We start from the raw sequence: 41,570 nt of genomic DNA, 5'->3' as shown, positions 1-41,570 counted from the left end.
GCGGCGTTGACGTGGACACCGAGCCGGGCAGCCACCGAAGTCGCCCGCGCCGCCCGTCTGGCCACCCTGTTCCCGTCCACTGTGGACGCCTTGGCCGCTGGGCGGATCGACCTGGCCCGGGCGCACGCCCTGGCCGAAATCACCGCCACCCTGTCCGACGAACACGCCCGCGAGGTGGAGGCGTGGATCCTGGCCCGCCACGAGCACAAAACCGTCGCCGGGTGGCGGCAAGCGCTGCGGGCCAAGAAAGACCGCATCGACCCCGAGGGCGCCGCCCGCCGCCGTGAACAACGCCGCCGGGAACGGCGGGTCGAGCTGTATGCCGCCGAGGACGGCATGGCGCACTTCGATGTGTACGACACCGGCGAACGCCTGCGCGCGGTCTACCTGATGATCGACAAGATCGCCCGCACCATGCGGGCCAAAGGTGCCACCGACACCCTCGACGCCCTGCGCGCCGACGCCCTCCACGACCTGGTCGTGCACGGCGGCGGGCGCGGGGTCACCGTCGAACTCCAGGTCGCCGTGCCCTACACCGTGCTGCTCGGCGCGAACCTGGGCGGCACCCTCGACGGATACGGCCCCGTCCCGAACATCGCCATCAAGGAACTGATCACCGACCACGACACCATGTGGCGGCGGATCCTCACCGACCCCGTCGGGAAAGTCCTCGAAGCAGGCACCCGCCGCCACCCCGGCGCCGACCTCACCCGCCACATCCGCCTGCGCGACCAAACCTGCCGCTTCCCCGGATGTCACCGGGCGGCGACGTCCTGCGAACTCGACCACACGATCCCCCACAGCCACGGAGGCTCCACCAGCGCACCCAACCTCGGCTGCCTGTGCAAGCTGCACCACAAACTCAAAGACCAACCCGGCTGGCGCCTCAAACAAACCCGACCAGGACTGTTCGTCTGGACCACACCCACCGGCGAGAACCACGCCGTCGACCAAGAACCACTCATCGACTACGACCTACCCGCCGCCCGCCCGCCCGAGCCGCGCCCACGCACACCTGTCGCACACGAGGAGCCCGCACCGTTCTGACAACCGCACCACACGCCGGCCCACGGTCCTCACCTGATCACCATCAACCGGCCACATGCCCCCGCCCCGCCGTTCAGGCATCATCGAAGGATGAGCAAGTGGGAGAAGCTGCCGGAGCGGGTCCTGCCTGAGGGGTGGGTCACCGAGGTCGAGACCTCCACCCAGGACTCCAGCCTGGCCGCCGACGCGGACGCCGAGGCCAGGGAGGCGCGCACCGTCCTCGAGCGGGGTGGGTGGGGCGTCTGACCCGGCGATTGCGGATGCGACAAGGCCAGGTGAATAGGTCTTCATTCCCCTGCGACGCGCCCGGTGTCGCACGTAGTGTGACGGCGTGACCCTGGCTACAGGTCTGCTTGATTCCGCCGGCCCGCTGCTGGTCTGGGCGATCGTGCTCGGCTTCGTCTTCGCCGAGTGCGCCTTCATCGTGGGCTTGTTCCTGCCCGGTGACTCCCTGCTGTTCGCCGCGGGCGTCGTGCTGGCGCAGGGTGCCCATGAGCACCAGGCGTGGTGGCTGTCGCTGGCCGCGACCGTTGTCGCGGTGGCGGGCAACCAGCTCGGCTACTACATCGGCCACAAGACCGGCCACGCGATCATCACCCGGCGCGGCGGCAAGGTCATGAACGAGCACAACCTGTCCCGGGCCCGCGAGTTCCTGGACCGGCGCGGGTTCTGGGCGATCGTGTTCGCCCGGTGGATCCCGTGGATCCGCACCCTCGCCCCGCTCATCGCGGGCGCCGCCAAGATGGATCCCCGCAAGTTCGCGCTGGCCACGACCATCGGCGGGCTCGCCTGGGTCCCGACGCTCGTCCTGGCCGGGTACTACGCCGCGGGCCTGCTCGACGAGCTTCCCTGGCTGCAGACGGCCGCCCTCTGGGGAAGCGTGGCGTTCATGGTCCTCGGCACCGCGTGGGGCATCTGGCGCTACCGCCAGGAGATGCACAAGCCGGTCGACACCGTGCTGATCACGGAGTAGAGCGCAGCGCCAGCAGGATGCCGTCGGGGTCGCGGACGGCGATCTCGTCGGTCTCCACGGTGAACGTGACGCCGTACTCGGCCAGCCGGGACTCCCAGGACGGCAGTTCGTCGACGTGGAACGTCAGGTGGTCCAGGCCCGGTCGGCTCTCGTCGAACGACGCGCGTTCGGCGCCGAGGTGCTGGACCAGGGTCAGGGTGATGCCGAAGCCGTCGAGGAACGCCTTGCGCAGGCCCGGTTCATCCTCGTGCACGGCGGTGGCGAACCCGAGCACGCGCTCGTACCAGGGGACGCTGCGGTCCACGTCCGTCACCGTGAGAGCGACCTGGCGAACGCCGGGCATCGGACGACCTTCCTCTCGGCACCGTTCGGGCGGCTGCCTTCCGCCATAGTGCCCCAGTCAGGTCACGGTCCGTGCCGTCGTCATTCGATCTTTCGCAGGACGAGATCGGCGGTTCGCGCGGTCGTCGCGACCAGGCGGGCGTTGCGCTCGTCCGATCCGTCCGTTCTCGCCGCCGCCTGCTCGGCCGAGCGGCCGTGGGCCATATGGCGCTCGAACAGGCGTTTTCGGCGCAGCCCCGGATCGGGGTCGAGGTACCAGACCTCGTCGAGCAGCGGCCGCACCTCGGGCCAGAGAAACAGGTAATTGCCCTCGGTGACGACGAGGGGAACGTCACAGGTGATCGGGACCGCGCAGGCGATCGAGTCCTCGATCTCGCGGCGGAACTCCGGCGCGTAAACGATCTTGTCGGTGTTCGTCCTTAGTCTGCGCAGCAGGTCGACGTACCCGTCGGCGTCGAAGGTGTCGGGGGCGCCTTTGCGGTCGGCTCGCCCGAGCCGGTCGAGTTCGGACTGGGCGAGGTGGAAACCATCCATACCGACGAGGGCCGCCTGCCCATCCAGCGCGGCGACGATCCGGGCCGCCAGCGTGGACTTTCCGGAGCCCGGTGGTCCGCAGATCCCAAGGACACGCCGGTGCCCTGGCAGCGCCAGCGCTTGCGCCCGCCGGACCAGGTCGGCAAAGATCGGCTCTCCCCGCATAATGACTCCTTAACTGCCGATAGGGTCCGCGCGCAAGCGTTTGCAGATGGAGTCGGACAGGACAACGCTGTGGCCACAATGGAGGACGTCGCCAAGTTGGCGGGTGTCTCGATCAGCACCGTCTCACATGTCGTGAACGAGACCCGCGCGGTCGCCGTCACGACGCGCTCGCGGGTCTTAGAGGCGATCGAGTCGACCGGCTACACCGGCAACGCCATCGCTCGGTCGCTGGTCACCGGCGGCACGAAGTCCATCGGCGTGGCCATGTCCCTGCTGGCCAACCCGCACCTCGCCAAACTCATCCACGCCATCGAGGCCGAGGCCGGCGCCGCCGGCTACACCGTCCTGCTCGGCGACACCCTCGACTCTGCCGACGGCGAGCGCACCGCGGTGCGCAAGCTGCAGGCCAGGCGGGTCGACGGCATGCTGCTCACCCCGGCGCCCGGCGACACGGCGACGCTCGAACAGCTGGCCCGCACCGACGTGCCCGCCGTTCTCGTCGACCGGGTGTCGCACAAGATCAAGCTCGACCAGGTGGGGCCGGAGAACATCCAGTCGACGTCGACCCTGGTCTCGCACCTGGCCGCGGCCGGGCACCGGCGGATCGGGTTCATCAGCGGGGTCGAGTGGATGACCGCGAGCGAGGAACGCACGCTCGGCTACCGGCTCGGTCTGGGTCGGGCGGGGCTGCGCTGGGACTCGAACCTGGTCGCGGGCGGTGGGGCCACGCCGGAGGACGGTGTGCTGGCGCTGCGCAGGCTGCTGACCGTGCCGGACCGCCCGACAGCGGTGATCACCGGAAACGGTGCCATGACGGCGGGCGCGTTCCGCGAAGCGCGCGCGCATGGCCTGGAGATCGGCCGCGACCTGGCGATCGTCGGCCACGACGAGGTCGAGTGGGCCGAGCTCGTGCACCCGCCGATCACCACGATGGCGCACCCGGTCGACGAGATCGGGCGCACGGCGGTCCGGCTGCTGCTGGCCAGGCTCGACGACCGCGACCGCGCGCCGCAGACCGTGCTGCTGCCGCCCGAGCTGATGCACCGCGGTTCCTGTGGGTGCGTTCCCACGTCGTAAAACGGCGTAACGGCCACAGTGGACAGCGCGACGTCTCGGAAGGGTCCGGCAACCACGTCGACTCCGGTCCGAAGGAGACGGGTCTTGGCTGAGCTGGCGATCAGTTCCGCGGACGAGTGGCCGGTGGCTCGCCGGTCGCTGAGCAAGTGGCTGCTGGGGCGCGGCGTGCCCGAGCTGCTCACGTGCGACGTGGTGATGGCGGCCGAGGAAGCGCTTGGTTTGGCCAGTCCGGTGTCCGTCGTCGCCGAGGCGTCGGACACCGACGTGGTGTTGCGGATCAGCGGCCGCGGTCCGATCGCGCCGGGCGCGCTGCCGATGCTGCGCGCCTCGGTCGAGCGGTTCGAACTGCTGCGCGAGGGAGACCGGACGACGGTGATCGCGAGTTTTCCCTTACCCCGCTCAGAAACCGCCTGAGACCGGCAGCACCGCGCCGGTCACGAACGACGCCGCCGGGCTGAGCAGCCACACCACGCCCTCGGCGATCTCCTCCGGCTCGCCCGCGCGTCCCAGGGGGATCTTCGGCGCCAGTCGTCGTGGACGGTCGGGCATGCCCGCGGCGGCATGCAGGTCCGAGTTGACCATGCCGGGCGCGACTACGTTGACCCGGATTCCCTCCGCGGCGACCTCTTGGGCCAAGCCGTAGGACAGTGTCTCCACCGCTGCTTTGCTTGCGGCGTAATGGACCCACTCGCCCGGGGACCCACGGCGGGCGGCGGTGCTGGAGATCGTGACGATCGAGCCGCCCTGGCCGCCGTCGCGTGTGGACAATCGACGGACGGCTTCGCGGGCGCAGAGGAAGACGCCGGTGACGTTGACGTCGAACACGCGACGGAAGGTGTCGACGCTCTGCTCGTCGAGCCTGCCGGGGCTGTTGCCGGTGATCCCGGCGTTGGCGACGAGGGCGGACAGCGGACCCAGAGTGTCGGCCTTCTCGAACAGGGCGCGGACCTGGACCTCGTCGGCGACCTCCTCGGCCGCGGTGGCGTCGCCCGCGTAGTTGACCACGATGTCGAATCCGTCGCGGGCGGCCCGACGGCACACCGCCGCCCCGATTCCCCTGCTGCCACCGGTGACCAGAAGGACGCTCATGTCCCCATGCTGGCATGGCCTTCCAGCGCGGCGGCGGCCTCCATGATCATCCAGCCGGACACCTGCACGGACAGGTCGCGTTCGACGCGGCCGTCGCGGGGGCCGCGCGGGGTGATGGCCGGGATGGCGGCCTCGTCGCCGAACAGGGGGCCGCTGGGGGCGACCGCGCGGTTGCGCCAGACCTCGTCGGCGGTGGTGAACACCAGCCAGGACGCGAGGTCGCCGGACGCCTCGGGCAGGCGGATGGCCGACAGCGCCAGGTAGCGGGCGAGGATGCCTGCGAACAGGCCGCCGTCGCCGCCGCGCCTGCCGGGCAGGACGCCCTCGACGGCGAGGTGGTGGGCGACGGCGTGGATGGTTCGCTCGGCGCGCTCCGCCCAGATGCCGGAGCGGTCGTCGGCGGCGAGTTCGACGCAGGCGCCGAGGAAGGTGCCCTGGTTGTAGGTGTAGACGATGTCGACGAGCCCGGCGACGCCGCCGTCCGGGGAGGTCCGCAGGCCGTCGAAGAGCAGTCCGGTCTCGCGGTCGCGCAGGTAGCCGTCCATCCAGTCGTTCATCGACCGGGCGCGCTGGCGGTCGGCCCGGTCCTGGGCGAATCGGGCGAGCAGGATCGCGGCGGGGCCGTTGGCCGGGACGTTCTTGAGGTTGTCGCCGCGCCGCCACCAGATGCCGCCGCCGCCATGGTCGGTCCAGCCTTCGCGGAGGCGGGCGGTGATCGCGTGGAGGGCGTCCTCGGTGTCGAGCCCGACCTCGTCGGAGGCGCGCAGCAGGGCGAGGCCGAGCCAGGCGATGTCGTCGTAGTACTCGTTGGTCCACTGGCGGAAGTTGCGCAGGTGGATGCCGCGGACGTGCTTGTGGATGGTGCTCAGCCGGTTGGGCGACGGCGCGCGGACCTGTGCGTCGATGAGGCAGTCGAGCAGGTTGGCCTGCCACCAGTAGTTCCAGTTGACCAGGAACCGGTGGCGCACGGAGGCGGGCCAGGTGGCCACGCCCAGGCGGGTGCCGGGGATCGCCCAGAGTCTGCGCAGGTGGCGGGCCAGAACACCTTGCTCGGCGAAGGCGGCGCGGGCCGCCCACAGTTGAGGTGACTGCTCGGCAGCCCCCTCCGCGTACTCCGTACCCCGGGTCACACACCAATCGTGACGGCTGAATCGTTTCCGAAGTCCCGCGAGAGGGGAGATGTCACCGAGTCGTGGAAAGGTGAGGTGATGCGAACCGAGCAGGTCACGTGCCCGTTGTGTGAGGCCACCTGCGGCTTGGACGTCACCCTCGATGGGGACCGGGTGACCTCCGTCCGTGGCGACGCGGCCGATGTCTTCTCCGCGGGGTTCATCTGCCCCAAGGGCGCCTCTCTTGGCGCGCTGCACCATGATCCGGACCGACTGCGCACGCCGATGATCAAGCGCGACGGCGTGTGGGAGTCGGCGACGTGGGATGAGGCCTTCGCCGAGATCTCGGCGCGGTTGCTCCCGATCATCGCCGACCACGGCAAGGACGCCGTGGCCGTCTACGCGGGGAACCCGTCTGTCCACAACACGTCGACGGCGCTGTACGGGCGCGTGTTCTTCAAGGCCCTCGGGACCCGCAACTTCTACTCGGCCAGCACGGTCGACCAGATCCCCAAGCACCTGAGCTCGGGCTACCTGTTCGGCGACCCGATGAGCATCCCGGTGCCCGACGTCGACCGGACGGACTACCTGTTGCTGCTCGGAGCGAACCCGCTGGTGTCCAACGGCAGCCTGATGACGGCGCCGGACATGCGCGGCAGACTGAAGGCGATCCAGGCGCGCGGCGGGAAGATCGTCGTCCTCGACCCGCGCCGGTCGCGCACGGCGGAGATGGCCGACGAGCACCACGCGATCCTCCCCGGCACTGATGCGTTGTTCCTGTTCGCCCTGGTCAACACACTGTTCGCCGACGACCTGGTCACCTTGGCGCACCTGGCCGACCACGTCACCGGCGTCGAGGAAGTCCGGGCGCTGGCCCAGCCGTTCACGCCGGCGGCGGTCGAACCGATCACCGGCATTCCGGCCGAGACCATCCGTCAGCTGGCCCACGACCTCGCCGCAGCGTCGAGCGCGGCTGTGTACGGCCGGATCGGCACGTGCGTGCAGTCGTTCGGCACCCTCGCGAGTTGGCTGGTCGACGTGCTGAACGTGCTGACCGGCAACCTCGACCGCCCCGGCGGCGCCATGTTCCCACTGGCCGCGGCAGGTCAGGCGAACGCCCAGTCGGGACGGCGTCGGGGCTTCGCCCATGGCCGCTGGAACAGCCGCGTCCGAGAACTGCCGGAGGTGCTGGGGGAACTCCCCGTAGCCACCCTGGCCGACGAGATCCTGACCCCGGGCGAGGGTCAAGTCCGCGCGCTGGTCACCGTCTGCGGCAACCCGTGCCTGAGCACCCCGAACTCCGGCAGGCTGTCGGATGCGTTGGGGCAACTGGACTTCATGATCTCGCTGGACGTCTACCTGAACGAGACCAGTAGGCACGCGGACGTCATCCTCCCCGGCCCCACAGCGTTGGAACGCCCCCACTACGACGTCGCCCTCTACCAGTTCGCCGTGCGGAACGTGGCGAACTGGACGAAGGCGGCACTGCCGACGGACCAGCCGCAGGAATGGCAGACCTTGTTGCGCCTCACCGGAATCATCACCGGCGCGGGCAGCGACATCGCGGCGATGGACGACTTCGTGGCGACCCAGTTCGCGGCCAGGGCGGGCGTGGAACCGGCGGCGGACCTGACCGGCCCGGAACGCCTGATCGACATCCTCCTGCGCGGCGGGCCGTATGACCTGACGTTGGCGGACCTCCTCAACGCCCCCCACGGCATCGATCTTGGCCCCTTGAAGCCGAGAATCCCGGATGTCCTGGCGACCCCCAGCGGCCGCGTCGAACTCGCACCTCCACCGCTGGTCGAGGACGTCCCGAGGTTGGTCGCAGAGCTGACGAACGTCCCGAATGGACAGATGTTGCTGATCGGCAGGCGGCAACTGGGGTCGAACAACTCGTGGATGCACAACCTGGAACCGTTGGTACGCGGCAAGAACCGCTGCACAGCCCAGGTGAACCCAGAGGACGCGACCCGCCTCGGCCTGAGCGACGGCGGCACCGCGACGGTCCGGTCGAGGACGGGGAAGATCGAGGTCCCGGTCGAGATCACCGACACCATCCGTCCCGGCGTCATCAGCATCCCCCACGGCTGGGGTCACGACGCAGCCGGAATCCGAATGACCGTGGCGAACGCCCACGCAGGCGTCAACTCCAACCTGCTCGCGGACGAACTACTCATCGACGCCCTGTCGGGAAACGCAGTGCTCAATGGAATCCCGGTGGAAGTAAGCCCCGGCTAAGAGTCACCAAGCCTTTGAGAGGTCCGCGTGGGTTCGGACCCAGGAGTGCATGACCACGCCGGCCGCCACTCCCGCGTTGATCGACCGGGTCGAGCCGAATTGGGCGATCGACACCAGTAGGTCCGCGCCCGCTCGGGCTTCGTCCGTCAGACCCGGCCCTTCCTGGCCGAAGATCAGCACGCACGTTCGCGGCAGCTCTGTCGTTTCGATCGGGACTGAGCCGGTCGTGTTGTCGACACCCACGACAGCCAGGCCTTCGGCTTTCGCATACGCCAGTAGGGAATCGACCGTCGCGTGGTGGTCTACGTGCTGGTACCGGTCCGTCACCATCGCACCCCGGCGGTTCCAGCGACGCCTGCCGATGATGTGGACGGCGCGGGCGGCGAAAGCGTTGGCGGTGCGGACGACGGTGCCGATGTTGTGGTCGTGTTGGAAGTTCTCGATGGCGACGTGGAAATCATGCCTGCGGGTGTCGAGGTCGGCGATGATCGCGTCCCGTCGCCAATATCGGTACGTGTCCACGACGTTGCGGCGGTCGCCCTCGGCGAGCAGGTCCGGGTCGTAGCGGTCATCGGTGGGCCAGGGGCCTTCCCATGGGCCGACGCCTACGGGTTCGCCGAACACCCACTCCGTGGGGCCGCTCTCCGGGTCTTCGGGTGGACCGCTCACTTCGCGGGAACCAGGGGTCGGTGCCGGCGGGCGTAGGCACCGACGTAGGACACCACCAACACGATCAACGCTCCGATTGCCACGGCCTGAACATAGTCCTCCGGGAAGAGGACCCCGATGATGTAGTGCTCATTGAATCCCCCCGGCAGCTCGCCGAAGCCCTGCTGTCTTCGGAAGTAGTTCTCGATCGCCGTCAGCGGGCAGGTGACCGGCAGGATGTTGACGATCACGCCCCAGGCGGCGAAGAAGACGTGGATGAAGATCGACCTGGGCCAGTGCCAGGCCAGGAAGCCGCCGAGACCGATGTAGAGGAGCGCGATGAAGTGCACGATCATCGTCACCGCGGCGAGAACACCGGCCATGCGCATCCTCCCGAGCCCCAGTACCCCACGGTACCTGCGGATCGGGAGGACGCGCCTGGTCAGAGGCCTAGATCGGCAAGATCGAGCAGCGACCGGTACGGGAGACCCCTAGCCTCGATGGCTTCGCGGGCCTCGGTGCCCCGGTCGACGACGGTGGCGACACCGACGACGATCGCGCCCGCCTCTTCCAGCGCGTCGACGGCGGTCAGGACGCTGCCGCCGGTGGTGGAGGTGTCCTCGACCGCCAGGACGCGCTGGCCCCCGACCTCGATGCCCTCGATCCGGCGCTGCATTCCGTGTTCCTTCAGCGCCTTGCGCACGACGAAGGCGTCGAGGACCTCACCGGCGTTGGCGGCGGCGTGCATCATCGCGAGGGCCACCGGGTCGGCGCCCAGGGTGAGTCCGCCGGCGGCGACGTAGTCCCAGTCGGCGGTGGCCTGCCGCAGCAGGCGGCCGATCAGGGGGGCGGCGGCGTGGTGGAGGGTGGCCCGGCGGAGGTCGACGTAGTAGTCGGCTTCCTTGCCGGACGACAAGGTCACGCGCCCATGGACAACGGCTAGTTCGGTGACGAGACGGGCCAATTCGCGCTTGGCGGTCAGGTCGACACTCGGAGCGGTTCGCACAGGTCGTCAGTCTCTCACGTGGTCTAGCCGAGGCCCCGGCTGTCCTGCTTCAACGCCGTGTCGACGGTGAGCGCGGACGCCACGACCATGCTGATCAGGGGGTCTTGGAGCGGGCGGTGGATCTGCAGGACGTAGTTGTCGGCGTTGGTGAACAGGGTCTTGGCGAAGCCCTCGAACGTCTTGGTGATCCGCGCGACCTCGGCGCCGCTGTGGTCGAGCACGGCGAAGTTCCACGCCCGCCAGTTCTCCGCCTGGATGCCGCCGATCTGCCGGCCGTTGACCATGAACGAGAAGCGGATTTTGCCGAAGACGTTGTCCTGGACGATCTCGCCCACCGGCTGCCCGTCGGGCCGCTCCACGATCATCCGCGACTTGAACACCTTGCGCGGCCGGGTCAGCGCGAGCAACGGCTGGTGGTCGGCATCGCGGACCTCGAAGCGGTGGGTGAAGAACTGGTCGTACTCACCGAGGAACCGCACGACCTTCTTGAGGGTGCTCTGCCCGACCTGCGCGACGAACCCGACCGGGCGCCCGTGCTGGTCGAAGACCGAGTACTCGCTGGCCATCTCGATCAGCTTGACCTTCTGGTTCACCACCAGCACCGGCTCGGTGAACAGCGTCCCGCCACCTTGGCCCACCTGCCCGACCCCGGCCTTGCGCTGCTGCTCCTTGATCCGGTTCGGGTCGTGGGCGCCCTCCAGCGACAGCTCCCAGGCACTCGCGTCGCTGCGCGCCTGCTGCTGGGCGGGCTGGGTCTGGCTGGTCCACTGGGTGCCGTCCCACCAGCGCAGGAGGTTCGACCCTGGGTTGTCCGGGTACCAGCCGGGCTGCGGGTTCGTCATGGCCTGAGCCTAACCGCGGGTGCGGCCCTTGGCGGCGCGCTTCTGCAAGACGCGCAGCAGGCCGCGCGGCAGGACCTTGGCCACTCCGATCAGCGCCTTGTACTGAAGACCGGGGATGGACCTCGAACGCCCGGACGCCAGGTCGTCGAGGCAGTCGGCGGCGACCCGGTCGGCGTCGAGCCAGAGGAACTCCGGGATGGCCGAGACGTCCTCGCCGACCCGCTGGTGGAACTCGGTGTGGGTGTAGCCGGGGCACAGCGCCACGACCCGGACGCCGGTGCCCGCGAGTGTCGACGCCAGCCCCTCCGACAGCGCGGTCACGTACGCCTTCGTGGCCGAGTAGGCCGGGCCGGTGAAGGGGAAGAACCCGGCGACGCTGGACACGTTGATCACGCCACCGTGGCCGCGGGCGATCATGCCGGGCAGCGCCGCGTGGGTGAGCCGCATGACCGTGGTGACGTTGACGTCGAGCTGCGACTGCAGGACGTCGGCCTCGGCCTCGGCGAACGGGGTGGCGGTGCCGTAACCCGCGTTGTTGACCAGCAGGTCGATCGGCCGGGACTCGTCGGCGAGGCGTTCCTCGACCCGCTTGCGCGCCCGGGTCGTGGCCAGGTCCGCGGTCATGACCTGGGCCTGGACGCCGTGGGCGGCGGTCAGCTCGGCCGCCGTCGCCTTGAGGCGCTCGGTGTTGCGGGCCACGAGCACCAGATCGTAGCCGGCCTTGGCGAGGTTGCGGGCGAATGCGGCGCCGATGCCCGCGGTGGCACCGGTGATGAGCGCGGTAGGCATGCGATCAACCTACTGGGTGGTAATGGTGATTTGGGAGGCTCAGCTGTTGTCGTCGATCTGGCGGACGCTGTGCAGACCGGGCGCGGAGTCGGTCTCGGCGTCGAACGGGTCGACGACGTCGGCGATCTCGCCGATGCCACGCAGCAGCCGCTCCAGCCGCGACGGGCTGGAGTTGGGCGCGGCGGCGGCCAGGACCCAGCCGTCCTCGATCCACGCGACGGCGATGTCCGGGCCGATCTCCTCGGTGGCGTCGACGAGATCCGGGGTGATCAGCGCGCGGGCGCCGGCGATGTCGGAGACGAAGGCGTAGCGCTGGCCGACCGGGCCGAGCAGCTCCGGCATGTGCTCACGCTGGAACGGGGTGCTGGGGATCCACAGCTCGACCACGACCGGGTGCACCCGGCGGCACTGGACGGCCACGATGACCGTGTTGACCCGGCCGCCCATCTCCAGGTCGAAGACGTAGACCCGGCGCCTGCCGTCGGCGGTGAACGTCGAGCCGGTGACGACGTCACGGGCCACGCCCTCGCCGTAGTAGGCGATGGCGCCGCCGCTCCACTTGCTCGGCAGGACGTGGTCGGTCTCGGCGAACTGCCAGCCGCGCAGCGCCGCCCAGCGTCGGCGTTCGCGGTTTCTCGAGGTGAGACGAGCGCGATCGCGCAGCAAGAACAGGCCGCCCGCGACGAACGCGACCGCGGCGATGACGAACCAGACCCACGCGGGTATGCCCACGACTTGCAGCGTAGTCGTCAGGCGCTCGGGTTCAAGATCACGGGTGGCGTGGCTTGCGATTAACCGCGCACGTTGGTGGCGTCGAGCGCGGACAGCGCCGCGCGGATCGACAACAGGTCCTCGTGCCGGGCCACTTGCAGCCCGGTCAGGCCGGCGATCTTGCGCAGCCGATAGTCGACCGTGTTGGGGTGAACCCGCAGCTGGGTCGCGGTCTGGCGGCGGTTGAGACCCGAATCGAGGAACACCCGCAGGGTCGGCAGGAGGTCCGGTTTGTCCGCGACAGGCGCGAGCAGCGACGCGAGGTGGTCGCGGGCCGGGCTGGGGCGAGTGAGCTGGTATTCGAGGAGGAGGTCGGCGAGTCGGTAGACGCCCACGGGCTTCGCGTAAATCAGGGCGACGTCACGAAGCTCGCCCGCGAGCCGGGCCGCGGCGGACACGCCCGTCGGCTGCGCGGCGACAACTCCGGCCACGACGGGCGCGCCCGCGACCTTGGTCAGCGCCTTGGCGAGCATGTCGAGCCACGCCCAGTCCTCCTTGGAGACCGAGGCGGGCGGGGTGTTGTGCGGGATCAGGGCCAGCCCGCCGTCGACCGAGAGCATCGACAGCACCGGCTCGCGGGACCGGCGGTCGAGTTCCGTGCGGAGTCTGCGCAGCTTGCGCCGGGCGGCCACGCCGGGATCGACGCCCGCGATGGTCTCGTCGGGATGCTTGCCGACCGACAGGCTGATCACGAAGTAGCTCTCGGGCAGCCGGGCGCCCGGGATGTCGGCGGGCTGCCCGTCGTCGAGCAGGGTCGCCAGCAGGGTCTGGCGGGCGCCGTGCTCGTCGCCGAACATCGACTGGCGCTCGCTGAGGTAGCCGGCGGCGACGGCGCCGGTGGTCAGGCGCAGGTAGTTGAACAGCAGCCGGTGCGCCTCGAACACCGACTGCAGCTCATCGGGGGTGACATCGGGCTCGACGAACTCGAAGCAGGCCTGGGCGCCGACGTGGTACGCGCCGATCACGGCGTCGATCGGCAGTCCTTCCTCGGCGCGGCGGGCCGCCGACTCGCGCACGATCGCCAGGTCCGTCGCCTCGGGCAGCGTCCCGGTGCGCAGGACTTTCAGGAACATCCGGACCGCCTGCTCGATGATCCGGGCGATGTCGCCGGACAGCTCCTCGGCGGGCAGCTGCTTGTAGACGTCGAGCTCCTCGACCAGCCGCTTGATCACGAACGCGGTCAGTTCGGGCAGCTGGGAGTTCAGCCGCAGATGCAGCGGCGTGCCACCGAAGACGATTCGGTTGTGATCGGTCACAAGTTTCCTCCGAAACTTTGGGCCAATCTCCCAGCGCCCACCAGGGATTGTGTCCTCCACCATGTGACCAGCAGATTACTCGCTAGTAACCAAGAATGGAGCACCCAATGCTGGTGCGACGGCTCAGTCTGGCGCTGGCGGTCACCGCCGCCACCCTCGCCGTGGGCATGCCCGCGGTCGCGGACGACACGATCGACTACGTCGCCCTCGGCGACTCGGCGGCCGCCGGACCGCTCATCCCGAACCAGGACATCAACCTCGCCTGCCTGCGCTCGGACAACAACTACCCGGCCGTCGCCGCGAAGGCGCTCGGCGCCCGGCTGACCGACGTGTCGTGCTCCGGGGCGAAGATCACCGACTTCACCGGCCGCCAGTTCGGCTTCGTCCCACCGCAGTACGACGCGCTGAACTCGGGCACCGACCTGGTCACGCTCACCATCGGCGGCAACGACATCGGCCTGGTCCAGGCGGCACTCGGCTGCGTCAACCTGTTCCCGGAGCCGTTCGGCATCTCCTGCGCGGACAGGCTCAACTCGGGCGGCAAGGACTCACTCGGCACGGCCATCGCCGCGTGGGCGCCGCAGATCGGGCAGGCGCTCGACGCGATCCGGGCGAAGGCCCCGAAGGCGAAGATCGTCGTCGCCGGCTACGGCACCTATGTCCAGCGCAACGGCTGCTACCCCCTCCAGCCGATCTGGGCCCGCGACGCGAACTACATCCAGGCGTCGGTGGACAAGCTCAGCGCCGCCCTGCGCGACCAGGCCGCCTCCCGCGGCGCCACGTTCGTCGACCTCGCGGCCGTGTCCGTCGGGCACGACACCTGCGCGGCGCCGTGGGAGCGCTACCTCGAAGGTCTGATCCCGACCAGCCTGGCGGCGCCGCTGCACCCCAACGCCAAGGGCATGGCCGCGTTCGGCGCCGCCATCGCGAGCGCCGTCAAGAACCCCGCAATCCACTAGGAGGCAACGGATGTTCGGACGAGTGTCGGCTGACGTGTGCGCGGCCGACCCGTACCGAGGCGGCCCTTCGTCGTGCCGTCAGTCGGCGCGACCGACAGTGAGAGCGGTGTTGTCGTCGGCGATGTCCACCCGCACGGTGTCGCCGTCGCGGATGTCGCCGGACAGCAGGGCCTTCGCCAGCTGGTCGCCGATCGCCGAGGACACCAGCCTGCGCAGCGGCCGGGCGCCGTAGACCGGGTCGAAACCGTTGAGCGCCAACCACTCGCGCGCCGCCAAGGTGACGTCGAGGGTCAGCCTGCGCTGGGCGAGTCGGCGGCCCAGCTTCGCGACCTGGATGTCGACGATCGACGTCAGCTCCTCGGTGGCCAGCGAGTGGAACACCACGATGTCGTCGAGCCGGTTGAGGAACTCCGGCTTGAAGTGCCGCTGCACCACCGACATCACCGCGTCCTTGCGGTGCAGCTCGTCGAGGTTGGCGTCGGCGATGATCTGCGAACCGAGGTTCGACGTCAGCACCAGGATCGTGTTGCGGAAGTCGACCGTGCGGCCCTGGCCGTCGGTGAGCCTGCCGTCGTCGAGGACCTGCAGGAGCACGTCGAAGACGTCCGGGTGGGCCTTCTCCACCTCGTCGAGCAGCACGACGCTGTACGGGCGGCGGCGGACCGACTCGGTGAGCTGGCCGCCCTGGTCGTACCCGACGTAGCCGGGCGGGGCGCCGACCAGGCGGGCCACCGAGTGCTTCTCGGAGTACTCGCTCATGTCGATGCGGATCATCGCCCGCTCGTCGTCGAACAGGAACTCCGCGAGCGCCTTGGCCAGCTCGGTCTTGCCGACACCGGTCGGGCCCAGGAACAGGAACGAGCCGGTCGGCCGGTCCGGGTCCGACACTCCCGCGCGGGCGCGGCGGACCGAGTCGGAGACGGCGCGCACGGCCTCGGCCTGGCCGACGACCCGCGAGGCGAGCGCGTCCTCCATGCGCAGCAGCTTGTGCGTCTCGCCTTCGAGCATCCGGCCCGCGGGGATGCCGGTCCACGCGGAGACGACCTCGGCGACGTCGTCGGGGCCGACTTCCTCTTTGAGCATCACCTGCTCGCCCGGCTGGGTGGCGGTGGCCTCGGTCGCGGCGTCGAGTTCCTTCTCCAGCGCCGGAATCCGGCCGTAGCGCAACTCCGCGGCCCGGCCGAGGTCGCCGTCGCGCTCGGCGCGCTCGGACTCGCCGCGCAGCGACTCCAGCTGCTCCTTCAGTTCGCGGACGCGGTCCAGCGAGCCCTTCTCGTTCTGCCAGCGGGCGGTCAGACCGGCCAGGTCTTCGCGCTTCTCAGCCAGCTCGGCCCGCAGGGCGGCGAGGCGCTCACGGGAGGCGGCGTCGTCCTCTTTGGACAGTGCCATCTCCTCGATCTCCAACCGGCGGACCGCGCGCTCGACGCCGTCGATCTCGACCGGGCGGGAGTCGATCTCCATGCGCAGCCGGGACGCGGCCTCGTCGACCAGGTCGATCGCCTTGTCCGGCAGGAAGCGGGCGGTGATGTAGCGGTCGGACAGGGTGGCGGCGGCGACCAGCGCGGTGTCGGTGATGCGGACACCGTGGTGGACCTCGTAGCGCTCCTTGAGGCCGCGCAGGATGCCGATCGTGTCCTCGACTGACGGCTCGCCGACCAGAACCTGCTGGAACCTGCGCTCCAGTGCCGGGTCCTTCTCGATGTGCTGGCGGTACTCGTCGAGGGTGGTCGCGCCGACCATGCGCAGCTCGCCGCGGGCGAGCATCGGCTTGATCATGTTGCCCGCGTCCATCGCGCCCTCGCCGGTCGCGCCCGCGCCGACGATGGTGTGCAGCTCGTCGATGAAGGTGATCACCTGGCCTGCGGACTCGGTGATCTCCTTGAGGACGGCCTTGAGCCGCTCCTCGAACTCGCCGCGGAACTTCGCGCCCGCGACCATCGAGCCGAGGTCGAGGCCGACGACTCGCTTGCCGCGCAGCGATTCCGGCACGTCACCGGCGATGATCCGCTGGGCGAGGCCCTCGACGATCGCGGTCTTGCCGACGCCGGGCTCGCCGATGAGGACCGGGTTGTTCTTGGTGCGGCGGGACAGCACCTGCACGACCCGGCGGATCTCGGCGTCGCGGCCGATCACCGGGTCGAGCTCGCCCTTGCGGGCACGCTCGGTCAGGTCGAGGCCGTACTTCTCCAGCGCCTGGTAGGTGCCCTCCGGGTCAGGGCTCGACACCCGCGCGGACCCGCGCACCTTGGCGAACGCCTCCCGCAGCGCGTCCGCGCCTGCACCGTGGCGCTTGAGGACCTCGGCGACGTCGCCGCCCTCGGCCGCGAGCCCGACCAGCAGGTGTTCGGTGGAGACGTACTCGTCGCCCATCTCGGTGGCGAGCTTCTGCGCGTGCGTGATCGCCCGCAGCGCCTGCTGGGCGAGCTGCGGGGAGGACACGGTCGCACCGGTCGCCGAAGGCAGGGCGCGGTGCAGCGGCTCCAGCTCCTTGCGGACGGTCTCGGGATCGGCTCCGACGGCGGTGAGCAGGGGGGCGGTGAGCCCGTCGCTCTGCGCGAGCAGCGCGCTGAGCAGGTGCACCGGGCGGATGTCGGGGTTGCCCGCCGTCGAGGCGGCCTGCGCCGCCGCGGAGATCGCCTGCTGGGTCTTGGTCGTCGGATTGAACGCGTCCATCTGCCACCTCGGGTCGTACGTTCGCCAGTCACCTGGTCCAACGCGCGAAAACTTGAGTCAGTTCCACTCAACCTTAGGGCGTGGGCCACTTCCGGTCATGCCGAAACGGCCCCGTCTTTGGGTCGCCGAACAGGGGACCAGCAGGTCACCCACCCGTCGCAACGGCGCTGTCCACACCCGATGCCCGGTTATCCACAAAGCCCAGGAGGCTATCCACAGGCGGCTGTGGGTTTCGTCCACGAATAGACCAGGGCGCATAAGGGAAGCCGCCAAGTGGGTGGTATCTCGGTGGCGACGATCACGCTGTGGCGACCAAACCGGCTGTACGCAGCGGAAACGTCGGGTGTCGACGAGGTCACCGAAAAGTGGAGCTGATCACAGGTCGGCGTTCAGCTTGCCGAGGAGGCGCGAGAACTCGCTCAGGTCGTCGGTGGACCACTTGCCGAACATGGCCCGCAGCTTCTGCCAGCGGTCGTTGCGCACCTTCGCCAGCCGCTCCGAACCGGTCTCGGTCAGCTGGACGAGCCGGGCCCGGCCGTCGGACGGATCGGGCACCCGCTCGATCAGGCCCAACTCGGTCAGCCGGGCGATCTGCCTGCTGACGGTGGACTTGTCGAGGCCCGTGCGCTCGACGACGTCCGCCGCCCGCACCGCGCCGATGTCGTTGAGGTGCAAGAGAAGGGCGTAGGAAGCGCCGTCGAGGCCGGGGTGCACCTTGGCCGCCAGCGTGAGCGACACGCTGCGTGCGCGACCGAACAACTTCGACAGTTCGGACTCGAGCGCCTGTGCCGCCTGTTCGCGCGCGTTCTCGGTCACGTGCGGCCTTTCGTCCCGGTCAGGTCGCGGAACGTTATCGCCCGGTCGCTCGCTCGTGAACATAGGTCTCGTCGACGTCGACGAGCACCCACCGCTCCGGGCCCGTGACCTCGGCCGGAAGATCATCCCGCGCGACCGAGTGGGCCCGACCGTTGACATGCAGCCCTCGGCCTGCCGGCCCGAGGTCGATCAACAGGATCCCGACGCGCGCGCCGTCGGGCAATGGTTCGGCCTCGGGGTAGGCGAGCCTGCGGTCGTCGATCACCCGGATGAAACCGGGCGGGCCCTGCCGGACCACCTCGGCGCAGCCGCCGTCGGCGTCGGCGGTGGCGATGTAGGCCATGCCTGCCCCGCCGATGAACTCAGCGGCCCGATCGTCCAACGGACCGTGCGAAGCGCAGAGGTCGGCAGCCATGAACGCGAGGTCGTGCCACACGGCGCCACCGTTTCACGAGGATCATCCGAATGCGACATCCGCGAGGCCGATGTCGCCCATTAGGCGGATCTTTGATCACCAAACGTGAGGATACGGCACACCTTAGGGTGATCTTCGCGGCTCTTTCATGGAATCGGACTACGCTGAACACTCCGTCGGGGGATGTAGCTCTAGTACCGTGTTGCCACGCTCAACCGGCGCCCGAGAGGTGGAGTCACCCCCCGATCATGACAGCCAACGCCCTGGTGAGCCCCATCCCGAGCTCACAGCCTCGGACCGACTCGCCCACCGCCGTGTCGACGATGGTGCGGCTGGTCCGGGAGAGCTTCGCGGTCGTGGAGCCCCACGCCGAAGAGGTCGCACAGTTCTTCTACGGGATGCTCTTCACCATCGAGCCGTCGGCCCGCGAGATGTTCCCCGCCAACATGCAGGTCCAGCGGTCCCGCCTGCTCCGGGCCCTGGTGCACGTCGTGCAGATGGTCGACCGACCCGACGACCTGGTGCCGTTCCTGCGGCAACTCGGGCGCGACCACCGCAAGTTCGGTGTCATCAGCACGCACTACGAAGCCGTCGGGATGGCGTTGATCTCGTCGGTCAAGAAGTTCGCCGGCCCCGCCTGGACCGACGACGTCGAACGCGCCTGGGCCGAGGCATACACGATCATGGCCCGCTCCATGCTCGACGCGGCCGCCGGCGACGAGGGACCCGCGTACTGGCCCGCCGAGGTCATCTCGCACGAGCGGATCGGCTGGGAGATCGCGATCGTGCGGGTCCGGCCGCACTACCCAGTGCCGTACCTGCCAGGGCAGTACGTCAGCGTCGAAGTCCCGCAGCGACCCCGGTTATGGCGGTACCTGACCCCGGCCAACGCGCCGAGGGCCGACGGAACCATCGACTTCCACATCCGCGGCGTCGAAGGCGGCTGGGTCAGCCGGTCGATCGTGGCGCACGCGAACGTGGGCGACACGTGGAAAATGGGCCCGCCGATGGGACGGATCGGCGTTTCCCGCGAGTACTCGCGCGACGTGCTGATGGTCGCGGGCGGGACTGGGGTGTCGCCGATGCGGGCGATCATCGACAACCTGTCGCAGTGGGGGGAGAACCCGCACGTCCACCTGTTCATCGGCGGGCGGGTCGCGGAAGACCTCTATGTCGTTCCCGCGTTGCAGAGCATCGCCGCGGTGAATCCTTGGCTGACCGTGGTGCCGGTGGTGGAGGAAGCCGGGATTCCTGGGACAGAGCAAGGGACTTTGGCTGACGTGGTGACCCGGTATGGGGCTTGGGGGGATCGGGACGTGCTGGTGTCCGGGTCGCCGGGAATGATTCGGGCGACTGTTTCTCGGATGCTCGTGGCTGGGACTCCGTTGGATCGGATCACTTATGATCCGTTTACTGTCGACTGATTCTGCTTCGGCGGCTTTTGGCCGGCTTTGGCCGTTTCAGCTCTGCCCCATGCCTTCGTGAGGCCTTCGTGGGCTGGCCATTCCTTGCTTTCGGGTGGGGATCAGCGGCGGGGTTGGGGGCGCCAGACCACCAGGGCCGTCTGCTGGCGCACCGGCACCAAGTCGTTCCGGTAGGACTTGTGGATGGCGGCGGCTGCCTGTTCCGCGGCTGCGTAGGCGGAGGCCAGTTCCTGGGTCAGTTCCGAGATGCGGTCGCGCAGGGCGTCCACTTCGTTTTCCAACTCGATGATGCGCTTGATACCCGCGAGGTTCACGCCGTCCTCTTGGGACAGTCGTTGAACCTCGCGGAGCAGGGCGATGTCGCGCATCGAGTAGCGGCGGCCGCCGCCGGAGGTTCGGCCTGGGGAGACGAGGCCCTGGCGGTCGTAGCCGCGCAGGGTTTGGGCGTGCAGGCCTGATAGCTGTGCCGCCACCGAGATCACGAAGACCGGGGTGTCCTCATCGGCACCCGGCGGGAAGGGGTTCATGACTCCCTCGCCTTCTGCACCATCGCCGTCAGCTCCGGGCGCGGGTCGTGCGCGTTGGTGGCCGCGGCGTACGCCTCGAGGGCGGACTTGGCGGCGTCGTCGAGGGTGGGTGGGACCGTGACGGCGAGGGTGACCAGCAGGTCTCCTGCCTGGCCGTCCCGCTTCACCACACCCTTGCCCCGCACACGCAGGACCCGGCCCGGGGTGGTGCCGGGGGTGACCCGCAGCGAGACCGGTGCGTCCAGGGTGGGGACCGTCAATGTCGTGCCGAGGGCCAGCTCGGGGTAGGTGACCGGCACCTTCAAGGTGAGGTCATTGCCGTTGCGGCCGAAAACAGCGTGTGGGGTGACATGCACGCGGACGTACAGGTCGCCCGCCGCGGCGCCTTGGCGGCCCGGTTCGCCCTGGCCTGCCAGGCGGATGCGCTGGTCGTCCTCCACACCCGCGGGGACTCGCACGGTGAGGGTTCGGGTCTTGGTGCTGACCCCCTCGCCGCCGCAGTCGGGGCAGGGGTCGTCGATGGTGCGGCCGGTGCCGCGGCAGTCGCGGCACGGCTCGCTGAAGGCGAAGGCGCCCTGGCTGCGACTCACCAGGCCGACGCCACCGCAGGTGACGCAGACCTTGGGGGTGCTGCCGGGGCGGGCACCCGAGCCGTGGCACGTGTCGCAGGTGGACGGGCTGGACAGTCGCAAAGGGACAGTGGCGCCCTTGACCGCTTCGACGAAGTCGATGCGGACCTCGGTCTCCACGTCGGCGCCGCGCCGGGGGCGGTTGCCCGCCGCGGTGGCGCCGGCGCGGGTGCGGCCGAACAGGTTGCCGAGCAGGTCGCTGAAGCCGCCGCCACCGAAACCGGCCTGGCCGGACTGGCCGCCGAAGTCGAAGTCGAACCCGCCGCCACCGCCGCCGAAACCGCCGGGGCGGAAGCCGCTGGAGCCGAACATCGACCGGGCCTCGTCGTACTGCTTGCGCTTGTCCGGGTCGCCGACGACACCGTAGGCCTCCGACACCGACTTGAACTTGGCCTCGGCGTCGGTGTTGCCCGGGTTGGCGTCCGGATGCAGCTCGCGGGCGAGCTTTCGGTACGCCTTCTTGATTTCCGCGTCACTGGCGTCGGAGGAGACGCCAAGCTCGCGATAGAAGTCCTTGTCGATCCAGTCCCTAGCGCTCATCGGACGTCTCCTCCTTTCGCTCAGTTCTGTTCGTCGACCGGTTGGTCGATGATGATCGGTCCGGCTTCGGCGTCGGTGACCGCGACCAGCGCTGCGCGCAGGGTCCGGTCGCCGAAGCGGTAGCCGCGGCGCAGGACGCCGGTGACCGTCGGGCCCGCCACGTCCGGGGACGTGTTGTGCTGGACGGCTTCGTGCACCGACGGGTCGAACGGCTCGCCCTCGTGGCCGAACGGTTCGAGGCCCGACTTCTGCAGCGCGGCCGCCAGCTTCTCGGCCACCGCCTTGAACGCGCCGGTCAGGTCGCCGTGGGCGTCGGCCCGCTCGATGTCGTCGAGGACCGACAGCATCTCGTTGACCACCTGCGCCTTGGCCGCGGTCGCGACGACCTCGCGGTCGCGGTCGACGCGCTTGCGGTAGTTGGCGTACTCGGCCTGCAGGCGCTGCAGGTCGGCGGTGCGCTCGTCGAGCTGCGCCTTGAACTCCGCGGCCGGGTCGAGCTCGTCGACCTGGACGGGCTCGGGCTCGGGCGCCGCGTGGGCGCCTGAGGCGGCGGCGTCCGCGGCTGTGCGGATCTGCCCGGTCTCCGGGTCGATCCGCCGCCGATCACGCACCACGACCTGCGGCTCCTCGCCGTCAGAGCTGTGCTGATCGGTCACTTCTTCTCCTTGTCCTCGTCCACGATCTCGGCGTCGACGACGTCGTCGGCCGCGTCGGCTGTGTCTGGCTTGGGAGCCTCGGTCGAGCCGTCGCCCGCCGCCGCGTCCGCGCCGGTGTTGGCGTAGAGGGCCGAGCCCATGGCCTGCGACTCGGTCGCGAGCTTCTCCATCGCGGCCTTGATGGCCGGGATGTCGGTGCCCGCGAGCGCGGTGTTGGCCTCCGCGATGGCGGCGTTGACCTTCTCCTTGGCCTCGGCCGGGATCTTCTCGTCGTTGTCCTTGACGAACTTCTCCGTCTGGTAGACGAGCGTCTCGGCCTGGTTGCGGACCTCGGCCTCCTCGCGGCGCGTCTTGTCCTCTTCCGCGTGGGCCTCGGCGTCCTTGACCATGCGGTCTATGTCTTCCTTCGGCAGCGCGGAGCCGCCGGTGATGGTCATCGACTGCTCCTTGCCGGTGCCGAGGTCCTTCGCGCCGACGTGCACGATGCCGTTCGCGTCGATGTCGAAGGTGACCTCGATCTGCGGCACGCCACGGGGGGCGGGCGGCAGGCCGGTCAGGTCGAAGGTGCCGAGCTTCTTGTTGTCCGCGGCGAAGTCGCGCTCACCCTGGAACACCTGGATGCCCACGGTGGTCTGGTTGTCGTCGGCGGTGGAGAAGATCTCCGAGCGCTTGGTCGGGATGGTGGTGTTGCGCTCGATGAGCTTGGTGAACACCCCGCCCTTGGTCTCGATGCCCAGCGAGAGCGGCGTGACGTCGAGCAGCAGGACGTCCTTGACCTCGCCCTTGAGCACACCGGCCTGCAGCGCGGCGCCGACGGCGACGACCTCGTCCGGGTTGACGCCCTTGTTGGCCTCGCGGCCGCCGGTCAGCTCCTTGACCAGCTCGGCCACGGCGGGCATGCGGGTGGAGCCACCCACGAGCACCACGTGGTCGATCTCGCCGACGGAGACGCCCGCGTCCTTGACGACGTTGTTGAACGGCGCCCGGGTGCGGTCGAGCAGGTCGGAGGTGATGCGCTGGAACTCGGCCCTGGTCAGGTTCTCGTCCAGGAACATCGGGTTCTTGTCGGAGTCGACGGTGATGTAGGGCAGGTTGATGTTGGCGCTGTTCGAGCTGGACAGCTCGATCTTCGCCTTCTCCGCGGCCTCGCGGATGCGCTGCAGCGCCATCTTGTCCTTGGTCAGGTCGATGCCGTTGCTCGCCTTGAACTTCTCGACCAGCCAGTCGACGATGCGCTGGTCCCAGTCGTCGCCGCCGAGGTGGTTGTCGCCGGAGGTCGCGCGGACCTCGACGACGCCGTCGCCGATCTCGAGCAGCGAGACGTCGAACGTGCCGCCACCGAGGTCGAAGACCAGGATGGTCTGCTCCTTGGCGCCCTTGTCCAGGCCGTAGGCCAGGGCGGCCGCGGTGGGCTCGTTGACGATGCGGAGCACGTTGAGGCCGGCGATCTGCCCGGCTTCCTTGGTGGCCTGCCGCTGCGCGTCCTCGAAGTACGCGGGGACGGTGATCACCGCGTCGGTGATCGTCTCGCCCAGGTAGGACTCGGCGTCACGCTTGAGCTTCATCAGCACGCGCGCGGAGATCTCCTGCGCGGTGTAGGCCTTGCCGTCGATCTCGGCGGTCCGCCAGTCCTCGCCCATGTGCCGCTTGATCGAACGGACCGTCCGGTCGACGTTCGTCACGGCCTGGTTCTTGGCGGGCTGGCCGACCAGCACCTCACCGTTCTTGGCGAACGCGACGATGGAAGGGGTCGTCCGGGAGCCCTCCGAGTTGGCGATAACCGTCGGTTCACCGCCCTCAAGGACGGCGACGACGGAGTTGGTCGTCCCCAGGTCGATGCCGACCGCTCGCGCCATGGTGTTTCCTCCTGCAGTAGCTGTGGTGCGTTCTCTAGAGTTGAGCGTACCTGACTCAGTTTCCAGACTTGAGCCGTGCTCGCTCAACCTTCCTGCAGGCCCAACGAGCGGGTCGGCCGCCGTGTTCCCGATGTGACCGCCACCTCGCGAAGCCGCGCCCCACACGCGGGTGCACCACCGCCACGGACATGGCGGTGGTGCGTGTGTTCCCCACGAAGCGGCTCAGGTGTACCGGATCGAGACGTCGCCGCTGTCGGCCTGGATGTCGACCGAGTTGGCGGCTTCGACATCGCTGCCGATGCCGTTGTCCAGGTCGCCGCTGTCCACTACCGCTTCGACGCGGTATCTCCCCTGTGGGACGGCGACCTGGATCTGGCCGCTGTCCGCCCGGGCCCGGACGTTCCCCACCTCGACCAGCGCCACCTCGATGCTCCCCGACGACGTCCCGATGTCGGCCGAGCCCCCCAGCCCGACCGCCTTGACGCTGCCCGAGGAGACATCCACGGCGACGTTGTCACCGATGTCGACCAACTCGACCCGACCCGAGTCGGCCGCCACCGTCACCTTCCCCGACACCTTGCGCACCGTCACGTCCCCCGACCCGGCGGACACGTTGACCGACTCGGCCCCCTCGATCTCGACATCCCCCGATTCGATCTTGCCGCGGACCGTCACCCCCTCCGGGACGACCACGTCGTAGTCGACCCAGCAGTTCCGGACCGGGCAGGACTCCAGGATCAGCACGGCCCCGTCGACCCGGTGCGTGGCGCCCGGCCGGTCGGAGTTGTGGTGCACCTGGCGGTGGACCCTGGTGGTCCCGCCCGTCCGGATCTTGACGGCCCCCGAGTCGTTGGCCACGAGGACCGAGCGGATGGCCTGGCCCACGGCCTCGTTGTCCGCGTACTGCTTGGTGACCATTCCGCAGGCCCCCGACAGCAGCACCGCGCCCGCCACCCCCACGGCGAACACCCCCTGCAACAACGTCTTGCGCGCCATCCCGTCCCCCTCAACCTCGTGCCCTCGACTGGGGAGAACGCTATTGATCAGCGTCCGGCCCGGGTATCAGGAATGCCCCCGAATCGACCCGGGGGTTATCCCTACCCCTGGAGCCCGATCTCAGGGTCAACCGAGCCCGTGATCAACGCTAGGCAGTCGGCGGCAGGTCCACATCAGCCCTTCGAGGAGCGGGCATCGGACTTTGGTCTTAGGACCTGGCGTTCGGGCCTCAGCGCAACGGAGCGAGCAGGTGCTCCACCACCGGCAGCAGCTCGGCCGCGGTGGGCGGCTCGTCGTCGATGAGGCCCTGCATGAGCATCCCGTCGACGCCCGCGAGGAAGGCACGGAAGCCGACTTCGTCAGGGTGTCGGGCGAGGCTCGTGAGGACGTCGAGCCACATCCGGGCGGCCGGGCGCAGCTCGGGACGGCGGGCGGCGAGCAGGTACAGCTCGTACTCGGCCATCGTGCGCCCGCGCCGCGGGCCGACGGCGAAGGCCAGCATCTCGGCGACCGCGGCGGCCGGGTTGCTGCCCTTGATCCGGCTCGACTCGATGAGGTCGCGGGCCTCCGCCGCCATGCTCTCCGCCGACCAGGTCAGGGTGCCCACGAGCAGGTCGTCGAGACCGGCGAAGTGGTAGGTGATCGACGCCGGGGGCACGCCCGCCTCGCGCGCGACCGACCGGTGGCTCACGCCGATGACGCCCTCGGCCTCGATGACCCGCAGGGTCGCCTCGACGATCTCCGTGCGCCGCCGGTCACCGCGCGCCTTGCGGCCGTCGACCCTGCGGTAGGAGCGGGTCAGTGCGTGCGCCCGAGTTCGAGCAGCAGCACGCCGCCGATGACCATCGTGAGGCCGAGGCCCATCGTCAGGTTGAAGGGCTCGTGCAGGAACAGCGCGCCGATGACCGCGACGGCCGCGACGCCGACCGCCGCCCAGATCGCGTAGGCGACGCCGACCGGGAACCCCTGCTTGAGCAGCCGGGCCAGCGCGGTGAACGCCACGCCGTATCCGACGATCACGACAACCGAGGGGAACAGTTTTGTAAAACCGTCCGAGATCTTGAGGGAGATGGTCGCCGTCACCTCGCCGACGATCGCCACGGCGAGCAAGATGAGCGGATGCATTCCGCCAAACTACCTGAACAAACGTCCCGGTAGTTGCCGAGGTGTGCGCCACACTTGGCCGACTTAGGCTTCGCTAAGTCGGTTACCGGCGAGTAAGAACAGCTAAGGTCCCGAGTCGATCGGGAATCGAGGAGAGGTCACCGCCACATGGGTGCCGTGCAGTTGACACTGGGTCTTGTCGCCGTCGCGATCAGCCTCGTGGCCTGGAGCATGTTCGTCCGCACCGTCGCGCTGATGGTGCGAATCGTCCGCCTCGGACAGCCGGACGCCACGCGCAACGGCCCGTTCGTGCCGCGCATGAAGAACATGTTCATCGAGTTCGCCGCCCACACCCGGATGAACAAGTTCCGGCATGTCGGCCTGGCCCACTGGCTGGTGATGTGGGGCTTCCTCATCGGCTCCGCAGCCCTGTTCGAAGCCTACGGCGAGGTGTTCGTGCCGACCTGGGGCTGGCCGATCCTCGACAACATCAGCCTCTGGCACCTCCTGATGGAACTGCTCGGCATCGGCACCATCCTCGGCGGCTTCGCGCTGGTGATCATCCGCCAGCTCAACCACCCGCGCCGTGCCGACCGCCAGTCCCGCTTCCAGGGCTCCAACTTCTGGCAGGCGTACTTCGTCGAAGCCGTGGTGATCTTCGAGGGCATCGGCATCCTCGGCGTCCGCGCGGCGAAGGCGGCGCTGGGCGCGCACGAGGTGCCGCTGTGGGCCGCGTTCGTCACCAACCCGATCGGCGACCTGCTGCCCGCGAGCCCGAACCTGATCTCCGCCCTGGCGTTCGTCAAGCTCATGGGCGCGATGGTCTGGGTCTACGTGGTCGCGAAGTACATGACCATGGGTGTCGCGTGGCACCGCTTCAGCGCGTTCTTCAACATCTACTTCAAGCGTGAGGCCGACGGCGGCGTCGCCCTCGGCGCGATGAAGCCGATGATGTCCGGCGGCAAGGTGCTCGACCTGGAGGAAGCCGACCCCGAGGTCGACGCGTTCGGCGCGGGCAAGGTCGAGGACTTCTCCTGGAAGGGCTGGCTCGACTTCACCACCTGCACCGAGTGCGGCCGCTGCCAGTCGCAGTGCCCCGCGTGGAACACCGGCAAGCCGCTGTCCCCGAAGCTGCTGATCACCCAGCTGCGCGACCACGCCTACGCCAAGGCGCCGTACCTGCTCGCGGGCGGCAAGAAGGACATGGCGGGCGACGAGATCGGCCTGACCGACCACTCGAACGTCGACGTCCTCGCGCTGGCCGAGGCCGAGCGCCCGCTGATCGGCGGCGTCGACGAGCTCGGCGTCATCGACCCCGAGGTGCTGTGGTCCTGCACCACCTGCGGCGCGTGCGTCGAGCAGTGCCCGGTGGACATCGAGCACGTCGACCACATCGTCGACATGCGCCGCTACCAGGTGCTCATCGAGTCGAACTTCCCGTCCGAGCTGGGCGGCATGTTCAAGAACCTGGAGAACAAGGGCAACCCGTGGGGCCAGAACGCCAAGGACCGGCTCGCCTGGACCGAGGCGCTCGACTTCGAGGTGCCGGTCTTTGACGGAGAACTCGCCCCGGAGACCGAGTACCTGTTCTGGGTCGGCTGCGCGGGCGCGTTCGAAGACCGCGCGAAGAAGACCACCCAGGCCGTCGCCGAGCTGCTGCACATGGCCGAGGTGAAGTACGTCGTGCTCGGCTCGGAGGAGACCTGCACGGGCGACCCGGCCCGCCGCGCGGGCAACGAGTTCCTGTTCCAGATGCTGGCCCAGCAGAACGTCGAGGTCATCAACTCGGTGTTCGAGGGCCGCGAGAAGGGCAAGCGCAAGGTCGTCGTGACCTGTGCGCACTGTTTCAACACCCTGGCGAACGAGTACCCGGAGCTCGGCGGGCAGTACGAGGTCGTCCACCACACGCAGCTACTCAACCGGCTCGTGCGGGAGCGTCGCCTGGTGCCGATCGCCCCGGTCGCCGAGGACGTCACCTACCACGACCCGTGCTACATCGGCCGCCACAACAAGATCTACGAGGCGCCGCGTGAGCTGGTCGGCGCCGCGGGCGCGAACCTTCGCGAGATGCCGCGAAACTCCGACCGCGCGATGTGCTGTGGCGCGGGTGGCGCGCGGATGTGGATGGAGGAGCGGGTCGGCAAGCGGATCAACGTCGAGCGCGTGGACGAGGCGCTCGGGACGGCCCCGTCGAAGATCGCGACCGGCTGCCCGTTCTGCCGCGTGATGCTCACCGACGGAGTGACCGCGCGCAAGGCCGACGGCCTGGCCGGTGAGCACGTCGAGGTCATCGACGTCGCGCAGCTGCTGCTGTCGTCGGTGAAGCGCACGCCCCCGCCGGTGCAGGACATCCCGACCGACGTGACCCCGACCGGCACTCCGCTGCCGGATGAGGACAACACGACCGTCTGACAGAGCTGACGAAGGGGCGTGACCGAAGCCGGTCGCGCCCCTTTGTTGTGTCCATCATATGAACAAACTGTTCCGTGATCCAGGAACATTTAGCTATGTTAACTATATGCTCCGGTCCCGGTGGTCGATCCTGACGGTCATCGTCGTCGCCCAGACCGGGTCCATCTCGCTGCTCTACGGCGTCCCTTTCCTGATCCCGCTCATGCGCGAAGCGGAGGGCATCACGCTGACCCAGGCGGGCACCCTCGCCGCCGCGCCGCTGCTGGGCGTGCTGGCCATGCTGATCATCTGGGGCGCCCTGGCCGACCGGTTCGGCGAGCGGCTGATCATGACCGTCGGCACGCTGGGCACGGGCGTCTGCGGAGTCGGGGCGGCGCTGATCGACGGACCAGCGGCGCTCGGCCTGGCGCTGGTCGCCGCGGGCGGCTTCGGCTCGTCGATCAACGTGACCAGCGGCCGGGCCATCCTCGCCGCGTTCGACGTGACCCAGCGCGGGCTGGCCATGGGGATCCGGCAGAGCGCGCAGCCGCTTGGGCTGAGCCTGGCCGCGGCCATCCTGCCGCCGCTCGGACTCGCCTGGGGCTACCGCGAGGCGTTGCTCGTCCCCGCGGGGATCTGCCTGGTGATGGGCTTGGTGGTCGCCGTTGTCGTGCCCAGCCACCCGCGCGAAGAGCGTTCGCACGTCCGGGCGCCGTCGCCGTACCGCGACCAGAGGCTGTGGCGGGTGCACCTGGCGAGCGCGCTGCTGGTGTGGCCGCAGTTCGTCGGCGCGGTGTTCGCGCTGACCTACCTGGTGACCGAGCAGAGATGGGACCCGGTAACGGCCGGGGCGCTGCTCGCCGTGGTGCAGCTGCTCGGAGCCGGGGGACGGATCGGCGCGGGGATCTGGTCGGACCGGGTGGACAGCCGGATGCGGCCGATGCGGATCATCGCCGCCGCGGGCACGGTGTCGATGGTGGTGTGGGCGCTGGGTGATGTGTTCGCGGCCCCGCTGGCGTTGTTCGGGCTGGTGGCGGTGACGATCATCGCCGCGTGCCCGAACGGCCTGTCGTTCACCGCGACCGCCGAACTCGCCGGTCCCGCGTGGGCGGGTCGCGCGATGGGAGTGCAGAACACGGGGCAGAACTCGATGGCGTTGGCGGTCGCGCCCGCGTTCGCCGCCATCGTCACGGCGATCGGGTGGCCGCTCGCGCTGATCGCGGCGGCGGTGTTCCCGCTGGTCGCGGTCGGGCTGACACCGGTTCGCGGTGAGCGTCCCGACGCGGTGGCCCTGCCGAGATGAGTCAGCGGTTGGTGTCGACCCGGTGGAAGTTCAGGTACGCGCGCGACGGCGTCGGGCCGCGTTGTCCCTGGTAGCGCGAGCCCGCCTTCTCCGAGCCGTACGGGTGCTCCGACGGCGAGGTCAGGCGGAACAGGCAGAGCTGCCCGATCTTCATGCCCGGCCACAGGGTGATCGGCAGGTTGGCGACGTTGGACAGCTCAAGGGTGATGTGGCCGGTGAAGCCCGGGTCGATGAACCCGGCGGTCGAGTGGGTCAGCAGCCCGAGCCGCCCGAGCGACGACTTGCCTTCGAGCCTGCCCGCCAGGTCGTCGGGCAGCGTGACGCGCTCGTAGGTGGAGCCGAGGACGAACTCGCCGGGGTGCAGCACGAACGGCTCGTCACCGTCGGCCTCGACCAGCGACGTCAGCTCGTCCTGCTGCTGGCGGGGGTCGATGTGGGTGTACTTGGTGTTGTTGAAGACCCGGAAGAACCGGTCCAACCGCACGTCCACGCTCGACGGCTGAACCATCAGCGGCTCGAATGGCTCGATCCCCAGTCGTCCGGAATCGAGTTCTTTGCACAGGTCACGGTCGCTCAGCAGCACGCACCCACCCTAGTTGGTCCGTCCGGGTGAGCAGCCAGGCCACAAGCAGATTGGGCGCCCAGCACAGCCAGGCAATGGCCGCGTAGGCGACTTCGAACGGGATGTCGATCTCAAGGAAGCCGTAAAGACCCAGCTCCAGTCGCAACGTGACGGCCGCGAACGTCAGGGCGAAGCTGCGCACCATCCACTTGCGGTGTTCGGCGATCCGGCCGGAGCGGACCATCACCAACCCGGTCGCCGTCGTCGCCACCCAAGCCACCGCCAGCGTCGCGAACCCAAGCGACGACACCATCCCGCCGTGCGCAGTCGTCGACAACGCCAGACCGCCCACACCCCCGACGAACACCCCCGCGACGTACAGGCGCCCGCCGCCGCCGCCGCCGCATGAACTGCCACGGCCCAACCGCCAACGCGACCAACGCGCCCGCGACATGGAGGCCGAGCCAGAACTCCCGCCGCGCGAAGACGTCCCGCTGCTTCTCGAAGTAGGTGTCCGGGTCGAAGCCCAGGTAGTGAGCGGAGACCGCGACCACGAGCAGGGAGAGAAGGGTCATCGTGACCGGGATAAGCGCATGCGCACAGTGTTGGGCCGGCCGCTGCTCCCGACATCCGGCACGAACCCTGGTCCAAGCCCTGATCTTGCCCTTAGGCCGAAGCGCCCTGTTGGAGCCTCGGGGCCGGTTCCGTGTATTCTGTCGATCACTGCGGATGTAGTTCAGTGGTAGAACATCAGCTTCCCAAGCTGAATATGCGGGTTCGATTCCCGTCATCCGCTCAACGGAAGTACCAGCACGTCAGAAGGGGTGTCACCGGATCATCGGTGACACCCCTTCTGCTTGCCTGAGGACCCCTCGTGCTGTCCACGTGCTGTTAGCTCGCCTGGTCCTCTTCGTCCTCGTCCTGGTCCTCGTCCTGGTCACGGTGCTTGTCGATCAGTTCCGAGAGCCGATCGGCTATCGCCTTGTCCGCCGCGCTCGTCGCCCGCTGGTAGATCAGGGCCGCCCGCATGTCGTCGTGCCCCATGCGCTGCATCAGATCCTTGGTGCTCGATCCGGCCTGAGCCGCCAAGATGTTTCCGGCGTGGCGGAGGTCATGGAAATGCAGGCCCTTGAGCCCCATCTTGGTCACAAGTTCGGTCCACTTCACCCGCTGACTGAAGTTCGACCGCCGCAGCGCCCCGCCCTTCTCACCGGTGAACAGCAGTGCGTCAGGCTCGGGCTTCACGAACTCGCCGAGGTGGTTCACCAGCTCAGCCCGGATGGCCATAGGGACCGCCAGCGTCCGGACGCCTGCCTTCGATTTGGGCAGGCCGACGACCAGGCCGCGTCCGGCGACCTCCGTGTACGCCTGAGTCACCCGAACCCAGCTTCCGTCCTCAGCCACGTCACAGCGACGCAGAGCGGACACCTCACCCCACCGCAGCGTGCAGAACGCGGTGACGAGGATGAGCGCCCGGTATCGCGGAAGCGGCATCCGACGGGCAAGGTCGAAGACCTGAGCAACTGCCAGCACCGGGCGCTCAGCGGGCGACTCCTGGTCAGCGCCCTTCACCCGGCAGGGATTCCGCGCCAAGATCCGATCTTCGTCCACCGCTGTGTTCAGGACTGCCCGCACCAGGCGATACGCCTTTGCCGTCATCGTGTGCGAGACGCCGGATTCCAGCAGGTCAACCCGCCACTCGGCGAGGGCCTGGACCACGAAGGCCTTGCGGTCGGCCCGGTGATCGGCCAGCGTCTTCCCGGACCACTTCCGCGAGACCAGCACCCGCCGACCGGGCAGCCCGAGCGTGGAGCGGCGGTGTGCCCGGGCCTTGCAGTGGCCGGGAGTGGTCCGGCTGGACACCCCGAGCGGCTGAACCCCGTAGAGCAACCAGACCGCGCAGCGCGGCGAACACGGAGTCACCGACAGTTCGTCGTGGAGCCGATCATGGTGCTCTCGCTGCCGATCACCCGCGGACTCGATCACCTCACCGGTCGACTTCATCAGGTACTTGGTCAGGTACCCGATGTGCCGACCGGCCTGTTCGGTGCCGCCGAGGATGCCCTTCGAGTGCACCTGCGCCCCGAAGGTCGACACGTGCGCGGGTGCGTCGAGGTCTTCCACGGCGTCCGCCCAGGTGCTCAACGGTTGCCGAGTGGTCGGGTCGACGAACTGTTCGCCGTCCCAGACCGGGACCACGCTGCCCGGATAGCGGAGTTCGTCATGCGGGGGCCACCACACCTGCAGATAGGTGGCTGCCGTGACCTGTCGCAGCACTTCGTGCGGGATGGAGCCGCGGATCGCGGTGTGCAGGTGCGGGGCGGCGCGTTTCTGTGGTTCGACGGTGGCGAAGTACTGCACGTCCCAGCCGACGACGCGGCGGAGGTTCTGCCACCACCGGTCGATCAGGGAGGCGAAGTGCACCGCGTCGCGAGCCGCCCGCCGATAGTCATAGGTGGCGAAGTCCACCGGTGTCCCGTCCCCGCGGACCGGACCGTAGGAGTCGCAGGTCAGCGTCACGAACATCGAGGGCCGGAACCCGCCCGCATACTGCCTGCCCACGGTGCGCTTCTCCACCTTCCGCCGAGGCAGGTTCGGCGCGTCCTGGCGCCGCTTGGTGGACCGCTTCGGAGCCCGCTTACCCACCGCATCAGGGGAGGGCAGCCGACCCCGAACCCCGAGCCCGCGTAGTTCGTCGTCAACCGAGTGGATCTCGTCGCGGAGCTCGTCGGCGTCGCCCGCCTGGCCCTCATCGACAGCCTCCCGATACGCGGCCACGAGGTCAGCGCGGAACGCCATCAGCTCTGTCTGATCGGCACTGGGCGGTTCCGTGGTGAAGTCCGGTTCCTCGGTCATGTGCCAGCCCTCGCGGCACTGGACCATGCGCAGGGCACGAGCTTTCCGCGCGCACGGTCCACACACCGATTCCACGGTCGATCCGCAGGGGACGGCGACGTGTCGGAGTTCGCCGGTGTCGAGGTCCCCGACTTCCATCGTGAACGGCCGGACGCACACCCCGTACTTCTCCGCCGTCGCGGTGACCACGTCGAGCGCGAGTGGCTGACGCATCCGTTCAGCCCGAGTCCCGGCCGGTGCCGAGGTGACAGCGGTACTCATGCCGCCACCCCCGCACCGTTCGCGACCCAGGCCCGCAGGGTGGACACACCGACGCTTTGCCTGCCGTCCGGTTCCAGATCGGGGAACACATCGGGGTCATAGGACACGCCCGCGAACACGCGGAGAACACATGCACCGCTGAGGTTGCCGATGACGTCGACGTGGACCGATCCGCCGTCCGGAACACGCCAGGCGTGCGCGGTGTACCCGTGCAGCGTGTCGGCCCACGCCAGGAGCTTGGTTGCGACGCGGGCGAGGTTGGCGCCGTCGAGCTGCCCGCGGACGTGGTCCCCGAAGTACGAATCCTGCAGCTGAACCGAAACCAGGTCCGGCAGTTCGGGGTGCCGGGCGAGGTGCGCACGAAAGGTGTCGAGAGAGGCGATGAGGGTGCTCATGCCGCCGCACCCCCGACCGTGAACGGCACAACCGCACCGATCTCGCCGCGCCCGGTGACGTAGCCGACGAGTTGGGCCAGGTCGTCATCGGTGACATGGAACGCCCGAGCCCGAACCGGTTCCCGCTTCCCGTTCTCCTTGATCCAGGCGACACCGGGAACGTGCTCGCTTATCTCGTGCGCCGCCGCGCCCCGTTGGCGGACACCGTCGCCGAGGACCATGTCGACCTGGGCGGGTTCGTCCAGGCGCATGGCGACGCGGGTGGAGAACAGGTGCCGGAACGGCACGATTTCCTTGCGCGGGTCCTGCAACAACCCGAGCACGCACACACCCGGTGCCCGCCCCTGCGACGTGATCGCCTGCAACGCCCGCGCCGCTCGTTCCCGCAGCCCCTTGTCGGTTTGGTAGGCCACGACGTCGGCCAGCTCGTCAATCACGAGCAGCAGGAACGGGTCACCGGTCTCCGCCGTCCATGTGCGCCGCAGGCCCCGGTAGGACTCGGCGCGGCGCTTCACCTCAGCGGCGATCTCTTCGAGCATGGTCACGGCTGCCTCGCCGTTGTCGAACACGACCCCTTGGAACACCTCCGGTGCCTGCCCCAGCTCCATCCCGCCCTTCGGATCGATGCCGTAGAGGCGCACCGCCCCGGACTTGATCGCGGGTGCCAGGGCGTTGATGACCGACCACAGGACCGACCCCTTGCCCGCACCCGAGACACCAACCGCCATCACGTGCGTCCCGAGCAGCCGCAGCCGCCACGGCCTACCTGACTCGGTCCGCCCGATCACTACTCGCTTCAAATCGACCGCGGATTCCTTCGCCCGTTCGGGCAGCGTGATCGGTGCGGCCAATGGGTCGGAGTGCACGAAGTCGAGTTCGAGCCGCCCGGGCTTCAACACCCGGACTCGGCAGGAGTGCGCGTGGAAGGAGTGCGCCAGGCCGGAGGCGTGCAGCTCCCATTGCTCGGGTGCTTGCCCCTTGACCATGCGCACCCGAACCCGGTCGCGCCACCCATCGGAGCGGACACGGCCCAGGCGCGGCCGGTATTCCTTGCCGCGCTTGTCTTTCACCAAGTCGGCGAGGCGCATGACGGTGCGCCATTGCCAGGTGTAGATCATGCAGCGCCGGTACTCGGTGCGGATCTGTGGCATGGCGAACCGCTCGAATGAGGGTTCGTGCAGCCACCGCCACACGCCCAGCAGCATGAACAGGATCGCGAGGCCAGCGGCGAACCACCATGGCCCGAACCCGGAGTACGACCACCAGCCAGCGGCCAGGACCACGAGGGTGAGCGGGAATCGGTGGACAAGTTTGCCCAGGTGAACGAGGCCCCAGCCGACCATGCCAACCAGCACGATCGGCGCAATAGCGAGCTTCACCCAGTTCGGCAACAACGTCCACCACGGCAGCCGAGGCCGAGCGATCTCCAACGGCGCCGGGTCAACCCACCGGGATTCCTTGCGTCCCATCAGAGCCCACCCCCGACCGTCGAGGTGTGGCCCTGCACTAGCAAGACGTTCTGTGGATGTACTAGCGTGTTCACTGTCTACTCCGATGTCTGGTGTGGACAGCACAGAAGCGGGAAAGGTTGGTAGCCGGGTCCGCTTCTGTGCGCATGGTTTGCTTGCACCGCAACATGGGCGTGCGTCATCGCCGCACCACCCAAGCGCGTTTGTTTTTTCCAAATGGACTTATCGGGTCACGTGATGAGCGTCGGATCGGCCTCCCCGCGACCCCGCAACTTCGCCACCTTGTCCTTGGCCAGCCAGGCTTCCGCCCCGGCTTCGTACCGGTGCCGGGTGTCGATCTTCGCCACGTGACGGAAGACCTCAGCCCTGTATTCGTGGTAGGCGATCCACTCTTCCCGCGGAGCGTCGAACGCCGGGGCCCGCCACAAGTACTCCCGAGCCCTGAGCAGCGTTGTCGGTAGCGGGTCACGGTTGCGCCAGGTCTCTACCCTGGTAGCCACCACGCATCCTCCCTTCGGTTGGTTGTTGTGGGAGGCACGACGGCGGGCACCCGGGCCGCCAAGCAACGGAGCACCCGCCGCCGTGCCGGACTCAATGAGCAGGCCCGGCCAGGCCAGGTCCGGCAGGGGTGATCCAGTGCCGACCCGACCGTTCCACCGGCGCGGGTTCACCATCAGGGTCGATTTCCGCAGCCAACCGGGCGGACTCCCGTGCCAGCACCCGGCAGAAGTTCGCCATCGCGACCAGCCCGTCAGGAAACGGCGCAACACTCAACAACACGTCGACTGTGTCCAGGCTGATCACCAACGCCGGGGGATGCCCCTGCCCGTACCGCACAACACCGGCAGACGACCCATGCCCAGGCGAACCCGACGCGGTGAACCGCAACGCTTGCCCGCTCATTGCCCACTTCCTTCGGATTGCTGAACACGCAGGACCTCCATGCCCGCGCGACGTTCGAACTCCTCAGCCGCGACCACGGCCGCATGGCGAGCCCACAGCGGGATTGCCAGCTCTGCCGCAAGCACCCTCCAGGCACCCGCGACCTCCGCGTACGCGCGAGACAGACGACGGATCGCGTCGAGATCCACAGGCTGTGGACGAGACGCAGCGAACAAAGCCGCCGTCTGCTCGGCGTAAGCGACGTTCCAGCGGGCGACCGCATCCCGAGACGCCCGCCCCGTCATCACGCGGCGTTCTTCTGCTCAGCGGTAGCCGCAGGCTTGGCCGCCCGAGCACCGCCAGGAGCACGCATCCCGCCAGCCCGGAAGCTGTGCGCGATCCGCCCCTTGTTGTTCGCATACGGAGTGATGGTCAGCCGCTCAAACTCCACCGCCGCGAACGGGAACCCGTTGGCCTTCGGCGGCGGAACCGGCTGGTAGTCCGCAGCGATCTTCACCTTGAACTCGGCACCGAACCTGGCGGCTTCCTCGTTGGCGTCCAGAGCGCGCACGGTCCAGACGAGCTGGTTGGTCTCCTTGTCCCGCTCCTGCATCTTCGGGGCGGCCGGATTGTCGGAGAACGCCATCGAGGGCTCCACACCCAGCACGAACGCACCGAGCGGAAACACCTCCCCGAAGTCGACCGCGAACCGCGTCGGAATGACCGGCATCTCTACCTCCAGAGCTTGTCTAACCGGACTAGCCATGTCGTACAAGTATCAAAGTAGCCAGCTTGGCTAGACATGTCAACAGGCGTCTGAGGAAGCTAGCTCACTAGGCGGGCTAGACAAGGTCTCCGAGACCGCGCGACACTGGGGTTGACAGGGTTAACCCTGTCGATCAAGAAAGGAGCGCGACATGGCGCTGGACCCGGACGACCCACGTCCGCCATACGTGCAGGTCGCGAATGCCCTACGCGCTGCGATCCTGACCAAGAAGTTCACCGCGGGCGACAAGCTCCCATCTCGCAACGAACTCGCCAAGACTTACAACGTGGCACCCATGACCGTTCAGAACGCCCTGCGCGAACTACGCGACGAGGGCCTGATCGTGTCCCGACAGGGCAGCGGCGTCTTCGTCCGCGAACGCACCGAGCGCCCCGTCGGTCTACGCCCCCACATCGAACGCGCCTTCGAGGCCGAGCACGTCACCGTGGACTTCGCAGGCTTCTCCGGCGAAACCCTGCACGGAGCCATGCAAGAACCTCTCGACAAGATTCGAGCGGGCCGCTTGCGCCCCGAATCCCTCACCGTCCGCATCCTTATCCCGGACACCACGGCGCCCCTAGCGATCCCCTGCCGCGTCGAGGACCTAGGCGACAGCCCCGAGTTCCGAGCCCGCGCAACCGCGATCATGCACCGCCATGTCGGCGCCATCACCGACACCGTCAACGAACTGGGCTCACTCGGCATCGTCAACAAGACCACCGCCACCGTGCGCGTCCACCACGCCGCCCCACTGTTCAAGCTCTATATCGTCAACAACGAAGAAGCGTTCTTCGGCTTCTACCCAGTCCGAGAACACGTCCTCACCTTCGGTGAGACACCTACGCCGATCTACGACCTCATGGGCAAAGACGCCATCCTCTTCCACCACTCCACCACCGACGACGACACCAGCACCGGCAGCCAGTACGTCGAGCAGGCCCTTACGTGGTTCAACAGCATGTGGACGACCGTATCGGTAGAGATGAATATATGATCGTTCGAGCAGACGACATTACCGCCGTCAAGAACGCGATCAGAAGCAAGGACCTGTTGCTGCTAGATTTCGATGGGCCCATATGTTCGGTGTTTGCCGGGCACTCAGCAGCTGACGTTGCAGAACATCTGATCGAGTCAATCGACCTGAGATCTCTCGAACACCTCAGAATTTCGAAACCTTGGCAGGATCCCCTCGAGATCCTCCAATTCGCAATGACACGCAGCCGCAAATTGGCCGAGCACGTCGAAACTCAATTGACGGAACAAGAGTGCCACGCAGTGAAGCACGCCGAACCCACGCCCGGAAGTGTGCAACTTATGCGCACTTGGCTATCGACTGGCGGACAAGTGGGAATTGTAAGCAACAACTCCACCGATGCCATTAGGCTCTACCTTGAGAACCACAGAATCGGCGACCTGATTTCCATCATTTCTGCGCGTACGCACACAAACTTCCACAAGCTTAAGCCCAGCCCCCATCTCATTCAGCGCGCATACATGAACGCGGGCTCTAGTTCAGCCCAATGCGTAATGATTGGCGACTCGCCGTCTGACTTTGAGGCAAGCAGGGCAGCCGACGTTTCGATCATCGGATTTGCGAACAAACCTGCGAAGATCGCTCGATATGCGCACATGGAATTGGACGCCTTGGTTACATCAATCACCGTCGTTGCACACTTAGTCGAATCTTCAGCCTAGCCTCTTACCCAAGAACGAATCTGGCACCCTCCGCCCGGAGCATTGCGTGAGCTGACGAGTATTGAACTCTCAGTCCAATGCAAGCATTTGGGATCTTGATCTTTTGCCGTTCGCGGGCAACTCATTAGTCACGACAATATGCTTGTGCGCATGGGCATACGCCACGAGGTAGTAGTCTGCCGCGTCGAGAAACTCCGCTTGAGAAGCCTGCGAGTAGCCGTTCGTGACAGCCCATTTTGCGAGAACGCTCATACTTTTCGTAGCTGGACTATCTGTCGGTCGAAAGAATGCGTCATCTTTCGCCTTAGCCCAGTCGGATAACTCATCTTGGACTGCCAATAGTTCATCTCGAACTTTAGCCACACTTAGCACAGTACCAGCCGCGTTCGCCTGTTCAATCCATGACCAGAACGCTGGACAGTAGTCGAAACCATAGTAACGATTTTTCGCTTCTATGAAGATGTTGGAGTCCACCAAGTATGCCACTAGGCGTTTACCTCCAGTCGACGCGCGAACTCCGAGAACGTACTCATCTTCCGCACACCTAGCATCTGGAATGCTTCGCGATAAGTGGTCCGTCCTTCAAACGTACTCGTCAACAACTCGCGCGCGAACAACCTACCTACACGGACTGCCTGCGTCGCGTAGAAATTCCCGCCATCGGAACCGCTACGTTCCTCGACAAAGGACATGACTCGCGCAAGTTCGGTTTCGTAGAGCCGGCCATAGTCGGATTGCGGTACAAATCCTACGTCACGAAGCCTTCTGAGAATCACAAGAGTGCTAACCTTGAACACCCGGGCAAGTCGATCCAGTTCATCTGTAAGGTCGACCCGCGGGCGGTACTGATCGCGAATCATTATCACTGGAACTAACAGTTCAGCAGCAACCTCGTTGCACCATCGCTCAGTTTCATTAGCGACCTGGTCTTCAAGCGAGGAATCGCTAACACCAGAAACGCCCCCGGCTATGTGTGCCAACTCGTGAACGACGGTGAATACTTGAGCGGCTTTCGTGTCCGCACCGTTCACAAAGATCAACGGAGCGAGACGGTCGACCAACGCGAATCCTCGAAACTCCCGAGGATTTAGCTTTCGGCTCGTGTTGGTGCCGACAACACCGTTCACCATTACAAGTATTCCGAGCCTCTCAACTTGCTCAATCAATCTCCTCAACGCCTCAGACCATGTAGACGCCTGCCTGACGCTACCGAAATCGAGGAGCGAGCGGATCAAGCTGACCGCCCTTGCGGGGCTTGCGATCGGAGTCGCCGACCCAACCAGGTCGACAGGATCTTTATACGTAACCAGCGCGTGGTCTCTGTACCATTCTTGCCGAGTTTGACATTCATATATTGTGTCAAGCAAGTCGACGCTCGGTCGCCGAATTTCTTGATTGTTTATTGTTCTAAAGTCAGGTAATGGCAATGGCTCATCAGGCGGCTCGTCTAGAAATAGCAGCCCAAGTGGGGTGTGTGTGGCGTTCGCATAGTCTTCAAGCTGCTTAAGAGTGGGCGATGCTACGTCATTTTCCCATTCTTCCAGTTTGGGAAAGCGCCGGAGCAGGTCAACCAGGCTGATGCCCGAGCGCTCGCGCGCCCAGCTGATCAGCTGGCCCTGGACATCCACTCTCACCGACACCGAGCCATTGTGTCCCAAATTGACCTAGGTTGACAGTCAATCCACTGGGATGGGCTACCTAGCATGCGACTCCGCTGCCGAACTTGGCTCTATGGGATCAAGGCGCGCCGCCCGCGGCGGCGCGCTCGGTGGGCCTGTCACGCTGGCACCGGCGCTACATCCATCGCGGCACGGTCCGGCCTGCCGCTCCGCTCACGGCCGGACGGCCGCGCGGCGCAGCCACGGAGCTGCGCGAGTCCCGCGAGCCACCACGGGCGACCCGCCACGATTCACAGCGTCAGCCAGACGGGCGATGCTGCCGACTGCCCGCGGCTGACACCGTGGAGCCATGGGATCAGACGACGCCGAGCGGACGCACAATGGAGTGCCGGTCTACAGGTCAGGCAGAACGCCCAAGCACCTGCTAACGGCGAGGCAGCTTGACGACAGCTTTGACCTTGTTCCCACGGGTGACATCAAGGGATTTGTCGACTCGCAGTACGGCCTCGTCGCCCTGTACCAGGTCAACGAGACGCGGCTCAGTTCCCGCGCTCAGTAGCGTTCCCTCCACCCCGACTCGCTGAGTGTGACTACGGCCACCGACGCCGCGTCAAGGCGGGAAAGCGTGCCTTGACCCGACGCCGCTGTCCGTGTTTTTGGCTTCGTGTCGGGGAGCAGGGAGGGGAATGGGTGGAGAGGCCAGCCGTGCTGTTGGCGTGCGATAAGCCCTGGTCAACGGCGGGCAATCGCGGTCAGTCGTGACCGAGGGCCGGTCCAGGTCAGAAGCGGTCTCCCGATGACTCCGCCAGATTCCCAAGCTGAATATGCGGGTTCGATTCCCGTCATCCGCTCCAACGCAGAAGGGGTGTCACCGGACCGTCGGTGAC

43 protein-coding genes, 1 tRNA gene and 1 pseudogene are annotated in these 41,570 nt (G+C 67.9%); 13 read left to right on the top strand and 32 right to left on the bottom strand.

Annotated elements, in window-relative coordinates; genetic code table 11:
- The 3 genes from ACRDSQ_RS03245 to ACRDSQ_RS03235 form a co-directional block, all read left to right on the top strand.
- On the top strand, positions 1-1,047 hold a 1,047-nt coding region (locus ACRDSQ_RS03245), incomplete at its 5' end, for a DUF222 domain-containing protein (protein ID WP_431418610.1).
- A gap of 90 nt (positions 1,048-1,137) precedes the next feature.
- A complete protein-coding gene (locus ACRDSQ_RS03240; RefSeq protein ID WP_431418607.1) occupies positions 1,138-1,293 on the top strand; it encodes a hypothetical protein in 156 nt (51 codons plus the stop codon).
- Between the two features lie 85 nt (positions 1,294-1,378).
- A complete protein-coding gene (locus ACRDSQ_RS03235; protein WP_431418605.1) occupies positions 1,379-2,020 on the top strand; it encodes a DedA family protein in 642 nt (213 codons plus the stop codon).
- Here the strand turns inward: ACRDSQ_RS03235 and ACRDSQ_RS03230 are convergent.
- Entirely contained in the window at positions 2,010-2,363 is a 354-nt protein-coding gene (locus ACRDSQ_RS03230; protein ID WP_431418603.1) for a VOC family protein, read from the bottom strand. The two genes, ACRDSQ_RS03235 and ACRDSQ_RS03230, sit on opposite strands and share 11 nt — an antisense overlap.
- 80 nt (positions 2,364-2,443) lie before the next feature.
- Entirely contained in the window at positions 2,444-3,061 is a 618-nt protein-coding gene (locus tag ACRDSQ_RS03225; RefSeq protein WP_431418601.1) for a nucleoside/nucleotide kinase family protein, read from the bottom strand.
- A gap of 78 nt (positions 3,062-3,139) precedes the next feature.
- On the opposite strand from ACRDSQ_RS03225, the gene ACRDSQ_RS03220 reads away from it, so the two are divergent.
- Both ACRDSQ_RS03220 and ACRDSQ_RS03215 read left to right on the top strand, forming a co-directional pair.
- Positions 3,140-4,138 carry a LacI family DNA-binding transcriptional regulator gene (locus ACRDSQ_RS03220; RefSeq protein ID WP_431418618.1) on the top strand — a complete coding sequence of 333 codons (999 nt, stop codon included), beginning with the start codon at positions 3,140-3,142 and terminating at the stop codon, positions 4,136-4,138.
- An 84-nt stretch (positions 4,139-4,222) separates the two neighbouring features.
- Positions 4,223-4,552, top strand: coding sequence for a hypothetical protein (locus tag ACRDSQ_RS03215; RefSeq protein WP_431418599.1), 330 nt, complete (start codon positions 4,223-4,225; stop codon positions 4,550-4,552).
- Here ACRDSQ_RS03215 and ACRDSQ_RS03210 read toward each other — a convergent pair.
- Both ACRDSQ_RS03210 and ACRDSQ_RS03205 read right to left on the bottom strand, forming a co-directional pair.
- Complete coding sequence (locus ACRDSQ_RS03210) at positions 4,538-5,227, bottom strand: SDR family oxidoreductase (protein WP_431418597.1); 690 nt, start codon at positions 5,225-5,227, stop codon at positions 4,538-4,540. The genes ACRDSQ_RS03215 and ACRDSQ_RS03210 overlap by 15 nt on opposite strands.
- A complete protein-coding gene (locus tag ACRDSQ_RS03205) occupies positions 5,224-6,357 on the bottom strand; it encodes a glycoside hydrolase family 76 protein (RefSeq protein ID WP_431418595.1) in 1,134 nt (377 codons plus the stop codon). Before ACRDSQ_RS03205 ends, ACRDSQ_RS03210 begins: the two co-directional genes overlap by 4 nt.
- A 78-nt stretch (positions 6,358-6,435) precedes the next feature.
- On the opposite strand from ACRDSQ_RS03205, the gene ACRDSQ_RS03200 reads away from it, so the two are divergent.
- A complete protein-coding gene (locus tag ACRDSQ_RS03200; protein WP_431418592.1) occupies positions 6,436-8,577 on the top strand; it encodes a molybdopterin-dependent oxidoreductase in 2,142 nt (713 codons plus the stop codon).
- Between the two features lie 3 nt (positions 8,578-8,580).
- Here ACRDSQ_RS03200 and ACRDSQ_RS03195 read toward each other — a convergent pair whose 3' ends face one another.
- From ACRDSQ_RS03195 to ACRDSQ_RS03165, 7 genes are read right to left on the bottom strand one after another with little or no spacing between them, the layout of a single operon-like run.
- A complete protein-coding gene (locus tag ACRDSQ_RS03195; protein ID WP_431418590.1) occupies positions 8,581-9,246 on the bottom strand; it encodes a TrmH family RNA methyltransferase in 666 nt (221 codons plus the stop codon).
- Positions 9,243-9,608, bottom strand: a complete 366-nt coding sequence (locus tag ACRDSQ_RS03190; RefSeq protein WP_431418588.1) for a DUF2784 domain-containing protein — start codon at positions 9,606-9,608, stop codon at positions 9,243-9,245. The genes ACRDSQ_RS03195 and ACRDSQ_RS03190 overlap by 4 nt, the downstream gene beginning before the upstream one ends.
- A gap of 59 nt (positions 9,609-9,667) precedes the next feature.
- Complete coding sequence (pyrE, locus tag ACRDSQ_RS03185) at positions 9,668-10,231, bottom strand: orotate phosphoribosyltransferase (RefSeq protein ID WP_431418585.1); 564 nt, start codon at positions 10,229-10,231, stop codon at positions 9,668-9,670.
- A 23-nt stretch (positions 10,232-10,254) separates the two neighbouring features.
- Complete coding sequence (locus ACRDSQ_RS03180) at positions 10,255-11,073, bottom strand: phospholipid scramblase-related protein (protein WP_431418583.1); 819 nt, start codon at positions 11,071-11,073, stop codon at positions 10,255-10,257.
- A gap of 9 nt (positions 11,074-11,082) precedes the next feature.
- Positions 11,083-11,862, bottom strand: coding sequence for an SDR family NAD(P)-dependent oxidoreductase (locus tag ACRDSQ_RS03175; RefSeq protein WP_431418581.1), 780 nt, complete (start codon positions 11,860-11,862; stop codon positions 11,083-11,085).
- A 39-nt stretch (positions 11,863-11,901) separates the two neighbouring features.
- Positions 11,902-12,594 (bottom strand): hypothetical protein, encoded by a 693-nt coding sequence (locus ACRDSQ_RS03170; RefSeq protein ID WP_431418579.1) that lies wholly within the window; start codon positions 12,592-12,594, stop codon positions 11,902-11,904.
- A 59-nt stretch (positions 12,595-12,653) separates the two neighbouring features.
- The gene (locus ACRDSQ_RS03165; RefSeq protein ID WP_431418578.1) at positions 12,654-13,889 is read right to left on the bottom strand and encodes a PucR family transcriptional regulator; all 1,236 of its coding nucleotides are present in this window, start codon (positions 13,887-13,889) and stop codon (positions 12,654-12,656) included.
- Positions 13,890-13,996: 107 nt separating this feature from the next.
- Here ACRDSQ_RS03165 and ACRDSQ_RS03160 point away from each other — a divergent pair, with 107 nt between their 5' ends.
- Entirely contained in the window at positions 13,997-14,848 is an 852-nt protein-coding gene (locus ACRDSQ_RS03160) for an SGNH/GDSL hydrolase family protein (protein ID WP_431418576.1), read from the top strand.
- A 78-nt stretch (positions 14,849-14,926) separates the two neighbouring features.
- Here the strand turns inward: ACRDSQ_RS03160 and clpB are convergent, their stop codons facing one another.
- From clpB to ACRDSQ_RS03145, 3 genes are all read right to left on the bottom strand, one after another.
- Complete coding sequence (gene clpB / locus ACRDSQ_RS03155; RefSeq protein WP_431418574.1) at positions 14,927-17,521, bottom strand: ATP-dependent chaperone ClpB; 2,595 nt, start codon at positions 17,519-17,521, stop codon at positions 14,927-14,929.
- A gap of 375 nt (positions 17,522-17,896) precedes the next feature.
- A complete protein-coding gene (locus ACRDSQ_RS03150) occupies positions 17,897-18,337 on the bottom strand; it encodes a MarR family winged helix-turn-helix transcriptional regulator (RefSeq protein WP_228769952.1) in 441 nt (146 codons plus the stop codon).
- A gap of 34 nt (positions 18,338-18,371) precedes the next feature.
- On the bottom strand, positions 18,372-18,773 hold the full coding sequence (locus ACRDSQ_RS03145; protein ID WP_431418571.1) for a pyridoxamine 5'-phosphate oxidase family protein: 402 nt from the start codon (positions 18,771-18,773) through the stop codon (positions 18,372-18,374).
- A 302-nt stretch (positions 18,774-19,075) separates the two neighbouring features.
- Here ACRDSQ_RS03145 and ACRDSQ_RS03140 point away from each other — a divergent pair, with 302 nt between their 5' ends.
- A complete protein-coding gene (locus ACRDSQ_RS03140) occupies positions 19,076-20,176 on the top strand; it encodes an FAD-binding oxidoreductase (protein WP_431418615.1) in 1,101 nt (366 codons plus the stop codon).
- Between the two features lie 101 nt (positions 20,177-20,277).
- Here ACRDSQ_RS03140 and ACRDSQ_RS03135 read toward each other — a convergent pair whose 3' ends face one another.
- The 7 genes from ACRDSQ_RS03135 to ACRDSQ_RS03105 all read right to left on the bottom strand — a co-directional run bounded on the left by ACRDSQ_RS03135 (position 20,278) and on the right by ACRDSQ_RS03105 (position 26,505).
- Positions 20,278-20,703, bottom strand: coding sequence for a heat shock protein transcriptional repressor HspR (locus tag ACRDSQ_RS03135; protein WP_431418570.1), 426 nt, complete (start codon positions 20,701-20,703; stop codon positions 20,278-20,280).
- Positions 20,700-21,872 carry a molecular chaperone DnaJ gene (dnaJ, locus tag ACRDSQ_RS03130; protein ID WP_431418568.1) on the bottom strand — a complete coding sequence of 391 codons (1,173 nt, stop codon included), beginning with the start codon at positions 21,870-21,872 and terminating at the stop codon, positions 20,700-20,702. Before dnaJ ends, ACRDSQ_RS03135 begins: the two co-directional genes overlap by 4 nt.
- A 20-nt stretch (positions 21,873-21,892) precedes the next feature.
- Positions 21,893-22,528: a nucleotide exchange factor GrpE gene (gene grpE, locus ACRDSQ_RS03125; RefSeq protein WP_431418566.1), complete on the bottom strand. Its 636-nt coding sequence runs from the start codon at positions 22,526-22,528 to the stop codon at positions 21,893-21,895.
- Complete coding sequence (gene dnaK, locus ACRDSQ_RS03120; RefSeq protein ID WP_431418563.1) at positions 22,525-24,384, bottom strand: molecular chaperone DnaK; 1,860 nt, start codon at positions 24,382-24,384, stop codon at positions 22,525-22,527. Before dnaK ends, grpE begins: the two co-directional genes overlap by 4 nt.
- A 222-nt stretch (positions 24,385-24,606) precedes the next feature.
- Positions 24,607-25,380, bottom strand: coding sequence for a DUF4097 family beta strand repeat-containing protein (locus tag ACRDSQ_RS03115; protein WP_431418561.1), 774 nt, complete (start codon positions 25,378-25,380; stop codon positions 24,607-24,609).
- Between the two features lie 229 nt (positions 25,381-25,609).
- A complete protein-coding gene (locus ACRDSQ_RS03110; protein WP_431418613.1) occupies positions 25,610-26,182 on the bottom strand; it encodes a TetR/AcrR family transcriptional regulator in 573 nt (190 codons plus the stop codon).
- Positions 26,179-26,505 (bottom strand): DMT family transporter, encoded by a 327-nt coding sequence (locus tag ACRDSQ_RS03105; protein WP_091376555.1) that lies wholly within the window; start codon positions 26,503-26,505, stop codon positions 26,179-26,181. The genes ACRDSQ_RS03110 and ACRDSQ_RS03105 overlap by 4 nt, the downstream gene beginning before the upstream one ends.
- A 147-nt stretch (positions 26,506-26,652) precedes the next feature.
- Here ACRDSQ_RS03105 and ACRDSQ_RS03100 point away from each other — a divergent pair, with 147 nt between their 5' ends.
- A complete protein-coding gene (locus ACRDSQ_RS03100; RefSeq protein ID WP_431418558.1) occupies positions 26,653-28,896 on the top strand; it encodes a (Fe-S)-binding protein in 2,244 nt (747 codons plus the stop codon).
- A gap of 106 nt (positions 28,897-29,002) precedes the next feature.
- Positions 29,003-30,178, top strand: a complete 1,176-nt coding sequence (locus ACRDSQ_RS03095) for an MFS transporter (protein WP_431418556.1) — start codon at positions 29,003-29,005, stop codon at positions 30,176-30,178.
- 1 nt (position 30,179) lies between these two features.
- Here ACRDSQ_RS03095 and dcd read toward each other — a convergent pair whose 3' ends face one another.
- The gene (gene dcd / locus ACRDSQ_RS03090; protein WP_187221563.1) at positions 30,180-30,761 is read right to left on the bottom strand and encodes a dCTP deaminase; all 582 of its coding nucleotides are present in this window, start codon (positions 30,759-30,761) and stop codon (positions 30,180-30,182) included.
- On the bottom strand, positions 30,742-31,164 hold the full coding sequence (locus ACRDSQ_RS03085; protein ID WP_431418554.1) for a DUF2306 domain-containing protein: 423 nt from the start codon (positions 31,162-31,164) through the stop codon (positions 30,742-30,744). Before ACRDSQ_RS03085 ends, dcd begins: the two co-directional genes overlap by 20 nt.
- Positions 31,165-31,465: 301 nt before the next feature.
- On the opposite strand from ACRDSQ_RS03085, the gene ACRDSQ_RS03080 reads away from it, so the two are divergent.
- Positions 31,466-31,536 (top strand) — tRNA-Gly (locus ACRDSQ_RS03080).
- A gap of 95 nt (positions 31,537-31,631) precedes the next feature.
- On the opposite strand, the gene ACRDSQ_RS03075 is transcribed toward ACRDSQ_RS03080, so the two are convergent.
- The 7 genes and pseudogenes from ACRDSQ_RS03075 to ACRDSQ_RS03045 form a co-directional block, all read right to left on the bottom strand.
- Positions 31,632-32,234, bottom strand: a complete 603-nt coding sequence (locus tag ACRDSQ_RS03075; protein ID WP_431418612.1) for a tyrosine-type recombinase/integrase — start codon at positions 32,232-32,234, stop codon at positions 31,632-31,634.
- 144 nt (positions 32,235-32,378) lie between these two features.
- Positions 32,379-33,857, bottom strand: a pseudogene (locus ACRDSQ_RS03070) (replication initiator); the annotation flags it as partial.
- On the bottom strand, positions 33,854-34,252 hold the full coding sequence (locus ACRDSQ_RS03065) for a hypothetical protein (RefSeq protein WP_431418552.1): 399 nt from the start codon (positions 34,250-34,252) through the stop codon (positions 33,854-33,856). The pseudogene ACRDSQ_RS03070 and the gene ACRDSQ_RS03065, both read right to left, overlap by 4 nt.
- Positions 34,249-35,721 carry an FtsK/SpoIIIE domain-containing protein gene (locus tag ACRDSQ_RS03060; protein ID WP_431418550.1) on the bottom strand — a complete coding sequence of 491 codons (1,473 nt, stop codon included), beginning with the start codon at positions 35,719-35,721 and terminating at the stop codon, positions 34,249-34,251. Before ACRDSQ_RS03060 ends, ACRDSQ_RS03065 begins: the two co-directional genes overlap by 4 nt.
- Positions 35,722-35,951: 230 nt before the next feature.
- Entirely contained in the window at positions 35,952-36,221 is a 270-nt protein-coding gene (locus ACRDSQ_RS03055; RefSeq protein ID WP_431418548.1) for an AMED_5909 family protein, read from the bottom strand.
- Between the two features lie 91 nt (positions 36,222-36,312).
- Complete coding sequence (locus ACRDSQ_RS03050) at positions 36,313-36,624, bottom strand: hypothetical protein (protein WP_431418546.1); 312 nt, start codon at positions 36,622-36,624, stop codon at positions 36,313-36,315.
- Positions 36,625-36,907: 283 nt separating this feature from the next.
- Positions 36,908-37,333, bottom strand: a complete 426-nt coding sequence (locus ACRDSQ_RS03045; protein WP_431418545.1) for a plasmid replication, integration and excision activator — start codon at positions 37,331-37,333, stop codon at positions 36,908-36,910.
- A gap of 187 nt (positions 37,334-37,520) precedes the next feature.
- Between ACRDSQ_RS03045 and ACRDSQ_RS03040 the strand changes: the two genes are divergently transcribed.
- Together ACRDSQ_RS03040 and ACRDSQ_RS03035 are read left to right on the top strand one after the other, a co-directional pair.
- Positions 37,521-38,363, top strand: a complete 843-nt coding sequence (locus tag ACRDSQ_RS03040; protein ID WP_431418543.1) for a GntR family transcriptional regulator — start codon at positions 37,521-37,523, stop codon at positions 38,361-38,363.
- Entirely contained in the window at positions 38,330-39,064 is a 735-nt protein-coding gene (locus ACRDSQ_RS03035; protein ID WP_431418541.1) for an HAD family hydrolase, read from the top strand. The genes ACRDSQ_RS03040 and ACRDSQ_RS03035 overlap by 34 nt, the downstream gene beginning before the upstream one ends.
- Before the next feature lie 69 nt (positions 39,065-39,133).
- Here ACRDSQ_RS03035 and ACRDSQ_RS03030 read toward each other — a convergent pair whose 3' ends face one another.
- Positions 39,134-39,538, bottom strand: a complete 405-nt coding sequence (locus ACRDSQ_RS03030) for a DUF4411 family protein (protein ID WP_431418539.1) — start codon at positions 39,536-39,538, stop codon at positions 39,134-39,136.
- Positions 39,539-39,549: 11 nt separating this feature from the next.
- Complete coding sequence (locus ACRDSQ_RS03025; RefSeq protein WP_431418538.1) at positions 39,550-40,704, bottom strand: ImmA/IrrE family metallo-endopeptidase; 1,155 nt, start codon at positions 40,702-40,704, stop codon at positions 39,550-39,552.
- Between the last annotated feature and the right edge of the window lie 866 nt (positions 40,705-41,570).

The organism is Actinokineospora sp. (assembly GCF_050699995.1).
In the GTDB taxonomy this organism is placed as follows: domain Bacteria; phylum Actinomycetota; class Actinomycetes; order Mycobacteriales; family Pseudonocardiaceae; genus Actinokineospora.
The sequence above is the reverse complement of the archived record's forward strand: the minus strand, read 5'-3'. Positions and strand labels throughout refer to the sequence as shown.

Excerpts from the sequence above, each read along its gene's own strand:
- ACRDSQ_RS03240 (WP_431418607.1), top strand. The coding sequence starts at position 1,138 with ATGAGCAAGTGGGAGAAGCTGCCGGAGCGGGTCCTGCCTGAGGGGTGG.
- ACRDSQ_RS03230 (WP_431418603.1), bottom strand. The coding sequence starts at position 2,363 with ATGCCCGGCGTTCGCCAGGTCGCTCTCACGGTGACGGACGTGGACCGC.
- ACRDSQ_RS03225 (WP_431418601.1), bottom strand. The coding sequence starts at position 3,061 with ATGCGGGGAGAGCCGATCTTTGCCGACCTGGTCCGGCGGGCGCAAGCG.
- ACRDSQ_RS03220 (WP_431418618.1), top strand. The coding sequence starts at position 3,140 with ATGGAGGACGTCGCCAAGTTGGCGGGTGTCTCGATCAGCACCGTCTCA.
- ACRDSQ_RS03210 (WP_431418597.1), bottom strand. The coding sequence starts at position 5,227 with ATGAGCGTCCTTCTGGTCACCGGTGGCAGCAGGGGAATCGGGGCGGCG.
- ACRDSQ_RS03200 (WP_431418592.1), top strand. The coding sequence starts at position 6,436 with ATGCGAACCGAGCAGGTCACGTGCCCGTTGTGTGAGGCCACCTGCGGC.
- ACRDSQ_RS03190 (WP_431418588.1), bottom strand. The coding sequence starts at position 9,608 with ATGGCCGGTGTTCTCGCCGCGGTGACGATGATCGTGCACTTCATCGCG.
- ACRDSQ_RS03180 (WP_431418583.1), bottom strand. The coding sequence starts at position 11,073 with ATGACGAACCCGCAGCCCGGCTGGTACCCGGACAACCCAGGGTCGAAC.
- ACRDSQ_RS03175 (WP_431418581.1), bottom strand. The coding sequence starts at position 11,862 with ATGCCTACCGCGCTCATCACCGGTGCCACCGCGGGCATCGGCGCCGCA.
- ACRDSQ_RS03160 (WP_431418576.1), top strand. The coding sequence starts at position 13,997 with ATGCTGGTGCGACGGCTCAGTCTGGCGCTGGCGGTCACCGCCGCCACC.
- clpB (WP_431418574.1), bottom strand. The coding sequence starts at position 17,521 with ATGGACGCGTTCAATCCGACGACCAAGACCCAGCAGGCGATCTCCGCG.
- ACRDSQ_RS03140 (WP_431418615.1), top strand. The coding sequence starts at position 19,076 with ATGGTGCGGCTGGTCCGGGAGAGCTTCGCGGTCGTGGAGCCCCACGCC.
- ACRDSQ_RS03135 (WP_431418570.1), bottom strand. The coding sequence starts at position 20,703 with ATGAACCCCTTCCCGCCGGGTGCCGATGAGGACACCCCGGTCTTCGTG.
- dnaJ (WP_431418568.1), bottom strand. The coding sequence starts at position 21,872 with ATGAGCGCTAGGGACTGGATCGACAAGGACTTCTATCGCGAGCTTGGC.
- dnaK (WP_431418563.1), bottom strand. The coding sequence starts at position 24,384 with ATGGCGCGAGCGGTCGGCATCGACCTGGGGACGACCAACTCCGTCGTC.
- ACRDSQ_RS03115 (WP_431418561.1), bottom strand. The coding sequence starts at position 25,380 with ATGGCGCGCAAGACGTTGTTGCAGGGGGTGTTCGCCGTGGGGGTGGCG.
- ACRDSQ_RS03105 (WP_091376555.1), bottom strand. The coding sequence starts at position 26,505 with ATGCATCCGCTCATCTTGCTCGCCGTGGCGATCGTCGGCGAGGTGACG.
- ACRDSQ_RS03100 (WP_431418558.1), top strand. The coding sequence starts at position 26,653 with ATGGGTGCCGTGCAGTTGACACTGGGTCTTGTCGCCGTCGCGATCAGC.
- ACRDSQ_RS03095 (WP_431418556.1), top strand. The coding sequence starts at position 29,003 with ATGCTCCGGTCCCGGTGGTCGATCCTGACGGTCATCGTCGTCGCCCAG.
- ACRDSQ_RS03075 (WP_431418612.1), bottom strand. The coding sequence starts at position 32,234 with ATGCCGCTTCCGCGATACCGGGCGCTCATCCTCGTCACCGCGTTCTGC.
- ACRDSQ_RS03065 (WP_431418552.1), bottom strand. The coding sequence starts at position 34,252 with ATGAGCACCCTCATCGCCTCTCTCGACACCTTTCGTGCGCACCTCGCC.
- ACRDSQ_RS03060 (WP_431418550.1), bottom strand. The coding sequence starts at position 35,721 with ATGGGACGCAAGGAATCCCGGTGGGTTGACCCGGCGCCGTTGGAGATC.
- ACRDSQ_RS03050 (WP_431418546.1), bottom strand. The coding sequence starts at position 36,624 with ATGAGCGGGCAAGCGTTGCGGTTCACCGCGTCGGGTTCGCCTGGGCAT.
- ACRDSQ_RS03045 (WP_431418545.1), bottom strand. The coding sequence starts at position 37,333 with ATGCCGGTCATTCCGACGCGGTTCGCGGTCGACTTCGGGGAGGTGTTT.
- ACRDSQ_RS03040 (WP_431418543.1), top strand. The coding sequence starts at position 37,521 with ATGGCGCTGGACCCGGACGACCCACGTCCGCCATACGTGCAGGTCGCG.